We start from the raw sequence: 57,464 nt of genomic DNA on the forward strand, positions 1-57,464 counted from the left end.
CGACGTCGTGCAGCTCGCGGGCGATGGCGCTGCGCTCGTCGGCGCGGGCCGCCCGGTGCTCCGACTCGCGCCGCCGCTGTTCCTCCAGGGCCCGCCGCTCGGCCTGCACGCCGAGCTCCCGGGTGGTCCGGACGACCAGGCCGAGCAGCACCGGAAGCCCCAGGTTGATCGCCAGGCCGACGATGGCCTCGAGGATCGACGAGGACGACGATGACGACGAGGGCGGGTCGCCGATCAGGAAGACCGCGGCCACCAGCGAGACCCCGGCCACCAGGTAGCGCGTCCGGGGCGCCCAGAGGGCCAGCTCGCCGACCGCCCACGCGGTGCCGACCTGGTTGATCGTCGCGTCGTCCAGGACCGCCAGCGCGACGGCGAACAGCGTGGTCTGCACCAGCAGGTTGATCGGCTGGCGGCGGTGCAGCAGCAGCGCGGAGGCGAAGGCGGGCACCGCGAGGGCCCACTGCGCCGGGGTCGGTGGATGGTCGGTGTGGTTGACCACGAGCAGGTAGGCCAGGCCGCTGAGATCCAGCAGCGCCGAGCGCGTGAGGGTGTCCCGCGCATCGAGGAACTTGGCCATGGCGCTCAGCCTAGGTCCTGCCGCCAGCGCGTGCGGACCGCCAGATAGGCGGCCAGCCCGAGCGGTCCGAGCAGGATGGTGAGCACCAGGATCGGCGCGAGGACCAGGTGCGGCATGCCTCGCTCGCGGGCGTCCAGCCAGGCCCAGCGGCCGACGAACAGGTCGAAGGCGATCATGTGGGCCCAGCCGGCGGCCGCCCCGTCGGCGCTGCCGAGCAGGTCGCGCACCCCGCCCAGGGTGGGATCGGCGACCGCCGGCAGCACCTCGCCGAGGTTGGCGAGGACCAGCACCGCGTAGATCAGCACCACCGGCAGCACGATCAGCGGCGAGGCGACGATCCGCCGGGTCCACGACCAGCCCGGTGCCAGGATCATCAGCGCCCAGAACGGCGCGGCCAGCAGGAACGTCAGGGTGAACAGAAACGCCGTCACGCCGTCACCATCTCCGGCCGGCGGCCGCGGGACAAGACCAGGCCGATGCCGGTAGCGGTTGCCGCGGCCAGGGCCGCGAGCGCCAGGAGGGTGATCCCATCCGGTCGCAGCAGCGGTTGCGCACGCATGGCCTGCCAGGTCAGAACAGGGACGATTGCGGCGTACGCCAATCCGCTCACCAGCACCAGCCCCGCCCGTGTCCGCGCGTCCAGCCGGTCCCCCGCCCAGCGCGCCAGCGCGAACGCCAGGAACGGCAGCACCTGCATCGCGTGCAGCCCGACGAAGTGGCCGATCCGCAGGTCCCCGCCGGTGGTGCTCCACCCGGTCAGCGGCATGCCCGGCCCGCCGTCCGGCACGCCGACGCTGTGCGCCCCGGTGATCCCCTCGATACCGGTCCGCTGGGTGGTCATCGGGACGGCGGCGAGCATGCCGAGCAGCGAGATGAACAGGCCGAGCCGGATCGCGTACGCGGCAGCCCTGTCCGCGATCCGCTGCCGCAGCGCGACGATGCCGATGGTCAGGTGCGCGAGGAAGAGCACCATGATCGAGGCGCCCATCATCGACCAGAGCGTCGCGTTCAGCGGGGTGGTCTGGTTGTAGTGGCTGGTGGTGCCCCGGATGACCTGGACGGTGATGATGGCCAGCTCGATCGCCGAGACGCCGACGACGACGGTGCCGGCCCGGGCGGCGAGGCGGCTGCGTCTCGGCAGCGCGGCGAGCAGCCAGGCGAGCGTCCAGCCGTAGACGGCGAACGAGACGGCGAACTTGAACGGCTTGAGCCAGATCGGCACCCCGGTCAGGACCCGGGAGTCGGCGAACAGGCCGATCCCGGCGATCACGGCCAGTGCGACCGACGCCCAGGTGAGCGCCAGCAGCGGCCGATGCCAGTGCCGCGGTGCGGAGACTTCGATGGTCGTCATGGCGTCAGAGTCCCGCCGCGCGGGCCCGGAATCGCCAGCCCGCGGGCCGCAGTCGCGGCCGCTCGTCCGAGGCCGCCTCCTCCCGGGGTAGGAGGGGTGATACTGGCGCGGTGCACCCCGCATCCGCCGGCCTGACCGACTTCCCCATCGACCACACGGGACGCCGCAGCAGCGCGTCCCTGGGCCGCGCGGTGGTCGCCGACGCGCTGCGCCCGATCGACCCGGCGGCCGCCGCGGCGGCCGAGCGCGAGTCCGACTGGCGGCGCGGCTATCTGCGGCACTTCCGGGCGCTGGTGGAGGCCGGGCTGAGCGCCGACGGCAGTGCCGGCTACGCGATCGCCGAGGCCGGCCTGGCCTCGGTGCAGGCCCGGATGCGTTACGTGCTGCGCGACGGTGCGGAGTTCAGCCTGGCGCAGGCGCTGATGGCGGAGCCGCGGCAGCCGTACGAGACGGTGGAGATGGCCGGCTTGGCGGCGCCGGACCGGGATCTGTCCGGGCTGGTCCGCCGGCTGGACGGGTGGGTGGCGGCCGGGGTGGTCGAGGAGTCGTGCGCCGAGGCGGTGCGGGAGGTGGCCGCCAACCCGGGCTGGCTGGACCTCGGTGACCTGACGTTCGCGCTGCTCGGGGCGGGCGCCGAGATGGGCCCGCTGAAGGCGCTGCTCGACTGGGGCGCCACCGTGCTGGCGATCGACCTGCCGCTGGCCGAGCTGTGGGAGCGGATCGGCGCGGTGGTGACCGGGTCGGCGGGGCGCCTGCTGGCGCCGGCGGTGGCCGGGACGGGGACGCCGGGCGCCGATCTGCAAGCCGCCCTGCCCGCTGTCGCGCACTGGCTGCTCGGCTTCGACGGGCAGCTGGTGCTGGGCAACTACGGGTACGCGCCGGGCAACGCCTACCCGAGGCTGGCCGCCGCTGTCGACGCCCTGTCGGTGCACGTCCGGCAGCAGCGGCCGGACACCGCGCTGACCGTGCTGGCCACCCCGACCGACGTGTACGCGGTCCCGGCCGGAGCCGTCGAGCAGTCCCGGGCCAGGTACGCCGAGCGCGGCCGCCGGGCTCGGCTGACCACTCCGCTCTCCGGTGGCCGGCTGCTGCTGCCCAACTATCCGGTGCCGGCCGTGCCGGGGATCAGCGACAGCCTGGTCCCGCAGCAGGGACCGAACTACGCGCTGGCGAAACGGATCCACCGCTGGCGGGCCACCGTGGCGCGGCGGGACGGGCCGGTCAGCTTCGCGGTGGCGCCGCCCACCCGGACCCGGTCGGTGCTGCGCAACCGGCTGCTCAAGGCGGCGTACGCGGGGGCGCACCTGTTCGGCGTGGAGGTGTTCGAGCCGGCCACGGCGAGCAAACTGATGGCCGTGCTGATGATCCATCAGCTGCGGAAGCCCCGGGCGGCGGATCCGGCGGCGTGGCGGGACGAGACGGTCGCGGCGGCGCACGGCGGCCTGTGGCGTGCCGCCTATCACCCGCGGACGGCGTTGCCGATCGCCGCGGTACGCGGGTTCCTGTAACACGCCGTGGCTACGCTCCGACGATGATCACGGCCGGTCTGGTGCTCGCCGCCGGGGCGGGACTCCGGTACGGGATGGCCAAGGCGCTGGTCCCGTACCGTAATCGGCTTCTGGTGGAACACGCTGCCGAGACTTCGCGGCGGGCCGGTTGTGAGCGGACCCTGGTGGTTCTCGGCGCGCGCGCCGAGGAGGTCGTGGCGCGGGCGGACCTGCCGGAGACCGTGATCAACCCGGAGTGGGCCGGCGGCATGGGCTCGTCGCTGCGGGCCGGGCTGGCGGCGCTGAGCGCGGACCCGAGCGTCGGCGCGGTGGTGGTTCTGCTGGTGGACATGCCCGGCGTGACGGCCGAGGCGGTCCGCCGGGTGCTCGCGCACGCCGCGCCGGACGCCCTGGTGATGGGCGGGTATCGAGGGCGGCGGGGGCATCCGGTGCTGCTCGGGCGCGAGCATTGGGCGGGTGTCGCGGCCGGTGCGACCGGAGATCGGGGCGCGCGGGATTACCTGCGCGCGCACGAGGTACTGGTGGTCGAGGTCGGCGACATCGCCGACGACACCGATCTGGACCGCCCGGGAGACCTCGATGCGTGACGTGCTCGCCGACCTGCTGCGCTGGTGGTCGGCCGGCGAGCCGGCCGGGCTGGCGATCGTGACCGCCACCTGGTCGAGCGCGCCGCGGCAGGTGGGCGCGGCGATGGCGGTCGGGCCGGACGGGGTGGCGGTCGGCAGCGTGTCCGGCGGGTGCGTGGAGGCAGCCGTCTACGACCTGTGCCGGGAGGCGGCCGAGACCGGTTTGTCGCAAGTGGCGAGTTTCGGCGTGACAGATGATCTCGCCCTGGACGCCGGCCTGCCCTGTGGCGGCACGATCGAGCTGCACATCGGACGAGTGGACCGGCTGACCTTTCCGGATCTGCCGCGCCTGGTGAGCGCCGTGGAGCGGGGTGAGCCGGTGGCACTGCGCATCGCCGACGGGTATGCCGTCGGGGCGACCGGCGAGATCGCCTTCCCGCCACCGGCCCGGATGCTGGTGTTCGGCGCCACCGACCACGCCGCGGCGGTCGCCCGGATCGGCGGCTTCCTCGGCTATCGGGTGACGGTCTGTGACGCCCGCCCGGTCTTCGCCACCGCCCGCCGCTTCCCCGGCGCGCATCAGGTGGTGGTCGACTGGCCGCACCGGTACCTGGCCGCCGAGGCCGAGGCCGGCCGGATCGACGACCGGACCGTGATCTGTGTGCTCACCCACGACCCGAAGTTCGACGTGCCCACCCTGGAGCTGGCGCTGCGCCTGGACGTCGGCTACGTCGGCGCGATGGGCTCCCGGCGCACGCACGAGGACCGGCTGGCCCGGTTGCGCGCGGCCGGGCTGAGCGAGCCGGAGCTGGCCCGGCTCTGCTCGCCGATCGGCCTGGACCTGGGTGCGCGCAGTCCCGAGGAGACAGCGGTGAGCATCGCCGCCGAGATCGTCGCGCTGCGCCACGGCGGCTCCGGCGGCCGGCTGTCGCGGGTCACCGGACCGGTCCACAAAAACTTCGGCGCGGCGGGCAACCTTTCCGTCCCGCGGGAACACTGACACTTACGAAAGCATTTTCAGAATTGCATTTCTGGCCGCATTCTTAATTTATGAGAATCGTTGACAGAAAGCTTTCCTGAGGATCAGGATCGTCGCGTTCCCCGACATCTCCCCGGAAAGGCCGTAAACGTGTTCAACAATCTTCGGCGACGGTGGCGCGCCGGGCTCGTCGCGGTGGTCGCGCTCGGACTGGGCGTCGGCGCCGTGGTCTACACGCAGGGCGCCAGCGCGGCGACCTGGCCGACCGCGACCGGCACGGTGAAGCTGACCGCCACCAAGGCGTTCTCCGGCACGCTGGACGGCGGCCTCAAGCGCTACTACGGCAGCGGCGCGCTGGGCACCAGCGACCAGGACGAGAACCAGGACCCGCTGTTCGAGCTGGCCGACGGCGCCACCCTGAAGAACGTGATCATCGGGTCGCCGGCCGCGGACGGCGTGCACTGCCTCGGTTCCTGCACCCTCACCAACGTGTGGTGGGAGAACGTGGGCGAGGACGCCGCGACGTTCAAGGGCGGGTCCGGCGCGACGTACACGGTCAGCGGCGGTGGCGCCAAGGGTGCCGACGACAAGGTGTTCCAGCACAACGGTGGCGGCACGCTGACCGTCAAGAACTTCGCCGTCGACGACTTCGGCAAGCTGTACCGGTCCTGCGGCAACTGCAAGACGCAGTACAAGCGCAAGGTGGTGCTGAGCGGGATCACCGCCACCTACCCGGGCTCGTCGCTGGTCGGCATCAACGCGAACTACGGCGACACCGCGACGTTCAGCAACATCACGATCGTCGGCGACAGCAGCAAGAAGATCGCCGTCTGCGTCACCTACCAGGGCAACAAGACCGGCGCCGAGCCGACCAAGCTGGCCACCTACAAGGGCAGCACCGGCGGCGACGGGACGTACTGCAAGTTCACCAGCGCCAACATCACCTACAAGTGACCCACCGTCCCCCGCGACCGCCGCACTGAACGCGCCCGGATCGGGCTCGGCCATCCCCAGATCGTCGGAGTCCGCGCGACCCCGCGATCGGCCGGGCCCCGCCGGGCGCGTTTCGCTGTCACACCGTCCTTGATCGCAGCCGGCGGAGCATCCGCGCGTCCCCGAAACCGACGGCCCGGGCGGCGGCCTCGACGGTGGCGCCGTGGCCGATCAGGTACTCCGCCCGCTCCAGGCGCAGCAGCTGCTGGTACCGCAGCGGGGTACGGCCGGTCGCGGCGGTGAACAGCCTGGTCAGAGTGCGTTCGCTGACGCCGGCGCCGGACGCCAGCTCGGCCAGCGGCAGCGGCTCGGCGAACGCCGCGTCGATCCGGTCCTGCACCCGGTGCACCACGTCGCTGAGGTGCCCGCGATGCCGCAGCATCGCGCTGGCCTGCTGCTCGTCGCCGTTGCGCCGGGCATAGACGACCATCTCCCGGGCCACCCCGGCGGCCACCGCCGGGCCGTGCCGCTGGGCCACCAGGTGCAAGGCCAGATCGATGCCGCTGGCGATGCCCGCCGAGGTGATCACCCGGTCGTCGCAGACGTAGAGCACGTCCCGGACGACCGTGGCCCGCGGATGGCTGCGGGCCAGCGAGTCCTGCAGGTCATGGTGGGTGGTGCAGCGGCGGCCGTCGAGCAGTCCGGCCCGGCCGAGCGCGTCGGCGCCGGAGCAGACGCTGGCCACCGTGCCGCCGGAGGCGTGGTGCCCGGCTATCTCGCGGAGCGTTCCGGCGCTGAAGAAGCCGTAACCGGTGCGCCACCCCGGGACGACGACCAGGTCGTCCGGGGACAGCGCGGGCCAGTCCACCTCGGCCCGCAGGACGACGCCCTGCCAGCTGGGGACGCTGGCCGACTCGGCCACGTACCGCAGGGTGTAGCCGGGGGCGGTGGAGAAGACCTGAGCCGGGCCGGCCAGATCGAGCAGGTGGACCTGCGGGGTGAGCAGAAAGACCACCACGCTCACGATCCGGTCACTCCTTCTCGATGTCGGCCACCGTCCGGATCGTGGCGAAGCGGCCGGCCAGGGCGTACTCGGTGCGGGTCACCACGTCCGCGGCGGACAGCGTACGCGGGTCGGCCAGCAGCTCGGCGACGCTCTGGTCGGCGGGGGCGTCGCGGTGCGGGATCGGGAAGGTGGCGGTGGCGTCGGTGACGAAGGTGACGTGGTACCCGAGATCGGCGGCGACCCGGGCGGTGGTCTCGACGCACTGCTCGGTGCGCATGCCGCAGACGGTGACCCGGGTGACGCCCCCGAGCGTGAGGCGATGCTGCAGGTCGGTGCCGGTGAACGCGTTGTGCACGGTCTTGGTCAGGACGGGCTCGCCGGCGGCCGGGACGAGTTCCGGCATCAGGTGCACGAAACCGTTGGCCGGGTCGAAGGTGCCGCCGCTGCCCGGCTCGGTGTGCAGCACCCAGACGACGAGCTTTCCGGCATTGCGCGCGTGGTCCACCAGCCGCTGGACGTTCGGCAGGAGGTCCGGGTTGTCGACGGTCGCCCAGAGCGGGCGCGCCCGGAACGATTCCTGCATGTCGATCACGATCAGAGCCTCGGTCATGCCCTCATCCAACGCCGCTCCGGGCGACCGGAACAGGCCTCATCCAGCCCGCTCCCGGAACGATCCGGTCACCGCCGCAGCCGGGCTGCCGAACGGGCGCGGGCGTGCTCGAGAAGTGGCTGCACCACCGCCGGGTCGGGATCGATCATCGAACCCCAGCCCTGGACGGCGTAGACCGGGTGCGGGAACCACCGGCCGGACGCGGTGAAGTCGATGGCGGACTCGTGCTCGGTGAACTGCTCCGGGCCGTACCCGAAAAGGGCCTTGAACCGCTCGCGGCCGAGCTCGACGTTGAGCCGGAACACGCCCGGGCGGTCCAGATCGGACCGCTCGTCGAAGCCGGGGACGTCTTGCACGACGATCGTGGCGAACGGGCGCATCCGGTCCTCGCCGGCGAAGAAGAAACGGTCACCCCAGCTGAGCTCCGGGGCACCGGTGCCGGGGCCGGCGATCAGCTGGGTGACGCCGGGAAGTCGCAGGATGTGCTCGACGAGCGTGTCGAGGCGGTCGGCCTCAGGAGGTTCGGGCAGCATGACCTCTACCGTATCGTTGAACCACCCTGTGAAGGTTTTGCCGACTCTGTTCAGGACGGGTATGCCGAAGTCTCAACGTACGGCGTTTCGCCCGGTGGATCTGGCGCGGCGGCACGGGCTGTCCGCGCAGGCCATCCGGAACTACGAGCGGGACGGCGTGATCCCGCCGGCGCAGCGGACGCCCAGCGGATATCGCGCCTACGGCGAGGCGCACATGGTCGCGGTGGGCGCGTTTCTGGCGCTTGCTTTCGCGTACGGCCACGGGCCGGCCGGCGTGATCATGCGAGCCGTCCTCGGCGGTGACCCGGACACCGCCTTCGCCACCATCGACGCCGGTCACGCCCGGTTGATGCGGGACCGGGAGACGCTGAGCGCCGTCGAGGGTGCCATCGGTGCGCTTTCCGCGGTTCCCGCCCACCGCCGGGACCGGGTGTCGGAGCGACCGGTTCCGGTCGGCGTGCTCGCCCACCGGCTCGGCGTCACCCCCGCCACGCTGCGCAAATGGGAGCAAGCCGGGATCCTGGTGCCGGCCCGCGACCGGGCCAGCCAGCAGCGTCTCTACTCCCCCGACGACGTCCGCGACGCCGACCTGGCCCACCTGCTGCGCCGCGGCGGGTACGGGCTGCCGCACATCGCCACCGTCCTCGACCAGGTGCGCACCGCCGGCAGCCCGGAGGCGCTGGCAGCTTCGCTGACCGAGTGGCGGGCCCGGCTGACAGCTCGCGGCCAGGCGATGCTGACCGCCGCCGCCCGGCTCTCCGACTTCCTGGCGCTGCGCCCCTAGCCCGGCATGGTGCCGCCCCGCCCGCAGGGGTGCGGACGGGGCGGCGGGCATCATCCGCGATCAGCGCGGGTAATCCCGATAGCTGCCGGTGTAGTAATCGCCGACCTGCTCCCGGTACGAAGCCGTCTCGAAGGTCTCCTTGTCGTACTCCGGAGACGCCTTGATCTGGTCCTTCGTGCGGTCCACGTAGACCTTCCGGTCGCTGTGGTCGACGTTCTGCACCGTGCCGGCCGGCAGCAGCACCTTGCGGCCGAAGATCCACGGCCCGGTGTCCACCACCAGATAAGCGCTACCGACGTCGTAGCTGGCCCGGTCGATCGAACCGATGTGCCCATCGCTCGCCTCGACCTTGTAACCGACCAGGTCCACGCCGGCCTGCCCGGCGTCATCGGTCAGGTCGGAGCCCGCCGGCGCGTTGCCGCCGGACATACCGGCCGGATCCCGCCAGGACCACGGAGTGAACGGCGTAGGTTGCATCACGGCCTCCTCGAAATAGACGAATATGCCGCTTCTCTGTGTCTACCCCGTGGGCCGGTCTCCAATCACGACTGGCACGAAGGGCCGCCGACCAGCGGTTAGCGGTGGATGTCGGCGCCGGTCAGGGACCGGAGGTCGGCCCGGGTGGGTGCGCCGTCGCAGTCGCCGGGGACGGTGACGGCGAAGGCGCCGGCGGCCGTGGCGGTCCGCAGGCGCTCGGCGGGCGGGGCGCCGGCCAGACGGTCGGCCAGGTAGCCCGCGACGAACGCGTCACCGGCGCCGACCGGGTCGACGGCGGTGACCGGGAGCGCCGGGACCGTGTGACGGGAGCCGTCGATCAGGGCGGTGCAGCCGCGGGCGCCGTCCTTGACGATGACCTCGGTGGGGCCGAGCCCGGCGAGGCCGTCGACCGGGTCGGCGCCGTCCAGGATGATGGCGGCCTCGTCCGGGCCGGCGAAGACGACGTCGGCGAGGGCGACCAGGTCCCGCAGGACCGGGGCGGCTTCGAAGCGGGACCAGAGCTTGCCGCGGTAGTTCACGTCGAGGGAGACCGGGACGCCGGCGGCGCGGGCGGCCTCCACCGCGGCGAAGACGGTGGCCCGGGCGGTGTCACCGAGGGCCGGGGTGATGCCGGTGACGTGCACGATGCCCGCCGACTCCAGCTCGGACAGTGGCAGGTCGGCCGGGGTGAGCCGGGAACCGGCGCTGCCCGCCCGGTGGTAGTCGGCGTGGATGAACTGGGCGGACCGGCGGTAGCGGAGCATCAGGCCGGTGGGTGCGGTGTCCTCGACGGCGATCACGCGCACGCCGGACGAGCGCAACCGGCCGGCGATCAGTGACCCGGTGGAGTCCGGGCCGAGGCGGCCCAGCCAGGTGGCCGCGCCGCCGAGGCGGGCCACGCCGACCGCGACGTTGCTCTCCGCGCCGCCGACCGCGAGGGTGAAACCGCGCGCGTGCTCCAGCGTCCCGATGCCGTCCGCCACGAAGATCCCCATGGCCTCGCCGAGCGTGAAGAGCCCACCCGCGCCGGTCATGAGCGGGCGAAGGTGACGGCGTCGACGGCGTGCTTGGCGCGGGCGGCCAGCGACTTGAGGCTGCCGCCGGTGGCCGCGTCGCCGATCAGCGGACTGCCCAGCCCGACGGCCGCCGCGCCGGCGCTCAGCCAGTCGGAGATGTCGTCCAGGTCGATGCCGCCGGTGGGCAGGATCCGCACCTGCGGGAGCGGACCGCGGAGATCCTTCAGGTACGCCGGCCGCAGTCCCCCGGCCGGGAAGAGCTTGACCAGCGGCGCACCCGCCCGGTGCGCCGAGTAGACCTCGGTCGGCGTGTACGCCCCCGGGTAGCACGGCACGCTCTGCCCGGCCAGGGTGTCCAGCACCGGTGAGACCAGGAAGGCGGCGCCCGCGTCGACGGCGGCCTTGGCGTCGTCCGGGGTGAGGACGGTGCCGGCGCCGATGACCGTGCCGGCCGGGAGCTGGCGGCGCAGGCCGGAGAGCGCGTCGAGGGCGCCGCGCGAGGTGAGGGTGACCTCGAGGGCGGTGATGCCGGCGGACACCAGCACGTCGGCGATCGCGGCGAACCCGCCGGCGGTCGGAGCGCGCAGGATCGCGACGATGCCACTGTCGACGATGGCGGCGGAGACGGGATCGAGCGGAGCACGATGATCGGTCACGCCTTGAATCCTGCCCGACGCACCACCGCCGAGGCCAGTGGCAAACAACGATTTCTCAGCTCGCAGGAAAGCGCATTCCCGCAGGCCTAATCGCGTTGCATCAGCCGCCGCGCGCTCCCGTTCAGGGTGTGCGAGGGCGGCAGCTCGTGGATGCCCAGCTCCTCCCGGATCGCCGCCTCGAACTCCTGCATCACCAGCGGCACCTGGGCGAGCAACTCGCGGAAGTGGGTCTCCGGCCGCACCCCCGTCACGTTCGCCGGGTTCATCTGTCCGTGCAGCCGCTCCAGCTGGAGGTGGACGGCGAGGGCGGCGCTGCGCACCGGCCCGGAGGCGAGCAGCCGCACCGGCATCAGCGACGGACCCACCTCGTCCACGTAGGCCAGCAGGCCGGGCGCCCTCTCCCCCGCCTCGAAGCTCGCCCGCAGTCGCACGGTGGCCCGCTCGAACGCGGCCAGCAACTGCACGTAGGCCGCCTTGCGCTCGTCGTACCACCGGCGGTTGCGGCGCCGCCGGCTCAGCAGAGCGTGGTCATGAGCGGCGACGATCCGCACCGTCGCGGCGCCGGCCAGGGCGAACACGGCGGCCACCAGGGGTAGTGCCCACCACGGGATCTGAGACACAGGCCTACCGTATCGAGCCGGCGCGGGATTTCGTGCGGGCGGGCCGCGGTGGGCGTACCGAAAGCGCCGCGGGCCGGCCGAAGCGGCCCGGACGCGGGCGGCTCACCCGATCCACACCGCGATCCCGTCCAGGAAGCGGGCCAGGCCGAACTCGAAGAGCACGGCGAGGTCGAACTCGAAGTCCGGCGTGTGCAGGAACAGCTCGGTGAAGTTCGGCATCGGCTGGAACTCCAGGAAGCGCCGGAACGCGTCCTCCTGCGAGTCCATCCACTCGTCGTCGGTCAGCCCGGTGTCCCGCCGCGCCGTGGCCTCCGGCTCCAGCGCGCTGGCCACCCCGCGGATGAAGCTGAACAGCAGCACCTCGACCAGCATCCGGTCGGTAACGCCCAGCCGGGTCCGGGCCAGCGCACCCATGATCAGCTCACCCAGCCGCATCGCGTTCGGCGTCATCTGCGGCCGGGTCAGCGACATGGTCACGCCCAGCCAGGGGTGCCGCTGGAACACCTCCCAGAGGCCGCGGGCGCAGCCCTCCAGATCGGCCCGCCAGTCCCCGGAGTAGCGCGGCGGCACGCGCAGCTCGCCGAGCGCCACGTCGATCATCGCCAGCTCCAGGTCCTCCCGGCTGGGCACGTGCCGGTAGAGCGACATGGTGGCCACGTCCAGGTCGGCGGCGATCCGGCGCATCGAGAGGTCGGCCACGCCGTGCTTGTCGGCGATCGCCATCGCCGTCGCGACGATCCGCTCCCGGCTCAGGTCGGTGTCGCGGCGCGGGGCCGGCCCGGCGACCACGGTGCCGACGCCGGGGCGGGCCACGGTCAGGCCGGCCTCGCGCAACGCGGCGTGCGCCTTGGTCGCCGTCGCGATCGCGACGCCCCACTCGCGGGTGATCGCCCGGGCGGACGGCACCCGGTCGCCCGGGCGCAGCTCGCCCGACTCGATCATCTGCTGGATGGCCGCCACGATTTTCGTGTATGCCGCATCCACCTAGTACACCAGCCTCCCCGTACTAGTGCGGTTCGCCTTCCGGTCCGGCGCGTCCTACCGTCCCTAGTACATCGATATACACAGTACGCAGAGGAGCGGGGAAATGCGGGTTCTGATTTCCGGGAGCAGCATCGCGGGACCGGCCAGCGCGTTCTGGTTGCACCGGGCCGGCGCCGAGGTGACGGTGGTGGAGAAGTCCCGGGCGCCCCGGCCGGGCGGGCACGCGGTGGACATCCGGGGCGTGGCCCGGCAGGTGGTCGAGTGGATGGGCATCCGCGAGGCGATCCGGGCCCGCCAGGTGGACGAGCGCGGCTGGAAACTGGTGGACCGGCGGAACCGGACGATGGGCCGGATGCCCGCCGACGCGTTCGGCGGCGAGGGCATGGTCGCGGAGATCGAGATCGCCCGGGGCGATCTCGCCGAGGTGCTGCGGGACGCGACGGAGCGCTACACCGACTATCGGTACGGCGACCGGATCACCACGCTCGACCAGGACCGCGACGGCGTCGACGTGACGTTCGCCAGTGGCCTGCGGGAACGGTACGACCTGGTGATCGGCGCCGACGGCGTGCACTCGGGGGTGCGCTCGCTGGCGTTCGGCCCGGAGGCGGAGTTCGTCAGATACCTGGGCGTGTACGCGGCGTACTTCACCGTCACCGATCCGGGCGACCTGGAGAACTGGTACCTGATGTACAACGAGCCGGGCCGGGTCGCCGGGATGCGCCCGGAGCGGGGTGGCACCGCCAAGGCACATTTCGGGTTCCGCGAGCCGGAGCCCCGCTACGAGCGGCTCACCCGGGCCGAGGAGCGACGGGTGGTCGCCGAGCGGATGGCCGGCGGCGCCTGGAAGATCCCGGAACTGCTGCGCCAGATGCCGGACGCGCCGGACTTCTTCTTCGACTCGATCAACCAGGTGCACGTGAAGCGCTGGTGGCGCGGCCGGGTGGCGCTGGTCGGCGACGCCGGCTACTGCGGGTCGCCACTGGTCGGGCTGGGCACCAGCATGAGCCTGGTCGGGGCGTACGTGCTGGCCGGTGAGCTGGCCGCGCACGGTGACCCGGAGGCGGCGTTCGCGGCGTACCAGAACGAGATGGCCGATTACGTGGCGGCCGGCCTGGAGCTGCCGCCGGGCGGGGCCGCCGGGTTCGCCCCCCACTCCCGCCTGTTGATCCGGGCGCGGGCCACGTCGATGTCGATGATGACCCGCTGGCCGATGCGGCAGCTGCTGGCCAAGCAGTTCGGCAAGGCCGAGGCGATCACGCTGAAGGACTACGGCCTGATCGCCCCGGCCGGCGGCGCGGTCAGGATTTGAGGCAGATGTCGAACGGCTGCCCGGCCGGGTCGAGGAGCACCCGCCACCGCTCCGGGGTCGGCTGCGACTCCGGCTTGGTGGCGCCCAGGGCGAGCGCCCGCTCCTCGGCCTTGTCCAGGTCGTCGACGTAGAAGTCGAGGTGGTAACGCTTCGGCGCGGCCTCCACCGGCCAGCCCGGCCCGGAGTACCCGTCCACCCGGCCCCAGCCCAGGTTGGTGGTGCCGTCACCGATCATCGCGTAATCGTCGTCGGCGTGCAGCACGTCCCAGCCGAGCACCGCGGCATAGAAGCGGGCCAGCGCTCCGGGGTCGGCGGCGTCCATGTTCAGCATCGCGAGAGTGGCGAATCCAGTCATGTGCCGATCCTCTCCGCGGAGACTGACACCTGCTGTCAGGTTCCTCAGCCCAGACGCACCAAGCCGTCGATAATCACCTTCGGCCGCCCGGAGGTGGCTTCCGGCACCACCCGCACGGTGTGCTCGCCGCCCTCCGGCCACGACCGCGTCCACACCATCCGCCGATACATCGGAGCTGTCGACCGCAGGTCGACATAACCCTGGAAATCGCCGTCGACATAGACCTTGATCCGCCCCGAGGTGGTCGTGCGGCCGACCACCAGACCCGCCGAACTCCCGGAGAAGGACCAGGTCAGCGAGGCGTCGCCGGAAGCGGCCGAGGCCGCCGCACCGCCCAGGTGGCTGGTGTCCGAGGAGGTCCGCCAGGTCCCGGTCCGCGTCGCCGCGCTCTCCTGCAACACCTGCGGGGTACGCGTGAGCGTCGCCTCCCGCCGATTCCCCGCGTGATCGGTAGCGGCCACCGTCCAACTGCTCGCCACACCCACCGGGGCCGTGCCGAGCAGACTGCGGACGGTCCCGCCGAGCGTCGCCTCGCTCGTCCCGGTGACCTGCACACCGCGCAGCCCGGCCGGGTCGGTAGCCGTCCAGGCCAGCTGCACCGGCGCGCTGGTCCCGACCGTCCCGGCGGTCAGCCGGGCCTGCGGCAGCGCGGTGAAGGCCGGCGGGGTCACGTCGGCCACCACCGGGATCGAGACGGTCGACGACCGGCCGGACAGGTGCACCGCCCGGATCGCGACGGTGTGCGCGCCGGGGCCGAGCCGCAACTCGCCCAGCCGGGTCCAGTTGGCCCGGGACAGCACCCGCTCGCCGTCCACGTACACGTCGAACCGGGCGATCATCCGGGTCGAGGTGGTCAGATCCCAGAGCGGGACCAGCCGCCCGGTGGTCCAGTACGTCCCCGACCAGAGCCAGGCGCGGGACACCTTGGCGACGTGCAGGCCGCTCGGCGCCCCGCCGGCCAGCCGCCGGATCGCCGGCAGCTGGGCGTAGAGCGCGTCGCCCGGGCACTCGGTCAGCCCGGCGTCGCGGTGCCCGGAGATCCGGTTCAGCGTCACCCGCCGGCCCACCGGGAACTTCGGCCCGCCGCCGGAGGTGACCAACACCCGGCCGGCCGGCGCGTTGCCGTGCGCGCCCAGCTTGTACGCGGCGAGCTGCGCCACCGACAGCCGGGCCGCCGGCGAGAGCGCCGCCGACCGGAAGTCCCCGATCACCGCTACCGCGCTGGCGTTGGTGTTGAAGCCCAGGGTGTGCGCGCCGAGCACGTTGCGGGTCACCCCGCCGCGCCGCCCCTCGAAGATGGTGCCGCACTTGTCGACCAGGAAGTTGTAGCCGATGTCGTTCCAGCCCTTGCTCTTCACCTGGTACGCCTCGATCCCGCGGACCACGCTGGTCGAGCTCCTGCAGCTGTAGTTGTTGCCGGTCGCCGTGTGGTGCACGAAGAACACCCGGACCGGGCCGGTGTAGCTGGGGGCCTCCTTGACGATCCGCTCGTTCGCACCCCAGGCGGCCCTGGTCATCAGCTTCGGTACCGGCCGGTCCGGCGTCTCCACCGAGGCTCGCTCCATCACGGCCGGGTTCTCGCCGGCGACCGCTTCGGCGTCGGCGTCGGCGTCGGGATTTATCAGGTCGACGCGCATCCCGACCGGCAGGGCCGACGCGCCGCCGGCGGCGATCACCCGGGCCTGCACGCCGTTCGACGGCCCGACCCAGAGCGGGTCGCTCGCACCACGGGCCGCGGCGCCACCGGACTCGTCCGGGGCGTCCGTCTCCAGTACCTGCCACGGCGTCCAGCTCCGGCCGCCGACCGGGCGGGTGCGCACCTCGATGGTCCCGGCCGCCACCGCGCGGGGGTCGTCCCAGGTGACGCCGACCAGGCTGAACCGCTTGGTGTGGCGTTCCGGAAGCTCGGCGGTCTGGGTGCCGGTGTCGGCGACCAGGCGCAGGCCGCCGGTCAGCGCGAAGGTCTGCAGCAGCGGGGGCGCCGCGGCGGGGGCGAGACCGACGATCGCCAGGGCGATCGCGGGGGTGGCCGCGACCATGGCGGCGACGAGGCGGTTCCGGCGCATGCGAGACTCCCCGGCCACCGGCGGAAGGGGTCGATTCGGCAGTGAACCGGCGGCCACCTGACACCTTGCCGGGGGCGGGAGTGGCTTGTGGCGATTTCTGTGAAAAAAGCTCGATTCGCCGGGTGGTGGGGTGGGGTGCCGCCGAGCACAGCCCGCCCACCCTGGGGGCCACCGCCCACCTGGCAGTGTGGCGGATTTCCGCGGTTGCGGTGGGGTGGGCTGTGGATGACGCGGTCGGGATGCGTTGCGTTCGAGCGGGCTTGTGACTTCGGGGCTGGCGCCCACGGTGGTAACAAACGGTCCGAGACCACCACCACAACCAGCCACCACCACGGGCTGGCGCCCACGGTGGTAACAAGCGGCCCGAGACCACCACCACAACCAGCCACCACCACGGGCTGGCGCCCACGGTGGTAACAAGCGGCCCGAGACCACCACCACAACCAGCCACCACCACGGGCTGGCACCCACGGTGGTAACAAACCACCCGAGACCACCACCACGACCAGCCGAGACTGAGGGTGACGGGCTGGACTGGCTTTGGGAGACGGGGGCTGCGGGCGTACCGGAGAAAGTGACCGACCGCGAGCGGACAGCGGACCCCGGCCGCGGAAGCTGGAACGTGACTGAGGACCATGCCCGGCCGGCGGCCGGAGGTGCCTGCGAGGCACCGCTGACCGCCGGGTGGGGCTGGACGATGCGCCTGGAGACGACCGCTGGGCGGGGCTGAGCGGTGCGCCCGGGACGACCGCTGGACGGTACGCCCGGGACGACCGCTGGACGGTACGCCCGGGACGACCGCTGGACGGTACGCCCGGGACGACCGCTGGACGGTACGCCCGGGACGACCGCTGGACGGTACGCCCGGGACGACCGCTGGACGGTACGCCCGGGACGACCGCCCGGCGAGGCTAGACGGTGCGTTTGTAGATGACGGCCTGCCAAGGGGCTAGCACCAGCGACCCCGGCGACCCCCCGGGCAGGTTGGTGAGCAGGAGCTCGGCATCCGCCCACGCCGCCGCGTCCTCGATCTCCGCGCGCACCTGCTCGCCGGTGAAATTGCCGATCACCAGGAGTTCGGTCGCGCCGAGGCGGCGGGTGAAGGCGTAGAGCCGCTCGTCGTGCGGCAGCAGCATGGTGAAGTCGCCCTCGGCCACCGCCGGCTCGGTGTGCCGCAGCTCGATCAGCCGGCGGTAGTAGTGGAACACCGAGTCCGGATCCGCGCGCTGGGCAGCCGCGTTGATCTCCGGATAGTTCGGGTTCGCCGGAAGCCACGGCGTGCCGGTGGTGAAGCCGGCGTTGGGCGAGTCGTCCCACTGCATCGGGGTACGGGCGTTGTCCCGGCCGCGCGCCCGCAGCACGGTCAGCACCTCCTCCGGGGTCCGCCCCTCCAACTCCAGCGCCTGCTTGTACTGCCCGAGCGCCTCGATGTCGCGGAAGTCCTCGATCCCGCCGAACGGGTAGTTGGTCATCCCGAGTTCCTCGCCCTGATACACGTACGGCGTGCCGCGGTGCAGGTGCAGCACGGTGCCGAGCATCTTGGCCGAGGCCGCCCGGTACGCCGGGGAGTCGTCGCCGTACCGGGAGACGACCCGGGGCTGGTCGTGGTTGTTCCAGTAGAGGCTGTTCCACCCGGCCTCGGCGAGCCCGGCCTGCCAGCGGCCCAGGATCGCCTTGAGCTTGGTGAGCTGGAGCGGCTGCAGCAGCCACGGGTCCGGGCCCCGGTCCACCCAGACGTGGTCGAACTGGAAGACCATGTCGACCTCGTGCCGGTCCGGGTCGGTGTGCAGGATCGCCTCCTCGACGGTGACCCCGGGCATCTCGCCGACGGTCAACAGCCCCTCCCGGCCGGCGAACACCTCCCGGTGCATCTCCTGGAGGAACTCGTGCAGGCGGGGACCGCCGATGAAACCGGCGGAGCCGTCGGCGTAGGCGGAGCCGGCCGAGAGGCGGCCGTCCGGCAGCGGCAGGACCTTGGAGATCATGTTGATCACGTCCATCCGGAAGCCGTCCACGCCCCGGTCCAGCCACCAGCGCATCATCGCGTGGACCGCCTGCCGGACCTCCGGGTTCTCCCAGTTGAGGTCGGGCTGCTTGCGGGAGAACAGGTGCAGGTAGTACTCGCCGGTCTTCTCGTCGAACTCCCAGGCCGGGCCGCCGAAGACGGAGCCCCAGTTGGTCGGCTCGGCGCCCGGGGTGCCCGGTTCCATGCCGTCGCGGGCCGGCCGCCACCAGTACCAGTCGCGTTTCGGGTTGTCGGTCGACGAGCGGCTCTCCTGGAACCAGGGGTGCTCGTCGGAACTGTGGTTCACCACCAAGTCCATGATCAGCTTCATGCCGCGGGCGTGCGCCCCGGCGAGCAGCTCGTCGAAGACCTCCAGGGTGCCGAACATCGGCTCGATGTCCTGGTAGTCGCTGATGTCGTACCCGTTGTCGTCCTGCGGCGAGGGATAGATCGGCGATAACCAGAGCACGTCCACGCCCAGTTCGGCGAGGTGGTCGAGGTGGTTGATGACGCCGCGCAGATCGCCCATCCCGTCGCCGTCCGAGTCCGCGAAGCTCCGCGGGTAGATCTGGTAGACGACCGCCTTCTTCCACCACGAATCCGTCATGGCTCTTCTCTAACACGAGAACGGGCTCGGTAAACGGCAGGCATACTGACCACGTGTTTATTGCCGGAATCAGGCTTTTGTCATGAAGGTGGCACTGCTGGGGCCGATCGCCTGGCGCACTCCCCCGCTTCACTACGGCCCCTGGGAACTGATCACCAGCCTGCTCGCCGAGGGACTGACCGAGCGCGGCGTCGACGTCACCCTCTTCGCCACCCTGGACTCGGTCACCAGGGCCACCCTGGACGGCGTCGTGCCGACCGGGTACGAGGAGTCCGACGAGATCGACGGCCGGGTCTGGGAAGCCATCCACGTCAGCCACGCGCTCGGCCGCTCCGGCGAGTTCGACCTGGTGCACAACCACCTGGACTGGCTGCCGCTGGCCTTCTCGGCGCACTGCCGGGCGCCGCTGCTGACCACCGTGCACGGGTTCTCCGGGAGGAACATCCTCCCGGCGTACCAGCGGGCGAAGTCGCTGTTCGTGTCCATCTCCGACAGCGACCGCTCGCCCGAACTGGACTATCTGGCCACCGTGCACCACGGTGTCGACCTCGATGGCCTGCCGTTCCACCCGGACGGCGGGGACGATCTGATCCTGTTCGGCCGGATCCACCCGGACAAGGGAACCGATCTGGCCATCGAGATCGCCCGGCGGGCCGGCCGGCGGCTGGTGATCTGCGGGATCGTGCAGGACCGGCGATTCTTCGAGGAGAAGGTGGAGCCGCTGATCGACGGGGAACGGGTGGTCTACCTCGGCTCGGTCGGACCGGACGAGCGCGGCACCATTCTCGGGTCTGGTGCGGCGCTGCTGCATCCGATCCGGTTCGCCGAGCCGTTCGGGCTGTCGGTGGTGGAGTCGATGGCGTGCGGGACGCCGGTGATCGCGTACCGGAAAGGGTCCATGCCCGAAGTGGTCGACGAGGGCGTGACCGGCCGCCTGGTCGACTCGGTGGAGGCGGCGGTGGCCGCGGTCGATGAGATCGGGACCCTCGATCGGGGGGTTTGTTCCGCGCGGGCCCGGGAACGCTTCTCGGCCGCTCGGATGGTCGAGGACTATCTGGCGATTTATCGAAAAATCCTCAGCTGAAAAGCTGGGTCTTGTTAACGTCGGAATGTGAATTACGCGTTGAACGGGAGGTATTCCCGGACGCCCCGCGCTGCGGGGAGGCAGCCGGCTGAGGAGAGAAAGGCCCAGTCATGCCCGCGACATACGGGTTTTTGAGCACGTATCCCCCCACTCAATGCGGTTTGGCGACATTCAATGCCGCACTCGCCACCCACCTGACCGCCGGCACGCCCGGCGCCGCCGTGGGATCCGGGGTGGTACGCCTGCTCAGCCAGGACAACGCCGGTGGGGGGATCGCGCTCGACCGGGCCGCGCCGCGGGTCGTGCACACCTGGCACACCGACCGGCCGGGCGGCTGGGTCGCCGCCGCCGCCGCGCTGAACCGATTCGACGTGGCGATCATCCAGCACGAGTACGGGATCTACCCGGGCGACGCCGGCGCCGAGGTGCTGCCGCTGCTGCGCGACCTCAAGATCCCGGCCATCGTGGTGCTGCACACCGTGCTCACTCGGCCGGACCCGCTGCAACGCGCGGCGCTGGAGCAGATCGCCGACACCGCCGCCGCCGTGGTGACCATGACCGACACCGCCCGGCAGCGGCTGACCGCGAACTACGCGGTGAACCCCCGCAAGATCACGGTGATTCCGCACGGCGCCGGCAGCCACACCGGGGTGCCCCGCGAGGCGCACGACCGGCCGAACCTGCTGACCTGGGGCCTGCTCGGCCCGGGCAAGGGCATCGAGTGGGCGCTGCGGGCCCTGGCCCTGCTCGGCGACCTCGCCCCGGCCCCGCTCTACACGGTGGCCGGGCGCACCCACCCGAAGGTGCTGGAGCAGCAGGGCGACGTCTACCGCTCCTCGCTGGTCGCGCTGGCCGCCGAGCTGGGCGTGACCGACGCGGTGAACTGGGTGGACGCGTACCTGGAGCCGGCCCGGCTGTCCAAGCTGATCCGGTCCGCGGACGCGGTGGTGCTGCCCTACGACTCGACCGAGCAGGTCACCTCCGGGGTGCTGATCGAGGCGGTCGGCGCCGGGGTACCGGTGGTGGCCACCGAGTTCCCGCACGCCGTGGAACTGCTCGCCGACGGGCCCGGACTGCTGGTGCCGCACCAGGACCCGGAGGCGATGGCGCTGGCCATCCGGCACGTGCTCGCCGAACCGGGGCTGCCGGGCCGGCTGGCCGGGCTGGCCGGCGGGCCGACGCTGCGCTGGCCGGCGGTGGCCGCCCGCTACCAGTCCCTGGCCGCCCGCCTGCTGGCCGACCGGGCGCCGCTGGCCGCGGCGACGATCTCGGCATGAGCCTTTCGCTGCGGCTGATCCCGCCACCGATCCGGCTCACCGACGTCCCCGAACCCCGCTTCGACCACGTGCTCCGGCTCTCCGACGACACCGGGCTGCTGGAGCACGCCCGTACCGCCATCGCCCGGCGCGAGCACGGCTACTGCGTCGACGACGTCAGCCGCGGCCTGCTGGTCGCCAGCCGGGAGCCCCGGCCGTCACCCGAGCTGCTCCGGGCCGCCGAGCGCTACCTGGCCTTCCTCACCCACGCGCAGGGGCCGGACGGCGCGTTCCGTAACCGGATGAGCTACGACCGGCGCTGGCAGGACGAGCCGTCGCTGGGCGACTGGTGGGGCCGGGCGCTGTGGGGCCTGGGCACCGCCGCCGCCCGCAGCAGCGCCCGGTGGATCCGCGCGGAGGCCCGGTACGCCTTCCACCTGGGCGCCCACCGCCGCTCCCCGTGGCCCAGGGCGATGGCCTTCGCCGGTCTGGGCGCGGCCGAGCTGCTCCGGGCCGATCCGCGCGACCGGGCCGCCGCCACGCTGCTCGCCGACGCGGCGACCGTGATCGGCCTGCCCGGCTCCGACCCGGCCTGGGTGTGGCCGGAGCGGGAACTCACCTACGCCAACCCGGCGCTGGCCGAGGTGGTGATCGCGGCCGGTGACCTGCTCGGCGACGAGGCGCTGCTCGGCGACGGCCTGCGGATGCTGTCCTGGCTCTGCGACATGCAGGAGCACCGGGGGCACCTGTCCACGGTGCCGGTCGGCGGCTGGCGCCCGGGTGTCCCCCGGCACCGGCACGACCAGCAACCGATCGAGGCGGCGGCCACCGCCGACGCCTGCGCCACCGCGGCGGCGGTCACCGGCGACGAACGCTGGGACGCCCCGCTCTTTCAGGCCATCGCCTGGTTTCTGGGCGACAACGACACCGGAACGGTGATGTGGGACAGCGAGACTTGTGGTTGTTATGACGGATTGACGGCTGATGGTCCTAATCTGAACCAAGGAGCCGAATCCACTCTCGCGCTCGTCTCCACGCTGCAGCATGCCCGCACGCTGGCACACCGGAGCGCGACCCGACCGTCAGGCGGCCTAGGTTGACAGCCACCGTGAACTCCACCGACATCACCCGTCACAACATCACCATGGCGCCTGACGGCCGCCGCGTGGTGATCAAGTTGTTCGTGCCCGGCGAGGACGCGCACTCCACGCACAACCGCACGGCCTGCATGATCGAGCGGATGCTGCAGCTCGACGAGGGCGACATCAGCGCGCTGCTCGACGACGTGCTGGGCCGGTTCTCCGGGCGGCACCACGACGTCCTGGCGACGTTCCAGCACCACTACGAGGTGGTGCAGCACCGGGTGCCGCCCGAGATCGACCTGTCGCCGCAGGCCCGGACGCTGATCGGGGCGTACTTCAGCCACGAGTTCTCGGTCGAGGCCGCGGCGCTGTGCAACCCGTCCATCGTCCCGCACCCGGACCAGCACGACCTGGCGCCGGGCGAGCTGCGCGCGGCGCTGAGCCTGCGGCAGATCGGCGAGGGGCACATCTCGTCGATCGGGTTCTGCAGCGTGATCATCGGGCCGGGCGCGGCGATCCGCCTCGAGGACCGGGACGGCCCGCTCGCGATCGGCCAGCGGGTCGGCGCCAAACACATGAAGCACCAGCTGTTCGCGGCGCTCGGCGACGAGGACATCGACAACGAGTGCTCGGCGTACATCCTCGGCGCCCTCCCGGACCGCTACGACGACCAGGTGTTCGAGGACGTGCTGAGCCATCTGCCGCCGGAGATCCTGGCCCGGCCGACCACCCCGATGACGATGGACCTGATCCGGCGCATCGTGATGGACGACTACGCCGTCACCTTCCCGGCCACCATGCCGCTGCACCAGCGGGTGCTCTGGCCGGCCACCCCGAGCGAGAGCCGGGGCATGGAGGACGCCCGGTTCGTGCAGGTGATCGACCCGGACGGGCGGCCGGCGTACCAGGCGACCTACACCGCGTACGACGGGTACAACATCGCCGGCCGGGTGATCTACAGCCGGGACCTGCGGCACTTCGAGGTGACGGCGCTGCACGGGCCGGCCGCCCGGAACAAGGGCATGGCGCTGTTCCCGCGCTACGTCAAGGGCAAGAAGATGGCGCTCTGCCGCTCCGACGGCGAGACCCTCGGCCTGGCCGTCCGCGACGACCAGCACCGCTGGCAGCCGGCCGGCCCGCTGCTGGTGCCGCATCGCGGCTGGGACCTGATCCAGGTGGGCAACTGCGGCTCGCCGATCGAGACCGAGGCCGGGTGGCTGGTGCTCACCCACGGCGTCGGGCCGATGCGGCGGTACGCGATCGGCGCCATGCTGCTCGACCTGGACGACCCGTCCAAGGTGATCGCCGACCTGCCGCAGGGCCTGATCGACCCAGACGAGACCGAGCGGGAGGGGTACGTGCCGAACGTGCTCTACTCCTGCGGCGGGCTGGTGCACGACGGGCGGTTCTGGCTGCCGTACGCGTCGAGTGACGTCCGGATCAGCTTCGCCAGCATGCCCCTCGACCGTCTGCTGCACCGCATGGTCCCGGTCGAACGGTGATCACACCGTCCCGGCCACCACCCAGATGGTCAGGACGGCGAGGAAGTCACCGCGGGCGCCGGCCGCCTCGACACAGGCCAGCCACTCCTCCCGGAGTCCGGGCGGGGTCTGCCAGGTGTCCGCCGGCACCCGCGGGTTGACCATCGGCAGCACCACCGCCGCCGACTCGGGACTGCCGAACAGGCAGGTCACCGGGGTCGCGGTCAGGCTCGACAGCCCGGCCGCGACCAGGCGGCGGCGCAGCGTGCGCCCCATGTCCCGCTGCGGCGGGGTGAAGTGCCCGCGCACATAGCGCCACACGGTGTTCCACAGCCGCGGCGGCATCCCGTCGAAGGCCAGCGAGTCCCAGTCGGTGTCGATCAGGCAGAGCCGCCCGCCCGGCCGGGTCACCCGGCGCAGCTCGCCGATCGCCCGGTCCGCGTCGTCCACGTGCTGCAGCACCCGCTCGCACCACACCCCGTCCACGCAGTCGTCGGGCAGGTCCAGGTCGCAGACGTCACCGAGGACGTAGCGCACGTTGCTGTCGTCGTGCCGGCTCACCGCGGCCGCGGTGATCGCCGCCGAACAGTCCAGCGCGATCACCTCACCGCGCGGCCCGACCTCGCCGGCCAGCCTGCGGGCCACCTCCCCGCTCCCGGATCCCGCGTCCAGCAGCCGCGTCCCGAGCGCCGGCCGGAGCGCGTCGACCCCGGCCCGGCGGACCCGCCGGATCTCCGGGTGCCGGCCCATCTCGGTCAGCGCGGCGAGCACCATCTCCGACATCGGGGCGGTCAGTCCGTCGATGTCGGAAAACGGCGTACGTTCCTTCTGCGCGGGCTCCATGCCGCGATTGTTCTCCTGGCGCACACCGATTCGACGGCCGTCGTCATCCATCCGACAGGGGGCTCCACCTGCTTTTCTTTTGATCGGTTCCAGTACCGTGAGGCGCTTGTGAACGAGGAGCACCCGATGACGACACCGCAGCGGCCGGACGAGCCCGCCTGGATCACCTATCCGTTCCGGGCGATCGCACTCATCGTGGTCTTCCCCTTCCGGCTGCTCTGGGAGCTGGGCGTTCTGCTCAACCGATTCGTCCTGGTGCCGGTCAGCCGGGCGCTCGGCTGGCTGCTGCGCACCTTCCTGGTGGTCCCGCTGCTCTGGCTGCTGCGCCAGCTGCTGCAGTGGATCGTGCTGCCGATCTGGCACGCGCTGCGCTGGGTGCTGGCCGCGCTGGTCACCGGGGTCGCCTGGGTGCTCCGGATGCTGCTGCGCCATCTGCTGCGGCCGATCGCGATGGCCATCGTGTGGTTGCTCACCCCGGTGCTGCGGGCGCTCTACAACTGGGTGCTGGCGCCGCTCGGGCACGCGCTCGCCTGGCTGCTGGTGGCGCTCTACCGCTGGGTGCTCACGCCGATCGGACGGGCGGTCGTCTGGGCGGTGCACGCGTCGTACCGATGGATCCTCCGGCCGATCGGCCTGGCGATCGCCTGGCTCGCGCGCGGCGCCTACCGCTGGGTGCTGGTCCCGATCGCCCTGGCGATCGCCTGGGCCTCGCGGGTGATCTATCGGTTCGTGCTCCGGCCGCTCGGCATCGCGATCGCTGTCACCTGGCGATACACCTTCGGCGCGGTGTTCCGCGGCATCGCCGCGACCAGCCGGTGGCTGCGCGACGAGGTGTTCCGCCCGGCCGGTCACGCGATCCGGGCCACGTTCGGCCTGTGAGACGGGCACTACCACATTTTGTGACTGCGCGTCATGCGGCGGTCATCACAAGTCACGGGCCGGATCACCCGCAACAGCCCGGCAATGGATATGAAAAACTTCCGGCATGATCGAGCAGGTGCGGTTCGGGCTGGTGGGTTACGGCAGCGGCGGGCGGATCTTCCACGCCCCGCTGATCGCCTCCGCGGAGAACATCGAGTTCGTCGGTGTGGTCACCACCTCCGAGGAGCGCCGCAAGCAGGTCGCCGAGGAGCTGCCCGGCGTCGCCACCTTCGACTCGATCGAGGCGATGGCCGCCGCCGGCGTCCGGGCGGTGACCGTCTCGACCCCGGCGTCCACCCACGCCGACCTGGCCCTGGAGGCCATCCGGCTGGGCCTCGCCGTGGTCGTCGACAAGCCGTTCACGCTCGACGCGCCGACCTCCCGCGAGCTGGTCAGGACCGCCGAGGCGGCCGGCGTCCCGCTGACGGTCTATCAGAACCGGCGCTGGGACTCGGACTTCCTGACCCTCCAGAAACTCATCGAGAAGGGCTCGCTCGGCACCATCCGCCGCTTCGAGTCCCGGATGGAACGCTGGGCGCCCGACCGCCTGCCCAAGGCGGCCGGCGGCGGCACCCTGCTCGACTTCGGCTCGCACCTGGTCGACCAGGCGCTCCAGCTGCACGGCCCGGCCCAGCGCGTCTATGCCGAGATGCGCGGCGAGAGCGAGCTGGACGACGACTTCTTCCTGGCCATGCACCACCTCAGCGGCGTCGAGTCGCACCTGTGGGGCAGCTGGCGGCAGGCCGGCCCGGGCCCGCGCTTCCGGGTCACCGGCACGGCCGGCACGTTCATCTCCGCCGAGCTGGACTGCCAGGAGGAGATGCTCAAAGCCGGCAAGAACCCGGCCAAGCTGGGCGACCGCTGGGGCATCGAGCACGAGCACCGCTGGGGCCACCTGTGGCGCGGCTCCACCGGCGCCCCGGTGGAGAGCTGCCGCGGCCGCTGGGACACCTTCTATCCGGCCTTCGCCGCGGCGGTCCTCGGCACCGGCCCGCTCCCGGTCGACCCGTGGGACACCGTCCGCGCCATGGAGGTCCTCGACGCCGCCCGCGTCAGCGCCTCCACCGGCCGCTCCGTCGCCCTCTGACATTCAGAACCACGATTTTCTACGCTCTGGGTGTCCCCAGACGCAGCAGCCCTGTCCCGTGGCTGAGCGCGCGGTGATCCCGGTGCCGGGCCGCGGGGCCGCGCCGGGCTGAACTCGCCAGGCCGCGCCGGGCACGGGCCGCGGGGCCGCGCCGGGCTGAGCTCGCCAGGCCGCGCCGGGCACGGACCGCGGGGCCGCGCCGGGCGGATTCGGCGTCTCGGACAGCCGGGATGACGCCCGGCCGGAGCGGGGTCGAACGGCGGTGGCTGTGGTGGCCTGTTCCTACGCTGACGAGATGAAGGATCGGCTGTACTTCTCGACGAACCCGTCGCTCGGGGCACGCCTGTTCGACCTGCTCGCGGGGATCTGCTTCCTTCTCCTACCGATCTGCGTATTGGTGGGTGCGTTCCCCAGCCGGCACGAGCACCGAGGACACCGGAACCACTTCAACGTCGCCGGGCTGCTCATGATGCCGGTCATGTTCACGTTCGGCATCTTCTTCGTGGTGCGATCGCTGCGTGCCGTGTGCTGGCTGACGGGCTCGACGCTACGGGTCCGCGGGCCACAAGGCGCCCAGTCCGCCGACCTGAGCCGGAGCTACCTGCACATCCGGCAGGTCGAGGAAGACGGGCGGGCCGGCGAGCAGGTTCCCTACCTGGTCGCGCGCGACCCGGTGACGGGACATGAGGTGCTGCAATCCCTCCGGCTGACCGCCGGTGAGCTCGACCGGCTCGCCGGCGCCATTCTCGTCGCCCGCCCGCCGGAGGGCGGCGACCAGGAGGCACACGACGTGGCCGAGGCGATCCGCCGGCTCGCCCACGACACGGCCTCCCGAACCTGACAACCCCGCCGCACCCTCATCGCCAGGCACGGACACTCGGTCATGCGCCTGCGCCCGCCGCCGGCAAACGGGTGAACCAGACACGAGGCCGAGCCGAGCCGAGACCGCGCCGCCGGGCCGGGCCGCGAGGCCCGCCGCACTCCGGAAAGTGCCGCGCCTCCGTCCCCGGCTGGTCCTCACGGTTGTGTCAATGCCTGCGAGACCACCACCAGCACCAGCCAGACCCGGGCTCGCCTGTTCGTCGCGGCGGGGTGGGCAGCTCAGCCCGGCGCGGCCTCGCGGTCCGGCACCGGGATCACCGTGCGCTTAGCCACGGGACCGGGCTGCTGCGGTTGTGGTGGGCCGAGAGCGTAGAAAATCGTGCTCTTGAAGGTCTGAAAGATCGCGGTTCGGAAAGGGAAGACGATCGTGCTCTTGAAGGGGGGCGTGCCCGCGTCCGGCGGGCGGGCGCGGGCACGCGACAGCTAGCGATCAGTTGCGGACAATGGTGAACGTCGAGGTCGGGTTCTCGATGTCCTTGTAGTTGTTGCTCAGGGTGAGGTTGGTGAAGGTGGCCGAGCCGACCGCCGGGCCCTGGCCGGCCTCCGGCAGCGGGTTGGCCCAGATGCCGTAACCGCTCTTGGCGTCGAAGGCGTCGCCGCTCTTCTGCGCGCCGGTGATGGTGACGTTGGTGAAGACCGTGTCCTTGATCGGGTTCACCGGCTGGCCGCCGATGTACTGGGTCTGGAACATGATCCCGGAGTAGGTCGGGTCGACGATGTCGACGTTGCTGACCCGGATGCCCTGGAACACCTTCGAGGCGCTGAACATCCAGATCGCCGGGAAGACCTGCTGGCCCCAGAAGTGGCCGCCGGCCCGGACGACCGAGATGTTGTCGAGCACGGTCGGCGGGCTGGCGCCGAAGCCGTTCATCGGGTAGCCGAAGTCCAGCGAGCTGACCGTGATGCCGGAGTAGCAGAGCGTGTCCGCGATGTAGATGTTCTTGAACGTGTTCGCGTAGCCGCCGTAGACCGCGATGCCTGCCGCGCGCCAGGTGAGCAGGCTGGTCAGGTTCGAGAAGGTGTTGTCGATCTCGTCGGACCCGCCGGCGTCGATCGCCGAGAACAGCGCGAAGCTGTCGTCGCCGGTCGCCCGGGACTCGTTGTTGTCGACCAGGTTCCCGGTGCTGCCGTTGGTCATGTTGACGCCGTCGGCGAAGGTGTCCCGGATCCGCGAATTCTTGATCACCATGTTGTCGGTGTTCGCGCCCCAGTACAGGCAGACCACGTGCTCGGCCCAGATGTTGTCGATGGTGATCCCGGAGACGTTCGCGAAGTCGAACACCTTGCCGGGACCGTCGATCCGGATCGTGTAGTTGCCCCAGAACGAGAAGTTGGCGAACGTCGAACCGTTGGCGGTGGCGTCGGCCCGGAAGCCGGCATCCGTCTCGGTCTGCGTCTCCGGGGTGTGGAAGCGGGTGTACCAGGGGCCGGCGCCGACGACCTTCAGCGCCTTGCCGTACACCTGGAACTTGTTCGACGTCTGGTAGTCACCGGCGGGCAGGTAGACGCCCACCTTGGTGCTGTCCTGACGCGCCGTGTCCAGGGCGGCCTGCACCGACTGCTGGTCGAAACCGGTCGGCACCACGTACTTGCTGGCGTCCGGGTTGGCGATCGCGGAGACCTGCTCCAGCTGGATGAAGTCGATCGCGATGGAGCCGCTGTTGCCGGCGTCCTTCTGCAGCTTGATGGTGCTGCCGGCCGGGAACGACCCGGTCAGCATGAGGTTCGCTTCGTCGTAGATGTGCCGCGGGCCGGAGCCGGAGTTCTGCGGCGCCGTCTCGCTGCCGTACAGCCAGGCGTACTTCGAGGTGAGCGGCAGGGTCTTGTTGAGCGCGCCGTTGACGTACACGTTGATCGAGCTGGTCGTGCCGTCCGGGATGGAGAAGCGCGCGACAACGGTGTTGGTGGCGTTGCGGGTCGTCCAGGACACCGACGAGCCGGTCTGGTTCAGCGTGACCGCCTTGCGGCCGGACGCCTCGCCGGCCAGGTCACCGATGGTGCGGTTGGGGCCGACGACCGCCGCGCCACCGGCGACGGCGCCGTCCTCGGCCTCGTACATGTCGTACGGCATGTTCGCGCCACGGCCGACGAAGAACGGCTTCTCGCCGGTGTTGTTGGCCTGCTTGACCGGCAGCTCGTTGGTGTCGGCGGCGACCACCGTACGCACGGTGTACTTGCCGTTGACCGCGGTCCAGCCGCCCAGGCTGATCGACGGCGACGAGGCGCCGGCGGCCAGGGTGCCGGTGTACGACCCGGTGAACGTCTTGACGGTGGTCGAGCCGTTCAGCACGGTGACCGTCACGCTGTGCGTGCCGCTGCCGGTGGCCGCGGTGCCCTGGTTCTTCAGGACCGCCGAGAAGCTGACCGTCTGGCCGGCCGACGGGTTGCCGGGCGACCAGGAGACCGCCGAGGCGACCAGGTCGGAGCTGCTGACCGGGGCGACGACCAGGGTGGCCGGGTTGGTGTAGGAGTTGTTGGCCTCGTTGGTCTCGATCACCGTGTTCGCCTCGTCGACCTTGGCGGACACGGCGTAGCTGCCCGCGTCCCGGGCCCCGATCGAGGCCGAGACGGTGGTGGACGCGCCGGCCGCGAGGGCGCCGACCGCCGCGGTGCCGGCCTTCGTCGTGCCGAGGTAGAAGGTGACCGACGACGCGGCCGAGGCGGCGGTGCCCGCGTTGCGGACGGTGGCCGACAGGGTGATCGGGTCGGTCTCCACCGGCGAGGCCGGCGAGCTGGTCATGCCGGTGATCGTCAGGTCCGGGTTGGCCGCCGGGGTGCCGATCACCTGGAGTTCCGCGACCTGCCCGCTGGGCGCGCCGGTGTTGGCGGTGAAGGAGAGCCGGACGTCAGCGGTGGTCGCCGAGACCGGGATGGTCACGGTGTTCTGCGAGGCGGGATTGAAGGTGTACGTCGCGGAGCCCACGAGCGTGGTGTACGCCGACGCCGACTGCTCCCGGCCGAGCACCGAGAACGTCTGCTGCCGGGTACCCCAGTCGGTGCCCGGGTTGAGCTTGACGACCACCGAGGAGACCGTCGCGTTGGCACCCAGCTTCACCGTCAGGTCGGCCGGGTACGCGCTGCCCTCCCAGTACGTGGCGGTGTCGTTGTCGTTGGCGTTGGTGGCGACGAAGGTGAAGACCGTCGACGAGGCCTCGATCGGCTTGCCGACCGCCAGGTTGGTGCCGGTCTGCGGCGCGCCGGTCCGGGTCACCGTGTTGCTGGCCGCCGACTCGTTCCCGGCGGCGTCCCTCGCCTTCACGTAGTACGAGACGGTCGCCGTGTCGGGCTGGCTGTCGGTGTACGTGGTACCGGTGACGGTGGTCTTCAGGGTGCCGTTGGCGTACACGTTGTAGCCGGTGACGCCCACGTTGTCGGTGGACGCGCCCCAGCTGAGCCGGATCTGCCCGCCGGCCGGCTGGGTGTAGGAGAGGGTGCCCGGCGTGGTGGGCGCCTGGGAGTCGCCGGTCGCGCCGGTCCGGGTCACCGTGTTGCTGTTCCCGGAGACGTTGCCGGCCGCGTCCTTGGCCCGCACGTAGTAGGAGACCGTCGCCGAGTCCGGCTGGCTGTCGGTGTAGGTCAGCACGTTGCCGGCCACCGAGGTGCGGAGCTGGCCGTTGGCGTAGATGTCGTAACCGGTCACCCCGACGTTGTCGGTGGACGCGTTCCAGGTCAGCCTGATCTGCCCGCCGGCCGGCTGGGTGTAGGCGAGGTTGCCGGGTGCGCTGGGCGCCTGGCTGTCCCCGCTGACCGGCCCGTAGAGCTCCAGCTCGGAGAGCTGACCGGCGGGCCACGCGGTGTTGGCGGTGAAGCTCAGCCGGACGAACCGGGCGCTGGCCGCGGTGAAGTCCACTGTCACCGTGTTGCCGGACGACGGGTTGAAGGTGTACCCGGCGCTCGCCTTGAGCGTGCTGAACGAGCTGCCGTCGGTGCTGCCCTGGATGGACAGCGTCTCGGTCCGGGTGTTCCAGGCGGTGGCCGGAGGGAGTTTGAGGACGGCCTGGTTGACCTGGGTGGACGTACCGAGGTCGACCTGGAGCCACTGCGGGAAGGCGTTGTTGTTGCTCTCCCAGTAGGTGTTGGCGTTGCCGTCGCCGGCGTTGCCGGCCGGGTAGACGTCGGTGTAGCCGCTGGCGCTGAAGGCCTTGCCGGCGGCCAGGTTGGGGCCGGCTGCCAGCGCCGCGGGGGCGTGGACGAGTGCGGCGACCACGCTCGCGGCCGCCGCGGCGGCTATGAGCCTGAATCTGGACATGCGGGAGCGCACCTTTCTTCGGTGAAGGTGTTCAAGGGGACCGCCGGGCGGCCTGGTGGATGGCCGCCCGGCGGCGTCTCACGAGGGGTAGGCCTCGATCTCGGAAAGCTGGCCGGCGGGCCAGCCGGTGTTCCCCGTGACGGTGACGCGCAGGTACCGCTGGGTCGCGCTCACCGGGATGGTGACGGTGTTGCCGCTCGCCGGGTCGAAGGTGTACCCGGCGCTCGCCTTGACGGTGCTGTAGGCCGAGCCGTCGGTGCTGCCCAGGATGCTGAGCGTCTCGGTGCGGGTGGCCCAGGCCGTCGTCGGCGGCAGCTTCAGGACGACCCGGCCGAGGGTGCGGTTCTGGCCCAGGTCGACGGTGATCGACTGCGGGAAGGCGTTGCTGCCGCTCTCCCAGTAGCTGCTCGCGTTGCCGTCGGTCACGTTGGCCGGGGTGTAGACGTCCGCCTGGCTGGTCGCGGTGGCCGTTCTCCCGGCCGCGAGGTTGCCGGTGGGCGGCGCGGTGGTGGTCGGCGGCGCGCTGGTCGGCGGCGTGGTGGTGCCACCGCTCGCATACACCTCGAGCTCGGCGAGCTGCGCCGCGGGCCAGCCCGAGTTGGCCGAGAAGGTCAGCCGGACGTATCGGTGGTTCCCGGTGGTCAGCGCCAGGGTCGCGCTGTTGCCACTGGCCGGGTCGAGCGTGACCCCGCCGGCACCGGCGAGCGACGTCCAGGAGGACCCGTCGGTGCTTCCGGAGACCGCGACGGTCTCGGTCCGCTTCTCCCAGCCGGCCGGCAGCTTCAGTACGGCCCTGCCGACGGTCTGCGCCGAGCCCAGGTCCACGGTGTACGTCTGCGGGAACGCGTTGTTGGCGCTCTCCCAGTACGTCGCCGCGTTGCCGTCGACGGCGTTCGCCGCCACGTAGTTACCGTTCGAGGACGTGGCGGTGACCGGCTTGCCCCGCGCCAGGTTGCCGTTGGACGGCGGCGGAGTGCTGGAGGTGCTGGGGCCGGGCGTCGGCGACGAGGCCGGCGGGCCAGACGGCGTGGTGGTGCTGTTGCCCCACTTCGGCGCCGGCCACGGCCCGCAGTACGGCGTCGGTGTCTGCCACCCCGAGTTGCCGCCCGCGTCGGTGATCGCCAGCCCGGAGCCGGTGCAGTTGTAGGTCGGCGGGTTCTGGGCGATCCCGGTCGCCTTCACGTTCTTGAACGTGGCGGTGGCCGGGGCCTGCGCCTGCAGGGCGAACGTTCCGGCGCCGGCGATGTTGACGTTGGTCAGGTTCAGCCCGCTGGTGCCGTTGCCGATCCACTGGATCCCGGCGTAGGAGCTGTCCAGGATGTCGGTGTCGGTGACGTTGATGGTGGCCCCGGTGATCGCGCCCTGGTCCGGCCAGAACCACAGCGCGCCGATGCCGAAGTTCCAGTTGTAGTCGGAGTTGCCGGTCCGGATCAGGGTGTTGCGGGCCAGGGTCCAGGTGCCGGCCACCGCTGTCGGGCCGGTGACGCCCGGGTACCGGTTGGCGACGTGCAGGCCGCCGCCGTTGGTGACCGTCTCGGCCATCACGTTGTCGCTGATCGTGATGTCCCGGCCGCCGTAGCTGACGATGTTGTTGGCCAGGATCGGCGCCACCACGGTGTTGTGGGTGAACGCGTTGCCGACGTTCGCGGTGTTCTCCGCCCACATCGCCAGGCCGTCGTCCCCGGTGTTGCGGACGAACGTGTTGGTAACGGTGGAGTTGGTGACGCCGATGTGGAAGTTCACGCCGTCCGCGGTCTGGTCCAGGATCCGGCTGTTGCGGATGGTGAAGTTGTCCATCGGGCCGTCCATCCAGGCGCCGACCTTGGTGTGCTGCATCCAGACGTCGTCGACGGTCGAGTTCGACATGGCCCCGCCAAACGCGTTGACCTGGTCCTCGTCCACCCGCTCCTGGATGTCACCGATGACCGCGAGGTCCTTGACGGTGACGTTCCGGCTCGGACCGCCCTGACCCACGTACTTGCCGTAGAGGCCGGCGGCCTGGTTGCGCTGGCTGGGGTGCCGGCCGCCGAGCACGGTGTACCAGGGCCCGGCCCCGGCCAGCGTGACCCTGTCGACGATCACGTGGCTGTACAGCGTGTAGCTGCCCTGCGGCAGGTAGACCACGCGGCCGGACGCGGCGCCGGCGTCGACCGCGGCCTGGATCCGGGCGGTGGTGTCGGTGGCGCCGGTCGGATCGGCGCCGTAGTCGGCGACCGCGTCGATGGCGCCGGCCGGCTTGCCGATCGGGCCCGGCACGTTCTCGAAGTCGGCCAGGTCGATGGTGAAGCTGGGCGACTGCGCGGTCGAGGAGACCTGGATCCGGATCTTGGTGCCGGCCTGGTAGGTGGTCCCGAACAGCGCCCGGGCCTCGTCGTAGAAGTGGTGCGGGCGGCCGTCACCGGGGTTGTTGGTGAACGGGTAGTACCCGTAGTACCAGCTGTACTTCGAGGTGACCGGCACGCTCTTGATCAGGGTGGAGCCGGCGCGGAGGTCCAGCGAGCCGCTCCTGCCGTCCGGCACGCTGTACCGGAAGGTGACCGCGTTGGCCGGCTTGGTCAGGGTGAACTCGACGTATTCACCCGCGGCGTCGAGGGTGACGGCCTCCCGCCCGGAGGCTTCGGAGGAGAGGGCGCCGTAGGTCCGGTCGGTGCCGGTGGAGGTGCCGTTCGTCGCGGCCTTCTCGGCCTCGATCTCGGTGAACGGCACCGTGGCGCCCCGTCCGGAGATGTCGAACGGGGAGAGCCCGGCGGCCTGCGCCGGCGTGGAGCTCCAGGTCACCGCGGTGACCGCGGTGGCCGCGAGGACTGCGGCAAGTGTCGCTATCGGGGCGGTGCGGTTGGCCATGGGTCCCTTCCTTGGTGTGGCCAGCCCCCGTTTTCGGTGGTGTTCCTCCTGCTCGGCGGGCGTCTCCGGCGGTGGAACCGGAAACGCCCGCAGCCGTCAGAAACGCAGCCAGACCGCGGTGTCCTGGGGGAGGAGGTCACCGTCGAGAGGGCCGCTGGCGAGCAGGATGGTCTTGTGCTCCGGCATGGGGATGGGAGCGCCGGACAGGTTGAGCACGCAGGCGAAGTCGTCGCCGCGGGTGTAGGCGAGCACCCCGGCGCCCCGGTCGAGCCAGCTGAACGCGGCCGCGCGGGGGCGCAGCCGGATGGCGGTGCGGTACAGCTCCAGCATCGAGTTCGGATCGCCGGTCTGCGCCTCGACGGTGCGGTCCTTCCACTCGGCCGGCTGGGGCAGCCACGGTGTGCCGCTGCTGAAGGCGTACGGTGGCTCGTCGCCGGACCAGGGCAGCGGCACCCGGCAGCCGTCCCGGGTGTGCCCGCGCCGGGCGTACATCGGATCCTGGATCTGCTCCTCGGGGATGTTCTCGTTCTCCCAGAGTCCGAGTTCCTCGCCCTGGTAGACGTAGGCCGAGCCGGGCAGCGAGAGGGTGAGCAGCGCGGCGGCCCGCGCCCGGCGGGTGCCCAGTTCCAGGTCGACGGGGGTGCCGTCGAGGTTGTTCTCGAAGCTGAACGTGGTGTCGGCCCGGCCGTAGCGGGTGACGTGCCGGGTGACGTCGTGGTTGGAGAGCACCCAGGTGGCCGGGGCGCCGACCCCGGCGTGCGCGTCGAGGGTGCGGTCGATGCAGGCCCGCATCAGCTCCGGGTCCCACGCGCAGCCGAGGAAGTCGAAGTTGAACGCCGCGTGCAGCTCGTCCGGCCGCAGGTAGTTGGTGAAGCGCTCGACGTCGGGCATCCACACCTCGCCGATCAGTGCCCGGTCCTCGTAGTCGTCGGCCACCCGGCGCCAGGCCCGGTAGACGTCGTGCACCGCGTCCAGGTCGTGGAAGGGGTGCGGCTCACCCTCGACCACCTCGGGCAGCGCGGTGTCCTTGAACAGCAGCGCCGCCGAGTCGATCCGGATGCCGTCGGCACCCCTGTCGAACCAGAACCGCAGGATGTCCTCGAACTCGGCCTTGACGTCCGGGTGCTCCCAGTTGAGGTCGGGCTGCTCCGGGGTGAACAGGTGCAGGTACCAGGACCCGTCGGGCGCCTTCGACCAGGTGGTGCCGCCGAACTCCCCGGTCCACCGGGTGGGCATCCGCTCGGACGGCGGCCGGAACCAGAAGTACTCCCGCTCCGGCGCGTCCGGCGAGGCGATCGCGGCCTGGAACCACGGATGCTCGGCGGAGATGTGGTTCGGGACGATGTCGACGATCATCCGGATGCCGGCCGCGTGCGCCTCGGCGATCAGCGCCTCGGCGCCGGCCAGGGTGCCGAAGACCGGGTCGACGTCGCGGAAGTCCGCCACGTCGTAGCCGGCGTCCGCCATCGGCGAGGGGTACCAGGGACTCATCCAGATCGCGTCCACCCCGAGGTCGCGGAGGTGGCCCAGGCGCGACCGGATGCCGTCGATGTCACCGACGCCGTCACCGTCGGAGTCGGCGAAACTCCGGGGATACACCTGGTAGATGACCGCGTCGCGCCACCACGCACTGTCTTTTGCGGACACGAAAACTCGCTTTCTGCGTTTATTGCGGCATTTTTCGCCCGGATACTGGGCACTGAGAGGCGGCGACGCTGCTCAGCCCTTGACGCTGCCCGCGGTCAGGCCGGACATGATGTTCCGCTGGAAGATCAGAAAGATGATCACGGTGGGGATGGCCGCGATCACCGAGGCGGCGATCACCTCGTTCACCGACGAGCCGCCGGAGAAGGCCACGATGCCGACGCTCACCGTCCGGGTGGAGCCGTCCGGCATGACCAGCTTCGGCCAGAGGAAGTCCTTCCAGACGTACGTCACCGAGAAGATCGAGACGACGCCGAGGATCGGGCGCGACATCGGCAGGATGATCGACCAGAGCGTGCGCAGCGGGCCGGCCCCGTCCACCTGGGCGGCCGACATCAGGTCCTCCGGGATGGAGTCGAAGAACCGCTTCAACAGGAAGATGTTGAAGGCGTTGGCGACCAGCGGCAGCCAGATCGCGAGCGGCTGGTTGATCAGGCTGGCGTGCACGATCGGCAGGTCGATCACCGTCACGTACTGCGGGACGATCAGGACGATCACCGGGATCATCAGGGTGGCCAGCATCGCGCCGAGGACCACGTTGCCCAGGACCGGGCGCAGCTTCGACAGCGAGTACGCCGCGGCGGTGTCGAACACCAGCTGGAACAGGACCGCGCCGATCGCGTAGTAGAACGTGTTGAACAGCAGCTTGGAGAGGTTGAGGTTGCTCCAGGCGTTGGTGTAGTTGCTGACGTCCGGGTGCCGCGGCCACAGCGTCGGCGGGGTCTGCGCGATCTCCTGGCCGGTCTTGAGCGCGCCGGTGACCATCCAGTACAGCGGGCCGATGAACACCAGGGTGAAGCCGGCCACGACCAGGCCCAGCAACGTCCAGTAGAGGTACTTGCCCTTGCCGCGTCGCAGCTGGGCCTGCGAGACGAGCGTACGGGTGCCGGAATTGTGCGACATGGTCCGTCCTCAGTCGTTCTTCGTGGTGAGCCGCAGGTAGACACCCGAGAAGGCGGCCAGCGCCACGAGGATGATCACTCCGAGCGCCGCGGCGCCGTTGAGGTCGTTCTGATAGAAGCCGTGCTGATAGATCAGGTACGCCACGGTGGTCGCCGAGTCCTGCGTGCCGGCGCCGTTGGCGAGGATCAGCGGCTCGATGAAGACCTGCATGGTGGCGACGATCTGCATCATGGCGAGCAGGCCGAGGATCAGCCTGGTCTGCGGGATGGTCACGTTCCAGATCCGTCGCCAGAGCCCGGCGCCGTCCAGCTCGGCCGCCTCGTACAGCTCGCCCGGGATGTTCTGCAGCGAGGCCAGGTAGATCAGCACGGCGCTGCCCATGTTCATCCACGTGGAGGCGATCACCATGGCCGGCATCGTCGCGCCCGGCGACTGCATCCACTGCGAGGTGGGCAGGTGCAGGAACGTGAGGATCGCGTTGAACAGGCCGGCGTCGCTCGGGTCGTACGCGTAGAACTTGAAGAGGAAGAGCGCCGAGGCCGGCGGCAGCATCACCGGCAGGTACACCAGGACGCGCAGGTAACCCTTGGCGTGCCGCAGCTCGTTGAGCAGGATCGCGACGAAGAACGGGACCGCGTACCCGATGACCAGGGCCAGCACGGTGAAGTAGACGGTGTTGCGCCAGGCCGGCCAGAAGCTCGGGTCGGCGATGATCCGGGTGTAGTTGTCCCAGCCGACCCAGGTGGTCACACCGCGCCTGGTCCGCTGGAAGCTCATGATGATCCCGCGGATCATCGGGTACCAGGTGAAGAGGGCGAAGCAGAGGATCGCGCCGATCAGGAAGGCGTACCCGGTGACGTTGTCGCGGATCTTGCGGTTGCGCCGCCCACGGCTCCGGGCGGGCGAGGCGCTGCGTGTCAACTGTTCGGTCGTGCCCGGGGCGGTCATGGTCGCCAACGGAAAACTCCTGCGATGAGTCGGAAGGGTGCGGACCGGTCGGCGACCGGCCCGCACTCCTCGCGGGATCAGCTACCGGCGGTGATCAGCTGGTTGACCTTCTGCTCCGCGGTCTTGAGGAGCTCGTCGATGTTGGCGTTCGGGTTGGTCAGCACCCCGGACATCGCCGAGTCGAGCACCGCGTAGATCGCCTGGGCGTTGGCGGGCTCTCCCTTGATCGGCAGCTGCTGGTTCTCGAACAGCGCGTAGATCGACGGGTCGACGTTCGCGTTCGCCTTGCGCAGCTCGTACTCCGCCTTGGCGGTGGCGCTGTCCTTGGTGAACAGCAGCGGCTGCGGCAGGCCCACCGGGTAGTTCTGCGGCTTGGCCCGCGGGTAGTCGAACTGGCCCTTGCCGACCGTGAGTTTCTCGAAGGCGACCCACTTGAGGCCGGCCTTGACCTGCGCCTCGGTCAGGCCCTTCTTGAAGAAGTAGCCGTCGCCGCCACCGAGGGTGGCCTTCGCCAGGCCGTCCTGGCCGGGGAGCGGGGCGACCGCCCAGTCCGCGTACTTGCCCTTGAACTGGGAGACGATCTGCTGGGTGGTGTCCGGCGCGCCGATGAACATGCCGACCTTGCCGGCCGCCGCGTTGGTCAGCAGGTCACCCCACTGGAGCAGCTGACGCGAGCCCATCGAGTTGTCGCCGTACCGCATGTCCTTGAGGTTCTGCAGGACCTGCTTGCCCATCGCGTTGTTGAAGTCGGCCTTCTTGCCGTCCTCGGTGAGGATCTGGCCGCCCTGCGCGTAGATCTCGGCGGTGAAGTGCCAGCCACCGGTGTTGCCGGCGCTGTAGTCGGCGTAGCCGGCGACGCCCGGGGCGGCCTGGGCGATCTTCTTGGCCGCGGTGCGGACGTCGGCCCAGGTCTTCGGCGGGTTCGCCGGGTCCAGGCCGGCCTTTTGGAACAGGACCTTGTTGTAGACCAGGCCCATCGAGTAGTTCTTGATCGGCACGCCGTAGACCTTGCCGCCGTCGGAGAAGACCGACTTGAGCGCCGGGTCGACGTCATCCCAGGTGGGGATGGTGTCCTTGGTGACGTAGGACGTGATGTCCATGGCCTGACCGGAGTCCAGCACCTGCTGCAGGTCGGTCATGTAGCCGTAGAAGACGTCGGTGGTGGTGCCACCCGCCAGCCGGGCGGTGAAGTCCGGCGGGTTGTTGCACTGGGTGCCGACGCTGACGCTCTTGATCTGGACGTCCGGGTTCGCCTTCTCGAACGCGGCGACGTCGGCGTTCCAGTTCGCCACCAGCTCCTTCTCGGTGCCGACCGGCATGCAGTCGACCGTGATGATCGTCTTGCCGTCGGCGCTGGTGCTCTCGTCGTCGCTCTTCGTGGAGCACGCCGCGAGGCTGAGTCCCAGGCCGGCCGCGAGCGCGAACGCCACGGCCTTCCGGTACTGCGGTGCGGACATCTGTCCATCCCTTCGGGAACGGTTATCCATGTGTTCGCTTCAAGTGCGAGGTGATCGATGCGTGGGGGCTCACAGGCAGTCATCTCTGTGAGTGGAGTCACCGTAGCGAGGCACTCCGATTTCCGCAAGGTTTCGATCGTGACGTGAAAAGAAGCGACTTTGACATGGCAGATGTTGACAGCCCCAGCTCAGGCGTCGGTATGCCCGGCTTGGGAACCACCGGGGGCATGAAAAGACGGCTGCCGACCGCAAGGTGCGGTCGGCAGCCGTTCTGAGGTTGCGTTCGGTTGTCAAAACTTGCAGCGCTGAACCGGACGCCCGAGCGGCGCTGCAGTGGATCAGCGCGGGGCGGGCCCGGTGGAGCCGCGGACCACCAGCTCCGGCTCGAAGAGCAGCTCGTCGCGGAGCACGCCGGCCTCCTCGATCTGCGTGACCAGCAGGTCGACGGCCGACTGGCCCATCGTCTCGATCGGCTGGCGCACCGTGGTCAGCGGCGGGTCGGTGCAGGTCATGAACGCCGAGTCGTCGAAGCCGACCACCGAGACGTCGGCCGGGACGGCGCGCCCCAGCCGCCGCGCCGCCCGGATCGTGCCGAGCGCCATCACGTCGCTGGCGCAGATGATGCCCGTCGCGCCGCGCTCGATCAGCTTGGCGGCGGCCACCCGGGCGCCCTCCATCGAGAAGCTGGAGCGCTCCACCCATGTGTCGTCCGACCAGCCGGCCGCCTGGATCATCGCGGCGAGCTTGCGGCGGGACGGGATGTGCCCCTCCGGGCCGAGCACCATGCCGATCCGCTCGTGGCCGAGCGAGCGCAGGTGCCCGTACGCCTGCTCGACCGCCACCGCGTCGTCGGTCGACACCCGGGGGAAGCCCAGCTCGTCGACCCCCGCGTTGACCAGCACCACCGGCAGTCCACGGTCGGTGAGCCGGCGATAGTGCTCGTGCGAGGCGTCGGCCAGGGCGTACGACCCGCCCGCGAAGATCACGCCGGAGACCTGGTGGTCGAGCAGCATCTCCACGTAGTCCGACTCGGGGACGCCGCCGATGGTCCGGGCGCACAGCGCCGGGGTGAAGCCGCGCTGGGCCAGCGAGGCGGTCACCACCTCGGCGAGCGCCGGGAAGATCGGGTTCTGCAGCTCGGGGAGCACCAGGCCGACCAGCCGGCCGCGCTCGCCCCGCAGTTTGGTGGGGCGTTCGTATCCCAGGACATCGAGGGCGGTGAGGACCGATGCCCGGGTGGCCTCGGAGACGCCGCTGCGCCCGTTGAGCACCCGGCTGACGGTCGCCTCGCTGACCCCGGCCTTTTTCGCCACCTCGGCAAGACGTTTGGTCACGACGGAATCCTACGTCAAGTCATTGCAAGAACTGAACCGGCGCTTGCGGTCGATTCTGGAATCGATGACAGTGCTTGCCGGTCTTCCGTGACGCTTCTTTTAAGTTTCCGCCATGTTTCACCGGCGGTGACCGAGCGGCGGCGGTCCGGCCGGGACTGATCCGGTTAAGTCGTCGCGCTGCGTGCTGACGGCGCTTTCGGCACGGTTCCATAACGGACCGGATCAGCGAAAACGCCTCCCGAGGAGTCGGCCAGGTGGGATCTTGTGAGTTGACGGTAAGAGAGGGATCACCACGACATGACCGACTGGGATCAGAACGACAGCTGGTCGTCCGGGGGCGCCCAGGAGGACTGGTCGGCGCAGGACCGGCAGCGCGACTCGGTGCAGCGGCTGGCCAACGTGAGCAACGACATGGCCACCGCCACCCAGGCCGCCGTACACGCCGCCGAGACCGCGGTGCAGGTGATCCAGCGGCTGGAGGCGAGCAGCACCGAGATCGGCAAGGTGGTCCAGCTGATCGCCACCATCGCCAAGCAGACCAACCTGCTCGCGCTGAACGCCACCATCGAGGCGGCCCGCGCCGGCGAGGCGGGACGCGGCTTCGCCGTGGTGGCCAGCGAGGTCAAGGACCTGGCCAACGAGACCGCCACCGCGACCAGTGAGATCGGCACCCAGGTCGGCGGGATCCGGACGGACACCCAGAACGCGGTCTCCGCCATCGAGGAGATGCAGGGCCTGATCGAGGAACTGGACCGCTGCCAGAAGGTGATCAGCGGGATCGTGGTGGAGCAGCAAGCCGGCTGAGGAAGACTGTCCGGCATGGCAGGCAAGCGCACCGCACGGGCGAGGACATGCCCGTGCGGCTCCCCGGCGTACGAGACATGTTGCGGACCGCTCCACGCGGGCAACCCGGCGGCGGACCCGGAGTCCCTGATGCGATCGCGCTTCAGCGCGTTCGCCCTGGACCGGACCGACTACGTGCGGGACACCTGGCACCCGGAAACCCGGCCCGCGGACGTCGCGAGTGACCCCGGTCTGCGCTGGGTACGGCTGGAGGTGCAGGAGAGCAGCGGCGGCGGGATCTTCGACGCCGAGGGGTTCGTCACGTTCCAGGCGCATTTCCGGGACGACGGGCGCCCCGGCGTGATGACCGAACGCAGCAGGTTCGTCCGCCACGACGGCCGATGGGTCTACTGGGGCCCGGTGTGATCTCCTGAAGTCGAAAAGGTAGGTGATCACATGTCGGCAACGCGGCCGATCGAGGACGGTATCGTCCGGGATTTCAAGGTCAATCTCTCGTACGGCGAGTACCTGCACCTGGACGAGGTGCTCAACGCCCAGCACCCGGTCAGCGTGCCCGAGCACCACGACGAGCTGCTCTTCATCCTGCAGCACCAGACGTCCGAGCTGTGGTTGAAACTGATCATCCACGAGCTGCGCGCGGTGCTCCGGCACCTGGCCAAGGACGAGCTGAAGCCGGCGCTCAAGGGCCTGGCCCGGGTCAAGCACATCCAGCGCACGCTGACCGAGCAGTGGTCGGTGCTGGCCACCCTGACCCCGACCGAGTACGCGCAGTTCCGCAGCTTCCTGGGCACCTCGTCCGGATTCCAGTCGTACCAGTACCGCGCGGTCGAGTTCCTGCTCGGCAACAAGGACCGCCGGATGCTGCAGATCTTCGACGACCAGCCGGCCGCCCGGGAGCTGCTGGCGGAGCTGCTCGGCACGCCCAGCGTCTACGACGAGTTCCTGCACCTGCTGGCCCGGCACGGGCACCCGGTGCCGGCCGACGTGCTGGCCCGGGACGTGACCGAGGCGTGGGAGTTCCGGCCCGAGCTGGTCGGCGTCTTCCAGACCATCTACGAGAAGGCCGAGCAGCACTGGGAGGCGTACGAGGCCTGCGAGGAACTGGTCGACCTGGAGGAGAACTTCCAGCTCTGGCGGTTCCGGCACCTCAAGACGGTGGAACGGACGATCGGCTTCAAGCGCGGGACCGGCGGCTCCAGCGGGGTCTCGTTCCTGAAGGCGGCTCTCGATCTGACATTCTTCCCCGAGCTCTACGCCGTCCGCACCGAGATCGGAGTCCCCCGTTGACTGACCTGCTCGCCCGCGCCACCGCCCTGGACGCGGCCGATCCCCTGGCGGCGTTCCGGGAGCGGTTCGTGCCCGCGCCGGTCGTGTCGTACCTCGACGGGAACTCGCTGGGCCGCCCGCTGGAGGCCACCGCGCGGCTGATGGACGACTTCATCCGGGGTCAGTGGGGCGACCGGCTCATCCAGGGCTGGACCGACGGCTGGCTGGAGTGGCCGCTCACCCTCGGCGACCGGCTCGGCGCGGTGGCCCTGGGCGCCGCGGCCGGCCAGACCGTCGTCGCCGACTCCACCACGGTCCTGCTCTACAAGCTGGCCCGGGCCGCCGTCGACGCCCGGCCGGGCCGGCGCAAGGTGGTCCTGGACACCGACAACTTCCCCACCGACCGGTACGTGCTGGAGGGCATCGCCGCCGAGCGCGGGTTGTCGCTGCACTGGATCGAGACCGACCCGGCGACCGGCGTCCACCCCGGCCAGGTCGCCGCCGCCGTCGACGAGGACACCGCGCTGGTGCTGTTCTCGCACGTCGCCTACCGGTCCGGCTGGCTCGCCGACGTACCGGAGATCAACCGGATCGCGCACGAGGCCGGCGCGCTGACCCTGTGGGACCTGTGCCACTCGGCCGGCTCGGTGCCCGTCGAACTCGACGCGTGGGGCGTCGACCTCGCCGTGGGCTGCTCCTACAAGTACCTCAACGGCGGCCCCGGCGCCCCCGCCTTCGGATACCTGCGGCAGGCTCTGCAGGCCGAGCTGCGCCAGCCGATCCAGGGCTGGATGGGACACCGCGCGGCGTTCGAGATGGGCCCCGGCTACGAGGCCGCCCCCGGCATCCGAGCCCTGCTCAGCGGCACCCCGCCGATCCTCGCGATGGTGCCCATGCACGCCAACCTGGACATGCTGGCGGAGGCCGGGATCGAGGCGGTCCGGGCCAAGTCCCTGCTGCTCACCGACTATGTGCTGGACCTCGCCGACGCGTGGCTGGTCCCGCTCGGCGTCGAGGTGGTCAGCCCGCGCGACCCGGCGCGCCGCGGCGGCCACGTCACCCTGCGCCGGGCCGGCTTCGAGGAGCTGCTGGCCCCGCTCTGGGCGAGCGGCGTGATCCCGGACTACCGCCGCCCGGACGGCCTGCGGATCGGGCCGGCGCCGCTGAGCACCAGCTTCACCGAGGTCCACCAGGGCCTGGCGATCCTGCGCGACCTGGCCGAGAAGCAGCGGTGAGCGAGGACGCCACCCCGGGACCGTGCGGCGGTGCGGGCTGCGGCGGCCAGGGGTGCTTCTCGCGTACGGCCCGGGCTGCCGGTGACTGCGCGCCGCGCCCGACGGTGACCGAGGTACCCGACCCGCGCGAGGACCGGCGGATCGGCTGGCTGGCCGCCGACACCGTCTGGTGGGGCGGCCGGCTCCGCAGGGGCGTGGTCCTGCGGTCCGGTGCGGACGGCACGGTGAAGCCGGTGCCGGCCGAGATGGCGCCGGCGGACGGTGTCCGGCGCTTCCCGGGCACGCTGCTTCCCGGGCTGGTCGACGCGCACGTCCACTCCGCGCTGGTCGACCTCGGCACGGTGCGGGCCGGGGGCATCGCCGCCGTCTGGGACCTGGGCGGCGAGCCCGGGGCGGTCGCCGCGCTCGCCTCCCGGACCGACGCGGGGCTGCCGCGGATCCGGTATGCGGGACCGTTCCTGATCGCGCCCGGCGGCTACCCGAGCGACCGGGCCTGGGCGCCGGCCGGCAGCTGGCGGGAGATCGCCTCGGCGGCGGACGCCGGTGCCGCGGTGGCCGGCGCCTGGTCGGCCGGCGCGACCCTGATCAAGGTGACCGCGCACGCCGGCGGTCCCCTGCTACCGCAGCCGGTGCTGCGCGCGCTGGTCGACGCCGCGCACGCCGCCGGGCTGCCGGTCGTGGTGCACGCCGAGGGCCCGGGCACGGTGGCCGCCGCGTTCGAGGCCGGCGCCGATCTGCTCGCGCACACCCCGTGGACCGAGGCGCTGCCGGACGCCCTGGTCCGCGCCTGCGCCACCAGGATGACCTGGATCAGCACCCTGGACATCCACGGCTGGGGCGATCCCGACCCGGCCCGGGAGGTGGCCGTCGGCAACCTGCGGCGGTTCGTCGAGCACGGCGGCAAGGTCCGGTACGGTACCGACCTCGGCAACGGCCCGCTGCCGCCCGGGGTCAACAGCCGTGAGCTGCGCGCGCTGCGCTCGGCCGGGCTGGCCCCCGACGAGATCCTCACCGCCATGACCGAGCCGGACCACCCGGAGATCACCTGGCTGCCCGGTGGCCTCGACCTGTCCCCGGCGGGCTTCGCCGACTCGCTGGCCACCGCCCGCGTCCTCGACGACGCGGTCCGGCCCCGCTCCGCCTGAGCGCCCGCCCCGCCGATCAGGCCGGGGCGTGCACCGGACGGCGGGCGCCCAGCACCGGGTCCACCTCGTACATCCGGGCCTCGGCGAGGTCGAAGTACAGGCCGGCCAGGCGGAGACGGCCGGCCTGCTCGGCGGCCCGGACCACCGGGTAGGTACGCAGGTTGGCCAGCTGCCGGAGGACGTTGTCGGTGCAGCAGCGCTCCTCGTCGGCCGGGTCGGCGAACTCGGTGCCGGCGTGCGACAGCCAGTCGCCCAGGGACGAGCCCGGGACGGCGGCGCCGGACATCAGCGCGCGGACGGCGCCGCAGCCGGAATGGCCGCAGACGGTGATGGTGGTGACGCCGAGAACCTCGACGGCGTACTCCACGGCGGCGCCGACCGAGGCGTCGCCGGCCGCGTGCGGCGGGACCAGATTGCCGACGTTGCGGACGCAGAACAGGTCGCCCGGGCCGCTGCCGGTGATCAGGTTGGGCACCATCCGGGAGTCGGCGCAGGTGATGAAGAGCTGCTCGGGGCGCTGGCCGTCGCGGGCCAGGGCGGCCAGCTGCGGGCGGACCAGCGGGGCCACGGTGCGCTCGAACTCGGCGATGCCGGCCGCCATGGCGTCCCGGCGTTGCAGGTCCAGGCTCTGCCAGCGGGACCAGGAGCCGAGCAGGCGGGGCGTGCTCTTCGCCTCGCCCAGCCGGCCGGTGGTGGCCCGGGAGAACCACGAGTCGTGCACCTCCCGGATCCGCACCCGGCCGCCGGCCTTCCGGTAGGCCTCCCGCCAGTCCCGGATCGTCTCGAACGCGCCGTGGTCGAGGTAGTCCAGGTGCAGCTCGACGTCCACCTCCTGGCCCGCCGGCAGCGCGGCGAACTCCCTGGTCAGCCGGGCCGACTCGATGAACGCGAGGGTGCCGCCGAGGGTGACCAGCCACTGGCCGGGCGCCCGCTCGACGGTCCGGATCTCGCAGCGGGTGAGCCGCCAGAGGATCAGCACGGCCGCGGTGACCATGCCGAGCAGGACCCCGGTGAGCAGGTCGACAGCGACCACGCCGAGCGCGGTGACCAGGTAGGTGGGCAGCTCCCGGTGCCGGGCGTAGGTGCGGATCTGCGCCAGGCTCACCAGCCGCAGGCCGACCACGATCAGCACCGCGGCCAGCGCCGCCATCGGGATGCGTTCCAGCAGGCCGGCGCAGAACAGCACGAACCCGGCGACCCACACGCCGTGCATGATCGACGAGGCGCGGGACCGGGCGCCGGCCGCCACGTTCGTCGAGCTGCGGACGATCACGCCGGTCACCGGCAGGCCGCCGAGCAGCCCGGAGACGGTGTTGGCGGCGCCCTGGGCGACCAGCTCGCGGTTCAGGTCGGCGCGCGGGCCGTCGTGCAGCCGGTCCACGGCCACCGCGGAGAGCAGCGACTCGACGCTGGCGACCAGCGCGATGGTGAGCACCGCGACGGTGATCTCGCGCAGCGGCGCGTCCGGCCAGGCCGGGGTGACCAGCTCGGCGAGCGGTTCGTCGGGGAGCCGGACCCGCTCCACGTCGGCACCGGTGACATGCGCCAGCACGGTGACGCCGGCCACCGCGACCAGGGCGGCCGGCAGTAGCGAGATCCGGACGAAGCGCGGCCAGAGGATCAGGATGGCGATGGTGAGCAGGCCGAGCGCCGCGGACAGGCCGTGGTGGGTGGCGATCTGGCCGGGCAGCTCACGCAGGTTGCGCCAGGCCGAGCTCTGCGGCGCGCCGCCGAGCAGCACGTGTACCTGGCCGAGCGCGATGACCAGGCCGATGCCGGCCAGCATGCCGTGCACGACGGCGGGTGAGAGGGCCAGGGCGGCGCGGCCCAGGCGGGACGCACCGAGCAGGATCTGGACGATCCCGGCGACGGCCACGATGGCGGCGGTGCCGGCGAAGCCGAAATCGGCGACGGCGCCGGCCACGATCACGGTCAGCCCGGCGGCCGGGCCGCTGACCTGGAGAGGGGCGCCGCCCAGGGCGCCCGCGACGACGCCGCCCACGACGGCGGCGACCAGGCCGGCGAACAGCGGGGCCCCGGAGGCCGCCGCGATACCCAGCGACAACGGGATGGCGATCAGGAACACGACGATGGACGCCGGCAAGTCCCGGCGCAGCAACTGCGTCAAGTCGGACATTTCGTAAATGTACCGAGCGGCGGTTACGGCGCCTTTACAACGCGGGCACGTCCAGGCAAAACACAGCCGTTTGCCGACGAGTTCCCAGCGAGGAGAAAGGGCCCGTAGGCCCTCTCAGCGGCGCCTCACGCCTTCCAGACGTCCTTGTTCGACTCGTACATGTCGCGCAGGATCATCGGCACGTCGTAGGTCACCTTCCAGTCCGGGTAGTGCTCCTCGAACCGGGCCGTGCTGCTGATCCACCACTGGTGGTCGCCGGTCCGGTTCTCCGGCACGTACTCGGTGTCGGCGGGCAGCCCGGCGATCTCCGAGGCCAGCTGGAACGCCTCCAGCACGGAGCAGTTCGAGGTACGCCCGCCGCCCATGTTGTAGATCTCGGCGACCCGCGGCGCCTTCTGGAACGCCTCGAACGCGGACACCAGGTCGTGCGAGTGGATCGCGTCGCGGACCTGCTTGCCCTTGTACCCGAAGATCCGGTACTTGCGCTGCTCCATGACGCACCGCATCACGTACGCCAGGAAGCCGTGCAGCTCGGCGGCGGAGTGCCCCGGGCCGGTCAGGGTGCCACCACGGAACACCGCTGTCGGCATGCCGAAGTACCGCCCGTACTCCTGCACCATCACGTCGGCGGCGACCTTGCTGGCCCCGAAGATCGAGTGCAGGCTGCTGTCGATGGTCATCGTCTCGTCGATGCCCTGGTACCACTTGTGGTCCTCGGGCAGCTCCCAGCGGGTCTCCCGCTCGACCAGCGGCAGCGAGTTCGGCGTGTCGCCGTACACCTTGTTGGTGGAGGTGAAGATGAACGGCGCGTCGATGGCATGCCGGCGGGCCGACTCCAGCATGTTCAGCGTGCCGACAGCGTTCACGTCGAAGTCGGTGTACGGCTCGCGGGCCGCCCAGTCGTGGCTCGGCTGCGCGGCGGCGTGGATGACCAGGCCGATGTTCTTCCCGTACTGGGCGAAGAGCCGGCCCAGGCCCTCCCGGTCGCGGATGTCCAGCGAGTAGTGGGTGTACCGGTCGCCGATCTCCTTGGTCATCCGCTCCAGGTTCCACTTGGTGGAGCCGTCGGCGCCGAAGAAGTAGCCGCGCATGTCGTTGTCGACACCGACCACGTCCATGCCGAGGGCGGCGAAGTGGCGGACCGACTCGGAACCGATCAGACCGGCCGAGCCGGTGATGACGACGACGCTGCCCATCAAAACCTCCGCAGGATGTGGGTCCGACGCCCGAGGTTACCGGTAGCGACGAAAGCCACCGTCCACCGGTCGGGAGGTAGTGACCACCATGCTTGGCAAGAGCACGAAGTGGGCACCTGTCACATCTGCCACAGCTGATGAAGGCGGTCGTGATGACGGAGTCCCTGCCGGTCCTTGCCCCTGCGAGCCCGGACACCGAGACGCTCACGCTCGGTGCCGAGGAGGAGTTGCACGTCGTCGACCTGACCACCCGTGAACTGGTGCCGCGGGCGCCCGAGGTGCTCGACCGGCTCGACCCGGAGCACTTCTCGGCCGAGCTGCACCGCTCGGTGGTGGAGACGAACACCCCGGTCAGCACCACCCTCGACGGCCTGCGCGAGGGGATCACGGAGCGCCGCCGGACCGCGCTCGCGGTCGCCGGGTCGCTCGGGCTGGGCCTGGTCGCGGCCGGCACCGTTCCGCTGGTCGACCTGGACGCGCTGCCGGTCACCCCGACCAACCGGTACCGCCGGATGCTGCACGAGTATCAGATGCTCGTCCGGGAGCAGCTGATCTGCGGCGCCCAGGTGCACGTCGGCGTGCCGGACCGGGACGAGGCGGTGGCGGTGGCCCAGCGGGTCGCCCCGGCGCTGCCGGTGCTGCTGGCCCTGTCGGCCAGCTCGCCCTACTGGATGGGCGAGGACTCCGGGTACGCCAGTGTCCGCTCCCTGGTCTGGTCGCGCTGGCCGACCGCCGGCGACAGCGGCGTGCTGTCCTCCGCGGCGGAGCACGACCAGCTGGTCGGCGACCTGATCGCGTCCGGGACGATCACCGACCCGAAGATGGTCTACTTCGACGTCCGGCCGTCCGCGCACGTGCCCACCGTGGAGTTGCGGGTCACCGACGCCTGCCCGGACGTGGACACCGTGGTGCTGCTGGCCGGCCTGTTCCGGGCCCTGGTCCGCCGGGCCCGCGACGAGTACCGGGCCGGCCTCCCCCAGCTCACCGTCCCGCCGCCGCTGCACCGCGCGGCGATGTGGCGGGCCGCCCGCTCCGGCCTGGAGGGCGACCTGCTCGACCTGCCCCGCTCCCCGGTCCCGGTGCCGGCCGCCGTCGCCGTCGAGCACCTGGTCGGCGAGCTGCGCCCGGACCTCGAGGCGCTGGGCGACTGGGAGCAGGTCAGCGACCTGTCGGAGCGGGCGCTGAGCCGGGGCAGCTCGGCGTCGCGGCAACGGCGCGCCCTGACCCGGCGGGGCCGGATCGCCGACGTCGTGGACCTGCTGGTCACCGAGACCGGCGGCGGCTTCCCGAAGGCCGGCCCGGCGGCGCCGGTCCGGCTGGCCCCCTACACGCTGACCGGCGACGAGGCCTTCCCGGACGGGATCGCCCCGGAGTACGCCGGGATCGTCCCGGCGCTGACCGCGCTCGGCGCCACCGGCCTGCGGCACCGCGAGGACGCCCGGGACGAGGAGCAGCGGGCCAACGGGGTGACGTTCAGCGTGGCGGGCGAGGCGGCCACCCGGCTCTTCCCGTTCGACCTGGTGCCGCGGGTGGTCCCGGCGGACGACTGGACGGCGCTGACCGCCGGGCTCACCCAGCGGGTCCGGGCCCTGAACGCGTTCCTGGCCGACGTCTACGACACCCGGCAGATCGTGGCCGACGGCGTCGTACCGGAATGGGTGATCGACGGCTCCCCGGAGCTGCGGGCCAGCGGCGCGCTCTCCTCCGGGCCCGGCGTGCGGGCGCAGGTGGCCGGCGTCGACCTGGTCCGGGACGTGGACGGCCGGTGGTGCGTGCTGGAGGACAACCTGCGGGTGCCGTCCGGGATCGCGTACGCCATGCAGAACCGCCGGCTGACCGAGAGCATCCTGCCCGAGCTGCCCCGGCCCGGGAACCTGATCCCGGTGGACGACACGCCCCGCCTTCTCAAGGAGGCGCTGCTGGCCTCGGCCCCCGGCGACGACCCGGCGCTCGTCGTGCTCAGCCAGGGACCCGACGACTCGGCGTGGTTCGAGCACCGGATGCTGGCCGAGGCGATGGGCGTGCCGGTGGTGCGCAGCACCGAGCTGTTCGTCGAGGACGGCCGGGTGCACCGGCTGCGGGACGGCAAGCGGTACCCGGTGGACGTGATCTACCTGCGGATGGGTGAGGACAGCCTGGTGCACTCCCCCGGCGCGGACGGGATGCCGCTGGGCCCGAGCCTGGTCGCGGCGCTGCACGCGCGGACCGTCAGGCTGGCGAACTCGCTGGGCAACGGGATCGGCGACGACAAGGCGGTCTACGCGTACGCCGGCCGGATGATCGAGTACTACCTGAACGAGAAGCCGCTGCTGGCGGACGTGCCGACCTACCTCTGCGGGCTGCCGGAGCAGCGAGCCGAGGTGCTGTCCCGGCTGGACGAGCTGGTCTGCAAGCCGGTCGACGGGTACGGCGGGGACCGGATCGTGATCGGCCCGCACGCCACCGCCGACGAGCTGGACGCGCTGCGCCGGCAGATCCGCACCGCCCCGCACCGCTGGGTGGCGCAGGACCTGGTCCGGCTCTCCACCCACCCGGTGTTCGACGGGCACCAGCTCGCGCCCCGGCACGTGGACCTGCGCGCCTTCGTCTTCACCGGCGACCGCCCGGTGGTCGCTCCGGCCGCGCTCACCCGGGTGGCGCCGGCCGGCTCCATGATCGTCAACTCGTCGCGTGGCGGCGGCTCCAAAGACACCTGGTTGCTGGCCTGAGGAGGGGTTTGGATGTGCGGAATAGCCGGAGAGATCCGGTACGGCGAGCGGCCCGCGGACGCCGAGGCGGTCCGGCGGATGCTGCCCGTCCTGGAGTCACGCGGCCCGGACGGGGAGGGACTCTGGGAACACGGCCGGATCGTCCTCGGCCATCGCCGCCTGAAGATCATCGACCTGAGCGACGCCGGCCGGCAGCCGATGACCGATCCTGATCTCGGCCTGACGGTGGTCTTCAACGGCTGCGTCTACAACTACCGCGAGCTTCGCGAGGAGCTGCGCGGGTACGGCTACCGGTTCTTCTCCACGTCGGACACCGAGGTGATCCTGAAGGCGTACCACCGATGGGGTGCCGACTGTGTCACCCGGTTCTTCGGGATGTTCGCCTTCGCGGTGGCCGAGCACGACAGCGGGACCGTCACGCTGGCCCGCGACCGGCTCGGGATCAAGCCGCTCTACCTGGCCGAGACGCCGGGACGGCTGCGGTTCGCCTCCACGCTGCCGGCCCTGCTCGCCGCCGGCGGGGTGGACACCACGCTGGACAAGGTGGCGCTGCAGCACTACATGACGTTCCACTCGGTGGTGCCGGCGCCGCGGACCATCGTCGCCGGGATCCGGAAACTGCCGCCGGCCACGGTGCGGGTGGTCAAGGCGGACGGGACGGTGACGGATCGGTGCTACTGGACGGCCGCTTTTCACCGTACGCGAGCCTTGGCGGACAACGAGTGGGCCGCAGCCGTGCGGGAAACGCTGGGTCTCGCCGTGCGGCGGCGCATGGTCGCCGACGTGCCGGTGGGGGTGCTGCTCTCCGGCGGCCTGGACTCCAGCTTCATCGTGGCCCTGCTGGCGCAGCAGGGGCAGCAGGGGCTGACCACGTTCAGCATCGGATTCGAGGCGGGTGGCGGCGAGAGCGGCGACGAGTTCCGCTACTCGGATCTGATCGCGAAGGAGTTCGGTACCGAGCACCATCAGATCAGGATCGGACGAGATCGGTTCCTGCCGGCGGTGGACCGGACGGTGGCGGCGATGAGCGAGCCGATGGTCAGCCACGACTGCGTCGCCTTCCACCTGCTCAGCGAGGACGTGGCGAAGCAGGTCACCGTGGTGCAGTCGGGGCAGGGCGCGGACGAGATCCTCGCCGGTTACAGCTGGTACCCGCCGCTCGCCGGGGTGCCTCGCGACCGGGCCGTCGAGGCGTACGCGGCGGAGTTCTTCGACAGGCCGCACGCCGAGCTCGCCGGGCAGCTCAGCCCGGCCTGGCACCTCGACCGGGACCATGCCACGGAGTTCGTCGCGGAGAGTTTCGGGCAGCCCGGTGCGGAGACCGCCGTCGACGCGGCGCTGCGCCTCGACTCGCAGGTGATGCTGGTGGACGATCCGGTCAAGCGGGTCGACAACATGACGATGGCGTGGGGGCTGGAGGCGCGCGTACCGTTCCTCGACCACGAGCTGGTGGAGCTGGCCGCGGCCTGCCCGCCCGCGCTCAAGCTGGCCTCGGGCGGCAAGGGCGTGCTCAAGGACGCGGCCCGCGGGCTGGTGCCGGACGAGGTGATCGACCGGACGAAGGGATATTTCCCGGTACCGGGCATCCGGCACCTGGAAGGCCCGATGCTGGCGAAGGTGCGCGACGCGCTGCTCGCGCCGGAGGCCCGCGCCCGCGGGCTGTTCCGGCCGGAGTACGTCGCGGCGCTGCTGGCCGACCCGAACACCCCGCGGACCACACTCGGGGCGAACCAGCTGTGGCAGCTCGCGCTGCTGGAGATGTGGTTGCAGGACAAGAAGCTCTAGGAGGCTGGTTTTGCTCGATCGCGCCGACGTGACGCTCCTGCCGGCGTTCTCCCTCCTGCCGGCGGCCGTCGCGGGAAGCTGGTCGCCGGCGTTGTCGCCGGACGGGCGGCACGCGGCCTACGTCTCGGACCGCGACGGGATGCCGGCCGTCTGGGTCCAGCCGGTCGGCGGGGAGCTGGCCTTCCCGATCGCTCTCGGCCATCCGGTGAGCGCCGTGGCCTGGTCGTCCGGCGGCGGCTGGCTGGCCTGCCAGCTCGCCCCGGGCGGCGGGCCCCGGCAGGAGGTGTGGCTGGTCCGGCCGGACGGGTCGGATCCGCACCAGGTGGCCGGTTTCGGGGCGGACACCGCCGACGACATGCGGTGGCTGCCCGGGCGCCCGGTGCTCGCCCTGACCGAGAACCTGACCAGCGCCGTCCTGATCGACGTGGTGTCCGGCACCCGGACCGTGGTCAGCACCGGCGACCTGATCTCCCTGCGCGACGTCGACCCGAGCGGCCGGTTCGCGCTGCTCCGCCAAGGCCCCCGGGGCGCCCGCGTCATTCTCCTCGAAGATCTGATTTCCGGTACGACGAAGCAGGTCGCCCGCGGCGAACAGGCGGTCTTCGCCCCCGGCGGCGACAGCGTGTACGTGCGTGACGAGGAGGGGGAGTTCCCGGTCCTGCGGCGAGACGACGTGGTGCTCGCCGGTGGCCCCGCCCCCGCTCGCCGGCCCGGCCCGGCCGGCGAGCCGTCGGAGGTCGAGTCGTTCGCGGTGACAGCGGACGGGCGGACGGTCGCGGTGCTGTGGAACGTGCGCGGCGGTGAGTCCGCGCTGGAGCTGCTGACCTCCGGCGGGTCCCGGACGGTGCCGCTGCCCGGGCCGGTCGTCTCCGGGCTCACCTGGAGCCACGACGGGTCCACGCTGGCCTTCACCGCCGAGGGACCGGGCCAGCCGCACGGGGTGTGGGCCTGCGACAGCGACGGCACCAACCTGCGGGCCGTCTCCGCCGAGCCGCCCGGGGACGGCACCGTGCGGCCGACGCTGGAGAAGGTCACCGCGCACGACGGCCTGACCCTGACCGGCTGGCTGTTCACGCCGCCCGGGGACGGGCCGCACCCGGCGGTCGTGTGGCTGCACGGCGGACCGGAGGCGCAGGAGCGGCCCGGTCACGGCCCGCTCTTCCAGGCCCTGGTGCGGCGCGGCATCGCGGTCTTCGCCCCGAACGTGCGCGGCTCGTCCGGGTTCGGCCGCAGCTTCGTGAACGCTGACAACGGGCCGCTGCGGTACGACGCGATCGAGGACGTCCGGTCGTGTGTCAGGCACCTGCGCGACTCCGGTCTCGCCGGGCGGGTGGGGTTGATGGGCCGCTCCTACGGTGGCTACCTGACACTGGCGGCGCTGTGCGCCTTTCCCGCGCTGTTCGAGGTCGGTGTCGACATCTGCGGCATGTCGAACTTCCAGACCTTCTACCGGCACACCGAGCCATGGATCGCCGCCGCCGCGATCAGCAAGTACGGCGATCCGGTGACCGATGCGGCACTGCTGCACGACCTGTCCCCGATCCACCAGATCGACCGGCTCCGGGCGCCGCTGCTGGTCGTCCACGGCGAGAACGACACCAACGTCCCGGTGATCGAGGCGGAGCAGGTGGTGGCGGCGCTCGCCGCCCGCGGCCTGCCGCACCGCTACCTGCTCTTTCCCGGGGAGGGGCACGAACTGCTGCACCAGACGTCCCGCGCCACCTTTCTCAGGGAGACGCTCGACTGGCTGACCGAGCATCTGCTCACCTGACACTCGGCTGTGTCGTTGTCCACAGCGGGAGTTCGTCCACAGGGCACCGAGAGAGTCGCCGCCGATCCGGTCACACTGATCGAGGGGGCTCCCCCTGGGAGGGCGGGCCGTGAGCGGGCGGGCCATGAGCGGGCGGGCCATGAGCGGGCGGGCCATGAGCGGGCGGGCCATGAGCGAACGAACCACGAGCGAACGAACCACGAGCGAACGAGCCACAAGCGAACGAACCACAAGCGGACGAACGGGCCATGAGCGCACCCGCCACGAGCACGCGCCATGAGCGTCACTCCGGCGCCGCCCCGAGCCGCTGCTCCAGTCGCTCGATCCGCTCGATCAGCGGCTGCAAAGCCTGCGCGAGCAGCTGAGCCGCACCGGCGGTGCCGGCGTCGCGCTGCGACGCGGCGGCAGCGGTGTTGGCCTGCAGGTGCCGGTAACCGGCCAGCGCCGAGGCGACCGCCCGGCGGGTGAGGCGCGGCTCGGCACCGGCCGCCCGCAGCACCCGGCCACCCACGCCGTCCGGCTCGGCGGCCAGGCCGAGCAGCAGGTGCTCGCACCCCACGTAGTTGTGCCCGATGCTGACCGCCTCGCCCACGGCCAGCTCCAGCGCCCCGGCCGCCGGGACGCTGAGGTGCACGCCATCGCCCGGGCCGGGCGGCTCGTCGGCCGGCTCCCGGTCCAGCTCGGCGGCGAGCCGGGCGGGGTCGATCTCCAGGGCCTGGAGCACGTGCAGCGCGAGGTTGGTGCCCTCCTCGATCATGGCGCCGAGTAGATGGCCGGTGCCGACAGTGCGGAGCGAGGCGGCCCGGGCCCGGTCGACGGCCAGGCCGAGCACCGTCCGCGTCCGGCCGGTCATCAGCGGGAAGCGCTCCTCCAGGTCGGCTCCGGACAGCTCGGCCAGCGACGTCTCGCGGATCGCGGTGACCCGGCGCACCGCCTGCTCCAGGGCCCGCTGGCAGATCGCCGAGACCGGCAGCCCGGTCTCCCGGACCGCCTCGGCCAGCTCGTCCGGCAAATACACGTTGATCTTCGGCATCGCGCTCACGCTCCCTCTGCGTCTTGGGGTTATAAGGCTATACCCCTATTGGGGTTACAACAAGGAACAGCAGTGGGCAAACGCACGTTGCACCGCGACGACCTGCGGAGAAGGCTGGAAAGGCACCTGCACAACGTGAGTGGAAGGCACCACATGTCCCTGCGACCCGGAGCCCGGGCCTGGGCGGTGTGGGCCGCCGGCCTCGCCGCGTATGTCACCGCCGTCCTGCACCGCACCTCGCTGGGGGTGGCCGGTCTCGACGCGCAGCACCGGTTCGACGTGGGTGCCGGCGCGCTCGCCAGCTTCGCGGTGCTCCAGCTGCTGGTCTACGCCGGCCTGCAGATCCCGGTCGGGCTGCTGCTCGACCGGTTCGGATCACTGCGCCTGGTGGTCTGCGGCGGTCTCGTGATGGCCGTCGGGCAGACCTTGATGGCGTTCGCCGACGGGATGACCGGGGCGATCCTGGCCCGGGTCCTGGTCGGCGCCGGCGACGCGATGACCTTCATCAGCGTGCTGCGCCTGGTCCCGCGCTGGTTCCCGGCCCGCCGGGTGCCGGTGCTCTCCCAGCTCACCGGGATCGTCGGGCAGCTCGGGCAGATCCTCTCCGCGGTGCCGCTGGCCGCCGTGCTGGCCCGGTCCGGCTGGACCGCCGGCTTCCTCGGCGCGGCCGCCGCCGGGCTCTTCGTCTCGCTGGTCGCCCTCGCCGCGCTGCGCGACACCCCGGACCACCGGGTCAGCAGCGGCCACCCGATCAACCTGCGGCGCCTCGGTGCCGACCTGAGCGGCGCCTGGCGGCACCCGGGCACCCGGCTCGGGCTGTGGACGCACTTCACCACCCAGTTCACCGGCACGGTGTTCGCCCTGATGTGGGGCATCCCGTTCCTGGTCGCCGGGGAAGGGCTGACCCGCGCCGAGGCCGGCACCCTGCTCACCATCTTCGTGGTCACCGGCATGTGCGCCGGCCCGGTGCTCGGCACGCTGGTGCAGCGCTATCCGCTGCGCCGCTCGTTGCTGGTGCTCGGCATCGTGGCGATCAACCTGGGCGCCTGGGCGGTGGTCATCCTGTGGCCCGGGCGGGCCCCCTTCGCGCTGCTGGTGCTGCTGGTCGTGGCGCTCGGCTCCGGTGGTCCGGGTTCGATGATCGGGTTCGACTACGCGCGTACGTTCAATCCCCCGCACCGCCTCGGCACCGCGACCGGTGTGGTGAACGTGGGTGGTTTCGTCGCCTCGCTGCTCACCATCGAGCTGATCGGCCTGATCCTGGACGCCCGCACCGGCGGCCGTGCCGACTATCACATCGCCGACTTCCGGGTCGCGATGTCGGTGCAGTTCCTGGTGGCCGCGGTCGGCCTGGCAGGCATCCT

At 71.5% G+C, this 57,464-nt stretch carries 47 protein-coding genes (2 of these 47 cut by a window edge); 22 read left to right on the plus strand and 25 right to left on the minus strand.

The genetic code is table 11. The features are described from left to right. The 3 genes in view from Actob_RS35575 to Actob_RS35585 are tightly spaced (at most 5 nt apart) and all read right to left on the minus strand, a layout consistent with a single transcriptional unit that may run on beyond the window. Positions 1 to 577: the 5' end (the start) of a sensor histidine kinase gene (locus Actob_RS35575; RefSeq protein WP_407653477.1), read on the minus strand. The gene continues 962 nt to the left of window position 1, outside the view; only the first 577 of its 1,539 coding nucleotides appear in the window; it begins with the start codon at positions 575 to 577; the stop codon falls past the left edge of the window. 5 nt (positions 578 to 582) lie between these two features. Further along, positions 583 to 1,008 carry an ABA4-like family protein gene (locus tag Actob_RS35580; RefSeq protein WP_284916318.1) on the minus strand — a complete coding sequence of 142 codons (426 nt, stop codon included), beginning with the start codon at positions 1,006 to 1,008 and terminating at the stop codon, positions 583 to 585. Further along, positions 1,005 to 1,928 (minus strand): hypothetical protein, encoded by a 924-nt coding sequence (locus tag Actob_RS35585; protein ID WP_284916319.1) that lies wholly within the window; start codon positions 1,926 to 1,928, stop codon positions 1,005 to 1,007. The genes Actob_RS35580 and Actob_RS35585 overlap by 4 nt, the downstream gene beginning before the upstream one ends. A 110-nt stretch (positions 1,929 to 2,038) precedes the next feature. Here Actob_RS35585 and Actob_RS35590 point away from each other — a divergent pair, with 110 nt between their 5' ends. From Actob_RS35590 to Actob_RS35605, 4 genes are all read left to right on the plus strand, one after another. Next, complete coding sequence (locus Actob_RS35590) at positions 2,039 to 3,436, plus strand: hypothetical protein (protein ID WP_284916320.1); 1,398 nt, start codon at positions 2,039 to 2,041, stop codon at positions 3,434 to 3,436. A 23-nt stretch (positions 3,437 to 3,459) separates the two neighbouring features. Further along, positions 3,460 to 4,023: a nucleotidyltransferase family protein gene (locus Actob_RS35595; RefSeq protein ID WP_284916321.1), complete on the plus strand. Its 564-nt coding sequence runs from the start codon at positions 3,460 to 3,462 to the stop codon at positions 4,021 to 4,023. Next, positions 4,016 to 5,002: an XdhC family protein gene (locus Actob_RS35600; RefSeq protein ID WP_284916322.1), complete on the plus strand. Its 987-nt coding sequence runs from the start codon at positions 4,016 to 4,018 to the stop codon at positions 5,000 to 5,002. The genes Actob_RS35595 and Actob_RS35600 overlap by 8 nt, the downstream gene beginning before the upstream one ends. A 129-nt stretch (positions 5,003 to 5,131) precedes the next feature. Beyond that, positions 5,132 to 5,935: a pectate lyase gene (locus Actob_RS35605; protein WP_284916324.1), complete on the plus strand. Its 804-nt coding sequence runs from the start codon at positions 5,132 to 5,134 to the stop codon at positions 5,933 to 5,935. A 118-nt stretch (positions 5,936 to 6,053) separates the two neighbouring features. Here Actob_RS35605 and Actob_RS35610 read toward each other — a convergent pair whose 3' ends face one another. The 3 genes from Actob_RS35610 to Actob_RS35620 form a co-directional block, all read right to left on the minus strand. Next, positions 6,054 to 6,938 carry a GlxA family transcriptional regulator gene (locus tag Actob_RS35610; protein ID WP_284916325.1) on the minus strand — a complete coding sequence of 295 codons (885 nt, stop codon included), beginning with the start codon at positions 6,936 to 6,938 and terminating at the stop codon, positions 6,054 to 6,056. A gap of 7 nt (positions 6,939 to 6,945) precedes the next feature. Then, on the minus strand, positions 6,946 to 7,530 hold the full coding sequence (locus tag Actob_RS35615; protein WP_284916326.1) for a cysteine hydrolase family protein: 585 nt from the start codon (positions 7,528 to 7,530) through the stop codon (positions 6,946 to 6,948). 68 nt (positions 7,531 to 7,598) lie between these two features. After that, positions 7,599 to 8,063 carry a DUF6194 family protein gene (locus Actob_RS35620; RefSeq protein ID WP_407653478.1) on the minus strand — a complete coding sequence of 155 codons (465 nt, stop codon included), beginning with the start codon at positions 8,061 to 8,063 and terminating at the stop codon, positions 7,599 to 7,601. 61 nt (positions 8,064 to 8,124) lie between these two features. Here Actob_RS35620 and Actob_RS35625 point away from each other — a divergent pair, with 61 nt between their 5' ends. After that, positions 8,125 to 8,847 carry a TioE family transcriptional regulator gene (locus Actob_RS35625; RefSeq protein WP_284916327.1) on the plus strand — a complete coding sequence of 241 codons (723 nt, stop codon included), beginning with the start codon at positions 8,125 to 8,127 and terminating at the stop codon, positions 8,845 to 8,847. Positions 8,848 to 8,907: 60 nt separating this feature from the next. Here Actob_RS35625 and Actob_RS35630 read toward each other — a convergent pair whose 3' ends face one another. From Actob_RS35630 to Actob_RS35650, 5 genes are all read right to left on the minus strand, one after another. Then, on the minus strand, positions 8,908 to 9,324 hold the full coding sequence (locus Actob_RS35630; protein WP_284916328.1) for a PRC-barrel domain-containing protein: 417 nt from the start codon (positions 9,322 to 9,324) through the stop codon (positions 8,908 to 8,910). Positions 9,325 to 9,422: 98 nt separating this feature from the next. After that, positions 9,423 to 10,358, minus strand: a complete 936-nt coding sequence (locus Actob_RS35635) for a sugar kinase (RefSeq protein WP_284916329.1) — start codon at positions 10,356 to 10,358, stop codon at positions 9,423 to 9,425. Then, positions 10,355 to 10,996: a bifunctional 4-hydroxy-2-oxoglutarate aldolase/2-dehydro-3-deoxy-phosphogluconate aldolase gene (locus Actob_RS35640; RefSeq protein WP_284916330.1), complete on the minus strand. Its 642-nt coding sequence runs from the start codon at positions 10,994 to 10,996 to the stop codon at positions 10,355 to 10,357. Before Actob_RS35640 ends, Actob_RS35635 begins: the two co-directional genes overlap by 4 nt. Before the next feature lie 86 nt (positions 10,997 to 11,082). Further along, positions 11,083 to 11,616, minus strand: coding sequence for a hypothetical protein (locus Actob_RS35645; RefSeq protein ID WP_284916331.1), 534 nt, complete (start codon positions 11,614 to 11,616; stop codon positions 11,083 to 11,085). 102 nt (positions 11,617 to 11,718) lie between these two features. Next, positions 11,719 to 12,600: a TetR/AcrR family transcriptional regulator C-terminal domain-containing protein gene (locus Actob_RS35650; protein ID WP_284916332.1), complete on the minus strand. Its 882-nt coding sequence runs from the start codon at positions 12,598 to 12,600 to the stop codon at positions 11,719 to 11,721. A 103-nt stretch (positions 12,601 to 12,703) separates the two neighbouring features. Between Actob_RS35650 and Actob_RS35655 the strand changes: the two genes are divergently transcribed. Beyond that, positions 12,704 to 13,912 (plus strand): FAD-dependent monooxygenase, encoded by a 1,209-nt coding sequence (locus tag Actob_RS35655; protein ID WP_284916333.1) that lies wholly within the window; start codon positions 12,704 to 12,706, stop codon positions 13,910 to 13,912. On the opposite strand, the gene Actob_RS35660 is transcribed toward Actob_RS35655, so the two are convergent. The 3 genes from Actob_RS35660 to Actob_RS35670 form a co-directional block, all read right to left on the minus strand. After that, the gene (locus Actob_RS35660) at positions 13,902 to 14,267 is read right to left on the minus strand and encodes a VOC family protein (protein WP_284916334.1); all 366 of its coding nucleotides are present in this window, start codon (positions 14,265 to 14,267) and stop codon (positions 13,902 to 13,904) included. The two genes, Actob_RS35655 and Actob_RS35660, sit on opposite strands and share 11 nt — an antisense overlap. A 44-nt stretch (positions 14,268 to 14,311) precedes the next feature. Next, entirely contained in the window at positions 14,312 to 16,333 is a 2,022-nt protein-coding gene (locus tag Actob_RS35665; protein WP_284916335.1) for a peptidoglycan recognition protein family protein, read from the minus strand. Between the two features lie 911 nt (positions 16,334 to 17,244). Further along, complete coding sequence (locus tag Actob_RS35670; RefSeq protein WP_284916336.1) at positions 17,245 to 18,945, minus strand: alpha-glucosidase; 1,701 nt, start codon at positions 18,943 to 18,945, stop codon at positions 17,245 to 17,247. Between the two features lie 82 nt (positions 18,946 to 19,027). Between Actob_RS35670 and Actob_RS35675 the strand changes: the two genes are divergently transcribed. From Actob_RS35675 to Actob_RS35690, 4 genes are all read left to right on the plus strand, one after another. After that, positions 19,028 to 20,029 (plus strand): glycosyltransferase family 4 protein, encoded by a 1,002-nt coding sequence (locus Actob_RS35675; protein ID WP_284916337.1) that lies wholly within the window; start codon positions 19,028 to 19,030, stop codon positions 20,027 to 20,029. A 110-nt stretch (positions 20,030 to 20,139) separates the two neighbouring features. After that, a complete protein-coding gene (locus tag Actob_RS35680; protein ID WP_284916338.1) occupies positions 20,140 to 21,306 on the plus strand; it encodes a glycosyltransferase in 1,167 nt (388 codons plus the stop codon). After that, the gene (locus Actob_RS35685; protein WP_284916340.1) at positions 21,303 to 22,385 is read left to right on the plus strand and encodes a glycosyltransferase; all 1,083 of its coding nucleotides are present in this window, start codon (positions 21,303 to 21,305) and stop codon (positions 22,383 to 22,385) included. Before Actob_RS35680 ends, Actob_RS35685 begins: the two co-directional genes overlap by 4 nt. Before the next feature lie 44 nt (positions 22,386 to 22,429). Next, entirely contained in the window at positions 22,430 to 23,869 is a 1,440-nt protein-coding gene (locus Actob_RS35690) for a glycoside hydrolase family 130 protein (protein WP_284922446.1), read from the plus strand. Here the strand turns inward: Actob_RS35690 and Actob_RS35695 are convergent, their stop codons facing one another. After that, complete coding sequence (locus tag Actob_RS35695) at positions 23,870 to 24,691, minus strand: methyltransferase domain-containing protein (RefSeq protein WP_284916341.1); 822 nt, start codon at positions 24,689 to 24,691, stop codon at positions 23,870 to 23,872. A 126-nt stretch (positions 24,692 to 24,817) separates the two neighbouring features. Here Actob_RS35695 and Actob_RS35700 point away from each other — a divergent pair, with 126 nt between their 5' ends. From Actob_RS35700 to Actob_RS35710, 3 genes are all read left to right on the plus strand, one after another. Further along, positions 24,818 to 25,570 carry a hypothetical protein gene (locus Actob_RS35700; RefSeq protein WP_284916343.1) on the plus strand — a complete coding sequence of 251 codons (753 nt, stop codon included), beginning with the start codon at positions 24,818 to 24,820 and terminating at the stop codon, positions 25,568 to 25,570. Positions 25,571 to 25,676: 106 nt separating this feature from the next. After that, positions 25,677 to 26,699 (plus strand): Gfo/Idh/MocA family protein, encoded by a 1,023-nt coding sequence (locus Actob_RS35705; protein WP_284916344.1) that lies wholly within the window; start codon positions 25,677 to 25,679, stop codon positions 26,697 to 26,699. Between the two features lie 295 nt (positions 26,700 to 26,994). Further along, a complete protein-coding gene (locus tag Actob_RS35710) occupies positions 26,995 to 27,540 on the plus strand; it encodes a hypothetical protein (RefSeq protein WP_284916345.1) in 546 nt (181 codons plus the stop codon). A gap of 471 nt (positions 27,541 to 28,011) precedes the next feature. Here the strand turns inward: Actob_RS35710 and Actob_RS35715 are convergent, their stop codons facing one another. The 7 genes from Actob_RS35715 to Actob_RS35745 form a co-directional block, all read right to left on the minus strand. Next, positions 28,012 to 31,830 carry a discoidin domain-containing protein gene (locus Actob_RS35715; protein WP_284916346.1) on the minus strand — a complete coding sequence of 1,273 codons (3,819 nt, stop codon included), beginning with the start codon at positions 31,828 to 31,830 and terminating at the stop codon, positions 28,012 to 28,014. A gap of 78 nt (positions 31,831 to 31,908) precedes the next feature. Continuing rightward, positions 31,909 to 34,674, minus strand: coding sequence for a discoidin domain-containing protein (locus Actob_RS35720; RefSeq protein ID WP_284916347.1), 2,766 nt, complete (start codon positions 34,672 to 34,674; stop codon positions 31,909 to 31,911). A 96-nt stretch (positions 34,675 to 34,770) separates the two neighbouring features. Continuing rightward, positions 34,771 to 36,321 carry a glycoside hydrolase family 13 protein gene (locus tag Actob_RS35725; protein WP_284916348.1) on the minus strand — a complete coding sequence of 517 codons (1,551 nt, stop codon included), beginning with the start codon at positions 36,319 to 36,321 and terminating at the stop codon, positions 34,771 to 34,773. Between the two features lie 72 nt (positions 36,322 to 36,393). After that, positions 36,394 to 37,281, minus strand: coding sequence for a carbohydrate ABC transporter permease (locus tag Actob_RS35730; RefSeq protein ID WP_284916349.1), 888 nt, complete (start codon positions 37,279 to 37,281; stop codon positions 36,394 to 36,396). Between the two features lie 9 nt (positions 37,282 to 37,290). Beyond that, positions 37,291 to 38,238, minus strand: coding sequence for a carbohydrate ABC transporter permease (locus Actob_RS35735; protein ID WP_284916351.1), 948 nt, complete (start codon positions 38,236 to 38,238; stop codon positions 37,291 to 37,293). 68 nt (positions 38,239 to 38,306) lie between these two features. Beyond that, entirely contained in the window at positions 38,307 to 39,686 is a 1,380-nt protein-coding gene (locus Actob_RS35740) for an ABC transporter substrate-binding protein (protein WP_284916352.1), read from the minus strand. Positions 39,687 to 40,024: 338 nt separating this feature from the next. Then, complete coding sequence (locus Actob_RS35745; protein WP_284916353.1) at positions 40,025 to 41,020, minus strand: LacI family DNA-binding transcriptional regulator; 996 nt, start codon at positions 41,018 to 41,020, stop codon at positions 40,025 to 40,027. Positions 41,021 to 41,317: 297 nt separating this feature from the next. Between Actob_RS35745 and Actob_RS35750 the strand changes: the two genes are divergently transcribed. From Actob_RS35750 to Actob_RS35770, 5 genes are all read left to right on the plus strand, one after another. Beyond that, positions 41,318 to 41,824, plus strand: a complete 507-nt coding sequence (locus Actob_RS35750; RefSeq protein WP_284916354.1) for a methyl-accepting chemotaxis protein — start codon at positions 41,318 to 41,320, stop codon at positions 41,822 to 41,824. 126 nt (positions 41,825 to 41,950) lie between these two features. Continuing rightward, entirely contained in the window at positions 41,951 to 42,229 is a 279-nt protein-coding gene (locus tag Actob_RS35755) for a YchJ family protein (RefSeq protein ID WP_407653734.1), read from the plus strand. Positions 42,230 to 42,259: 30 nt separating this feature from the next. Continuing rightward, complete coding sequence (gene kynA, locus Actob_RS35760) at positions 42,260 to 43,111, plus strand: tryptophan 2,3-dioxygenase (RefSeq protein ID WP_284916356.1); 852 nt, start codon at positions 42,260 to 42,262, stop codon at positions 43,109 to 43,111. Continuing rightward, the gene (kynU, locus tag Actob_RS35765) at positions 43,108 to 44,325 is read left to right on the plus strand and encodes a kynureninase (protein WP_284916357.1); all 1,218 of its coding nucleotides are present in this window, start codon (positions 43,108 to 43,110) and stop codon (positions 44,323 to 44,325) included. The genes kynA and kynU overlap by 4 nt, the downstream gene beginning before the upstream one ends. Then, positions 44,322 to 45,470, plus strand: coding sequence for an amidohydrolase family protein (locus tag Actob_RS35770; protein ID WP_284916359.1), 1,149 nt, complete (start codon positions 44,322 to 44,324; stop codon positions 45,468 to 45,470). Before kynU ends, Actob_RS35770 begins: the two co-directional genes overlap by 4 nt. A 16-nt stretch (positions 45,471 to 45,486) precedes the next feature. Here Actob_RS35770 and Actob_RS35775 read toward each other — a convergent pair whose 3' ends face one another. Next, a complete protein-coding gene (locus Actob_RS35775; RefSeq protein ID WP_284916360.1) occupies positions 45,487 to 47,607 on the minus strand; it encodes a bifunctional SulP family inorganic anion transporter/carbonic anhydrase in 2,121 nt (706 codons plus the stop codon). A 125-nt stretch (positions 47,608 to 47,732) separates the two neighbouring features. Next, complete coding sequence (locus Actob_RS35780; RefSeq protein ID WP_284916362.1) at positions 47,733 to 48,803, minus strand: NAD-dependent epimerase/dehydratase family protein; 1,071 nt, start codon at positions 48,801 to 48,803, stop codon at positions 47,733 to 47,735. A 152-nt stretch (positions 48,804 to 48,955) separates the two neighbouring features. Between Actob_RS35780 and Actob_RS35785 the strand changes: the two genes are divergently transcribed. The 3 genes from Actob_RS35785 to Actob_RS35795 are packed head-to-tail and all read left to right on the plus strand — an operon-like array spanning position 48,956 to position 55,067. Then, complete coding sequence (locus tag Actob_RS35785; RefSeq protein ID WP_284916363.1) at positions 48,956 to 51,511, plus strand: carboxylate--amine ligase/circularly permuted type 2 ATP-grasp protein; 2,556 nt, start codon at positions 48,956 to 48,958, stop codon at positions 51,509 to 51,511. 12 nt (positions 51,512 to 51,523) lie between these two features. Further along, positions 51,524 to 53,296 carry an N-acetylglutaminylglutamine amidotransferase gene (locus Actob_RS35790; protein ID WP_284916364.1) on the plus strand — a complete coding sequence of 591 codons (1,773 nt, stop codon included), beginning with the start codon at positions 51,524 to 51,526 and terminating at the stop codon, positions 53,294 to 53,296. A 10-nt stretch (positions 53,297 to 53,306) separates the two neighbouring features. Next, positions 53,307 to 55,067, plus strand: coding sequence for a S9 family peptidase (locus Actob_RS35795; protein ID WP_284916365.1), 1,761 nt, complete (start codon positions 53,307 to 53,309; stop codon positions 55,065 to 55,067). 283 nt (positions 55,068 to 55,350) lie between these two features. Here the strand turns inward: Actob_RS35795 and Actob_RS35800 are convergent, their stop codons facing one another. Continuing rightward, entirely contained in the window at positions 55,351 to 56,100 is a 750-nt protein-coding gene (locus tag Actob_RS35800) for a Clp protease N-terminal domain-containing protein (protein WP_284916366.1), read from the minus strand. 153 nt (positions 56,101 to 56,253) lie between these two features. On the opposite strand from Actob_RS35800, the gene Actob_RS35805 reads away from it, so the two are divergent. Further along, positions 56,254 to 57,464 carry the 5' portion of an MFS transporter gene (locus Actob_RS35805; RefSeq protein WP_284916367.1) on the plus strand. 136 nt of this gene lie beyond the right edge of the window, so 1,211 of the gene's 1,347 nt are visible here — the first part of the coding sequence; the start codon lies at positions 56,254 to 56,256; its stop codon lies beyond the right edge, outside the window.

It is taken from the genome of Actinoplanes oblitus, assembly GCF_030252345.1.
Taxonomy (GTDB): domain Bacteria; phylum Actinomycetota; class Actinomycetes; order Mycobacteriales; family Micromonosporaceae; genus Actinoplanes; species Actinoplanes oblitus.

What these genes read in the sequence shown, in the direction of transcription:
- Actob_RS35625 (WP_284916327.1), top strand. Translation starts at nt 8,125, where the DNA reads ATGCCGAAGTCTCAACGTACGGCGTTTCGCCCGGTGGATCTGGCGCGG.
- Actob_RS35690 (WP_284922446.1), top strand. Translation starts at nt 22,430, where the DNA reads ATGGCGCCTGACGGCCGCCGCGTGGTGATCAAGTTGTTCGTGCCCGGC.
- Actob_RS35695 (WP_284916341.1), bottom strand. Translation starts at nt 24,691, where the DNA reads ATGGAGCCCGCGCAGAAGGAACGTACGCCGTTTTCCGACATCGACGGA.
- Actob_RS35660 (WP_284916334.1), bottom strand. Translation starts at nt 14,267, where the DNA reads ATGACTGGATTCGCCACTCTCGCGATGCTGAACATGGACGCCGCCGAC.
- Actob_RS35705 (WP_284916344.1), top strand. Translation starts at nt 25,677, where the DNA reads ATGATCGAGCAGGTGCGGTTCGGGCTGGTGGGTTACGGCAGCGGCGGG.
- Actob_RS35790 (WP_284916364.1), top strand. Translation starts at nt 51,524, where the DNA reads ATGTGCGGAATAGCCGGAGAGATCCGGTACGGCGAGCGGCCCGCGGAC.
- Actob_RS35720 (WP_284916347.1), bottom strand. Translation starts at nt 34,674, where the DNA reads ATGGCCAACCGCACCGCCCCGATAGCGACACTTGCCGCAGTCCTCGCG.
- Actob_RS35685 (WP_284916340.1), top strand. Translation starts at nt 21,303, where the DNA reads ATGAGCCTTTCGCTGCGGCTGATCCCGCCACCGATCCGGCTCACCGAC.
- Actob_RS35655 (WP_284916333.1), top strand. Translation starts at nt 12,704, where the DNA reads ATGCGGGTTCTGATTTCCGGGAGCAGCATCGCGGGACCGGCCAGCGCG.
- Actob_RS35710 (WP_284916345.1), top strand. Translation starts at nt 26,995, where the DNA reads ATGAAGGATCGGCTGTACTTCTCGACGAACCCGTCGCTCGGGGCACGC.
- Actob_RS35585 (WP_284916319.1), bottom strand. Translation starts at nt 1,928, where the DNA reads ATGACGACCATCGAAGTCTCCGCACCGCGGCACTGGCATCGGCCGCTG.
- Actob_RS35750 (WP_284916354.1), top strand. Translation starts at nt 41,318, where the DNA reads ATGACCGACTGGGATCAGAACGACAGCTGGTCGTCCGGGGGCGCCCAG.
- kynA (WP_284916356.1), top strand. Translation starts at nt 42,260, where the DNA reads ATGTCGGCAACGCGGCCGATCGAGGACGGTATCGTCCGGGATTTCAAG.
- Actob_RS35665 (WP_284916335.1), bottom strand. Translation starts at nt 16,333, where the DNA reads ATGCGCCGGAACCGCCTCGTCGCCGCCATGGTCGCGGCCACCCCCGCG.
- Actob_RS35600 (WP_284916322.1), top strand. Translation starts at nt 4,016, where the DNA reads ATGCGTGACGTGCTCGCCGACCTGCTGCGCTGGTGGTCGGCCGGCGAG.
- Actob_RS35615 (WP_284916326.1), bottom strand. Translation starts at nt 7,530, where the DNA reads ATGACCGAGGCTCTGATCGTGATCGACATGCAGGAATCGTTCCGGGCG.
- Actob_RS35775 (WP_284916360.1), bottom strand. Translation starts at nt 47,607, where the DNA reads ATGTCCGACTTGACGCAGTTGCTGCGCCGGGACTTGCCGGCGTCCATC.
- Actob_RS35670 (WP_284916336.1), bottom strand. Translation starts at nt 18,945, where the DNA reads ATGACGGATTCGTGGTGGAAGAAGGCGGTCGTCTACCAGATCTACCCG.
- Actob_RS35785 (WP_284916363.1), top strand. Translation starts at nt 48,956, where the DNA reads ATGACGGAGTCCCTGCCGGTCCTTGCCCCTGCGAGCCCGGACACCGAG.
- Actob_RS35595 (WP_284916321.1), top strand. Translation starts at nt 3,460, where the DNA reads ATGATCACGGCCGGTCTGGTGCTCGCCGCCGGGGCGGGACTCCGGTAC.
- Actob_RS35635 (WP_284916329.1), bottom strand. Translation starts at nt 10,358, where the DNA reads ATGACCGGCGCGGGTGGGCTCTTCACGCTCGGCGAGGCCATGGGGATC.
- Actob_RS35680 (WP_284916338.1), top strand. Translation starts at nt 20,140, where the DNA reads ATGCCCGCGACATACGGGTTTTTGAGCACGTATCCCCCCACTCAATGC.
- Actob_RS35800 (WP_284916366.1), bottom strand. Translation starts at nt 56,100, where the DNA reads ATGCCGAAGATCAACGTGTATTTGCCGGACGAGCTGGCCGAGGCGGTC.
- Actob_RS35780 (WP_284916362.1), bottom strand. Translation starts at nt 48,803, where the DNA reads ATGGGCAGCGTCGTCGTCATCACCGGCTCGGCCGGTCTGATCGGTTCC.
- Actob_RS35700 (WP_284916343.1), top strand. Translation starts at nt 24,818, where the DNA reads ATGACGACACCGCAGCGGCCGGACGAGCCCGCCTGGATCACCTATCCG.
- Actob_RS35715 (WP_284916346.1), bottom strand. Translation starts at nt 31,830, where the DNA reads ATGTCCAGATTCAGGCTCATAGCCGCCGCGGCGGCCGCGAGCGTGGTC.
- Actob_RS35620 (WP_407653478.1), bottom strand. Translation starts at nt 8,063, where the DNA reads ATGCTGCCCGAACCTCCTGAGGCCGACCGCCTCGACACGCTCGTCGAG.
- Actob_RS35630 (WP_284916328.1), bottom strand. Translation starts at nt 9,324, where the DNA reads ATGCAACCTACGCCGTTCACTCCGTGGTCCTGGCGGGATCCGGCCGGT.
- Actob_RS35730 (WP_284916349.1), bottom strand. Translation starts at nt 37,281, where the DNA reads ATGTCGCACAATTCCGGCACCCGTACGCTCGTCTCGCAGGCCCAGCTG.
- Actob_RS35675 (WP_284916337.1), top strand. Translation starts at nt 19,028, where the DNA reads ATGAAGGTGGCACTGCTGGGGCCGATCGCCTGGCGCACTCCCCCGCTT.
- Actob_RS35740 (WP_284916352.1), bottom strand. Translation starts at nt 39,686, where the DNA reads ATGTCCGCACCGCAGTACCGGAAGGCCGTGGCGTTCGCGCTCGCGGCC.